58 protein-coding genes and 2 pseudogenes (1 of these 60 running past the window's edge) are annotated in these 57,365 nt (G+C 45.5%); 33 read left to right on the top strand and 27 right to left on the bottom strand.

The window, feature by feature from the left end; all coding sequences use genetic code 11:
* Both QUB16_RS05030 and QUB16_RS05025 read left to right on the top strand, forming a co-directional pair.
* Positions 1 to 158, top strand: partial view of a phosphoribosyltransferase family protein gene (locus QUB16_RS05030; RefSeq protein ID WP_333314457.1) — the end only. Its footprint begins 514 nt before the window's first position; 158 of the gene's 672 nt are visible here — the last part of the coding sequence; its start codon lies beyond the left edge, outside the window; the stop codon is at positions 156 to 158.
* Positions 159 to 221: 63 nt separating this feature from the next.
* Positions 222 to 491, top strand: a complete 270-nt coding sequence (locus tag QUB16_RS05025) for a hypothetical protein (protein ID WP_445251099.1) — start codon at positions 222 to 224, stop codon at positions 489 to 491.
* 177 nt (positions 492 to 668) lie between these two features.
* Here QUB16_RS05025 and QUB16_RS05020 read toward each other — a convergent pair whose 3' ends face one another.
* Entirely contained in the window at positions 669 to 1,052 is a 384-nt protein-coding gene (locus QUB16_RS05020) for a VOC family protein (protein ID WP_333314455.1), read from the bottom strand.
* Between the two features lie 153 nt (positions 1,053 to 1,205).
* Between QUB16_RS05020 and QUB16_RS05015 the strand changes: the two genes are divergently transcribed.
* Both QUB16_RS05015 and QUB16_RS05010 read left to right on the top strand, forming a co-directional pair.
* A complete protein-coding gene (locus QUB16_RS05015) occupies positions 1,206 to 1,679 on the top strand; it encodes a hypothetical protein (protein ID WP_333314453.1) in 474 nt (157 codons plus the stop codon).
* Between the two features lie 153 nt (positions 1,680 to 1,832).
* Entirely contained in the window at positions 1,833 to 2,585 is a 753-nt protein-coding gene (locus QUB16_RS05010; protein WP_445251098.1) for a HEAT repeat domain-containing protein, read from the top strand.
* 37 nt (positions 2,586 to 2,622) lie between these two features.
* Here the strand turns inward: QUB16_RS05010 and QUB16_RS05005 are convergent, their stop codons facing one another.
* Complete coding sequence (locus tag QUB16_RS05005) at positions 2,623 to 3,243, bottom strand: histidine phosphatase family protein (protein ID WP_333314451.1); 621 nt, start codon at positions 3,241 to 3,243, stop codon at positions 2,623 to 2,625.
* Positions 3,244 to 3,298: 55 nt separating this feature from the next.
* On the opposite strand from QUB16_RS05005, the gene QUB16_RS05000 reads away from it, so the two are divergent.
* Positions 3,299 to 3,766, top strand: coding sequence for a hypothetical protein (locus QUB16_RS05000; protein ID WP_333314450.1), 468 nt, complete (start codon positions 3,299 to 3,301; stop codon positions 3,764 to 3,766).
* Positions 3,767 to 3,914: 148 nt separating this feature from the next.
* Here the strand turns inward: QUB16_RS05000 and QUB16_RS04995 are convergent, their stop codons facing one another.
* Positions 3,915 to 4,241, bottom strand: a complete 327-nt coding sequence (locus QUB16_RS04995; RefSeq protein WP_333314449.1) for a hypothetical protein — start codon at positions 4,239 to 4,241, stop codon at positions 3,915 to 3,917.
* A 154-nt stretch (positions 4,242 to 4,395) separates the two neighbouring features.
* Between QUB16_RS04995 and QUB16_RS04990 the strand changes: the two genes are divergently transcribed.
* The 10 genes from QUB16_RS04990 (at position 4,396) to QUB16_RS04945 (ending at position 15,407) form a co-directional block, all read left to right on the top strand.
* A complete protein-coding gene (locus QUB16_RS04990; protein WP_333314447.1) occupies positions 4,396 to 4,674 on the top strand; it encodes a hypothetical protein in 279 nt (92 codons plus the stop codon).
* 38 nt (positions 4,675 to 4,712) lie between these two features.
* Positions 4,713 to 4,994: a hypothetical protein gene (locus QUB16_RS04985; RefSeq protein ID WP_190740781.1), complete on the top strand. Its 282-nt coding sequence runs from the start codon at positions 4,713 to 4,715 to the stop codon at positions 4,992 to 4,994.
* Positions 4,995 to 5,212: 218 nt separating this feature from the next.
* The gene (locus tag QUB16_RS04980; protein WP_333314445.1) at positions 5,213 to 6,040 is read left to right on the top strand and encodes a PHP domain-containing protein; all 828 of its coding nucleotides are present in this window, start codon (positions 5,213 to 5,215) and stop codon (positions 6,038 to 6,040) included.
* 439 nt (positions 6,041 to 6,479) lie between these two features.
* Complete coding sequence (locus tag QUB16_RS04975) at positions 6,480 to 6,689, top strand: CsbD family protein (protein ID WP_333314444.1); 210 nt, start codon at positions 6,480 to 6,482, stop codon at positions 6,687 to 6,689.
* Between the two features lie 158 nt (positions 6,690 to 6,847).
* The gene (locus QUB16_RS04970) at positions 6,848 to 7,567 is read left to right on the top strand and encodes a hypothetical protein (protein WP_333314442.1); all 720 of its coding nucleotides are present in this window, start codon (positions 6,848 to 6,850) and stop codon (positions 7,565 to 7,567) included.
* A gap of 208 nt (positions 7,568 to 7,775) precedes the next feature.
* Positions 7,776 to 9,050, top strand: coding sequence for a hypothetical protein (locus QUB16_RS04965; RefSeq protein ID WP_333314440.1), 1,275 nt, complete (start codon positions 7,776 to 7,778; stop codon positions 9,048 to 9,050).
* Between the two features lie 291 nt (positions 9,051 to 9,341).
* Positions 9,342 to 10,340, top strand: coding sequence for a hypothetical protein (locus QUB16_RS04960; protein ID WP_333314438.1), 999 nt, complete (start codon positions 9,342 to 9,344; stop codon positions 10,338 to 10,340).
* A complete protein-coding gene (locus QUB16_RS04955; protein ID WP_333314436.1) occupies positions 10,340 to 11,185 on the top strand; it encodes a DUF1822 family protein in 846 nt (281 codons plus the stop codon). The genes QUB16_RS04960 and QUB16_RS04955 overlap by 1 nt, the downstream gene beginning before the upstream one ends.
* Before the next feature lie 319 nt (positions 11,186 to 11,504).
* Positions 11,505 to 11,765 carry a DUF433 domain-containing protein gene (locus QUB16_RS04950; RefSeq protein WP_333280738.1) on the top strand — a complete coding sequence of 87 codons (261 nt, stop codon included), beginning with the start codon at positions 11,505 to 11,507 and terminating at the stop codon, positions 11,763 to 11,765.
* Positions 11,766 to 12,149: 384 nt separating this feature from the next.
* On the top strand, positions 12,150 to 15,407 hold the full coding sequence (locus tag QUB16_RS04945; RefSeq protein ID WP_333314434.1) for a CHAT domain-containing protein: 3,258 nt from the start codon (positions 12,150 to 12,152) through the stop codon (positions 15,405 to 15,407).
* Between the two features lie 222 nt (positions 15,408 to 15,629).
* Here QUB16_RS04945 and xseB read toward each other — a convergent pair whose 3' ends face one another.
* Positions 15,630 to 15,857 (bottom strand): exodeoxyribonuclease VII small subunit, encoded by a 228-nt coding sequence (gene xseB / locus QUB16_RS04940; RefSeq protein ID WP_333314432.1) that lies wholly within the window; start codon positions 15,855 to 15,857, stop codon positions 15,630 to 15,632.
* Complete coding sequence (gene xseA, locus QUB16_RS04935) at positions 15,854 to 17,023, bottom strand: exodeoxyribonuclease VII large subunit (RefSeq protein WP_333314430.1); 1,170 nt, start codon at positions 17,021 to 17,023, stop codon at positions 15,854 to 15,856. The genes xseB and xseA overlap by 4 nt, the downstream gene beginning before the upstream one ends.
* 236 nt (positions 17,024 to 17,259) lie before the next feature.
* Here xseA and QUB16_RS04930 point away from each other — a divergent pair, with 236 nt between their 5' ends.
* Positions 17,260 to 18,045 carry a hypothetical protein gene (locus QUB16_RS04930; RefSeq protein ID WP_333314429.1) on the top strand — a complete coding sequence of 262 codons (786 nt, stop codon included), beginning with the start codon at positions 17,260 to 17,262 and terminating at the stop codon, positions 18,043 to 18,045.
* Positions 18,046 to 18,161: 116 nt separating this feature from the next.
* On the opposite strand, the gene gmk is transcribed toward QUB16_RS04930, so the two are convergent.
* The 4 genes from gmk to QUB16_RS04910 form a co-directional block, all read right to left on the bottom strand.
* Entirely contained in the window at positions 18,162 to 18,716 is a 555-nt protein-coding gene (gene gmk, locus QUB16_RS04925) for a guanylate kinase (protein ID WP_333314428.1), read from the bottom strand.
* A 79-nt stretch (positions 18,717 to 18,795) separates the two neighbouring features.
* Positions 18,796 to 19,062: an extracellular matrix/biofilm regulator RemA gene (gene remA / locus QUB16_RS04920; RefSeq protein WP_190659785.1), complete on the bottom strand. Its 267-nt coding sequence runs from the start codon at positions 19,060 to 19,062 to the stop codon at positions 18,796 to 18,798.
* 1,031 nt (positions 19,063 to 20,093) lie between these two features.
* Positions 20,094 to 22,196 (bottom strand): M3 family metallopeptidase, encoded by a 2,103-nt coding sequence (locus tag QUB16_RS04915; protein ID WP_333314427.1) that lies wholly within the window; start codon positions 22,194 to 22,196, stop codon positions 20,094 to 20,096.
* Between the two features lie 214 nt (positions 22,197 to 22,410).
* Positions 22,411 to 23,247: a hypothetical protein gene (locus QUB16_RS04910; RefSeq protein WP_333314426.1), complete on the bottom strand. Its 837-nt coding sequence runs from the start codon at positions 23,245 to 23,247 to the stop codon at positions 22,411 to 22,413.
* Positions 23,248 to 23,696: 449 nt separating this feature from the next.
* On the opposite strand from QUB16_RS04910, the gene QUB16_RS04905 reads away from it, so the two are divergent.
* On the top strand, positions 23,697 to 23,831 hold the full coding sequence (locus QUB16_RS04905; protein WP_333309027.1) for a hypothetical protein: 135 nt from the start codon (positions 23,697 to 23,699) through the stop codon (positions 23,829 to 23,831).
* A gap of 211 nt (positions 23,832 to 24,042) precedes the next feature.
* Here QUB16_RS04905 and QUB16_RS04900 read toward each other — a convergent pair whose 3' ends face one another.
* Complete coding sequence (locus QUB16_RS04900; RefSeq protein ID WP_333314425.1) at positions 24,043 to 24,477, bottom strand: hypothetical protein; 435 nt, start codon at positions 24,475 to 24,477, stop codon at positions 24,043 to 24,045.
* Positions 24,458 to 24,934, bottom strand: coding sequence for a type II toxin-antitoxin system antitoxin SocA domain-containing protein (locus tag QUB16_RS04895; RefSeq protein WP_333314423.1), 477 nt, complete (start codon positions 24,932 to 24,934; stop codon positions 24,458 to 24,460). Before QUB16_RS04895 ends, QUB16_RS04900 begins: the two co-directional genes overlap by 20 nt.
* Before the next feature lie 81 nt (positions 24,935 to 25,015).
* Between QUB16_RS04895 and QUB16_RS04890 the strand changes: the two genes are divergently transcribed.
* Positions 25,016 to 25,429, top strand: a complete 414-nt coding sequence (locus QUB16_RS04890) for a hypothetical protein (protein ID WP_333314422.1) — start codon at positions 25,016 to 25,018, stop codon at positions 25,427 to 25,429.
* On the top strand, positions 25,426 to 25,752 hold the full coding sequence (locus QUB16_RS04885; RefSeq protein ID WP_333314421.1) for a hypothetical protein: 327 nt from the start codon (positions 25,426 to 25,428) through the stop codon (positions 25,750 to 25,752). Before QUB16_RS04890 ends, QUB16_RS04885 begins: the two co-directional genes overlap by 4 nt.
* A gap of 5 nt (positions 25,753 to 25,757) precedes the next feature.
* Here the strand turns inward: QUB16_RS04885 and QUB16_RS04880 are convergent, their stop codons facing one another.
* Complete coding sequence (locus QUB16_RS04880) at positions 25,758 to 27,176, bottom strand: NB-ARC domain-containing protein (protein WP_333314419.1); 1,419 nt, start codon at positions 27,174 to 27,176, stop codon at positions 25,758 to 25,760.
* Positions 27,177 to 27,453: 277 nt separating this feature from the next.
* Between QUB16_RS04880 and QUB16_RS04875 the strand changes: the two genes are divergently transcribed.
* Both QUB16_RS04875 and QUB16_RS04870 read left to right on the top strand, forming a co-directional pair.
* On the top strand, positions 27,454 to 29,112 hold the full coding sequence (locus QUB16_RS04875; RefSeq protein WP_333314418.1) for an N-6 DNA methylase: 1,659 nt from the start codon (positions 27,454 to 27,456) through the stop codon (positions 29,110 to 29,112).
* A complete protein-coding gene (locus QUB16_RS04870) occupies positions 29,109 to 29,795 on the top strand; it encodes a hypothetical protein (RefSeq protein ID WP_194011529.1) in 687 nt (228 codons plus the stop codon). The genes QUB16_RS04875 and QUB16_RS04870 overlap by 4 nt, the downstream gene beginning before the upstream one ends.
* Positions 29,796 to 29,958: 163 nt before the next feature.
* On the opposite strand, the gene QUB16_RS04865 is transcribed toward QUB16_RS04870, so the two are convergent.
* The 4 genes from QUB16_RS04865 to QUB16_RS04850 all read right to left on the bottom strand — a co-directional run bounded on the left by QUB16_RS04865 (position 29,959) and on the right by QUB16_RS04850 (position 30,811).
* Positions 29,959 to 30,147: a hypothetical protein gene (locus QUB16_RS04865; protein WP_333314416.1), complete on the bottom strand. Its 189-nt coding sequence runs from the start codon at positions 30,145 to 30,147 to the stop codon at positions 29,959 to 29,961.
* Between the two features lie 12 nt (positions 30,148 to 30,159).
* The gene (locus QUB16_RS04860) at positions 30,160 to 30,318 is read right to left on the bottom strand and encodes a type II toxin-antitoxin system VapC family toxin (protein WP_333314415.1); all 159 of its coding nucleotides are present in this window, start codon (positions 30,316 to 30,318) and stop codon (positions 30,160 to 30,162) included.
* The gene (locus QUB16_RS04855) at positions 30,318 to 30,581 is read right to left on the bottom strand and encodes a hypothetical protein (RefSeq protein ID WP_333314414.1); all 264 of its coding nucleotides are present in this window, start codon (positions 30,579 to 30,581) and stop codon (positions 30,318 to 30,320) included. Before QUB16_RS04855 ends, QUB16_RS04860 begins: the two co-directional genes overlap by 1 nt.
* A gap of 71 nt (positions 30,582 to 30,652) precedes the next feature.
* Positions 30,653 to 30,811 (bottom strand): hypothetical protein, encoded by a 159-nt coding sequence (locus QUB16_RS04850; RefSeq protein ID WP_333314412.1) that lies wholly within the window; start codon positions 30,809 to 30,811, stop codon positions 30,653 to 30,655.
* A gap of 39 nt (positions 30,812 to 30,850) precedes the next feature.
* On the opposite strand from QUB16_RS04850, the gene QUB16_RS04845 reads away from it, so the two are divergent.
* From QUB16_RS04845 to QUB16_RS04825, 5 genes are all read left to right on the top strand, one after another.
* A complete protein-coding gene (locus tag QUB16_RS04845; RefSeq protein ID WP_194011533.1) occupies positions 30,851 to 31,117 on the top strand; it encodes a prevent-host-death family protein in 267 nt (88 codons plus the stop codon).
* Positions 31,118 to 31,239: 122 nt separating this feature from the next.
* Positions 31,240 to 31,515, top strand: a complete 276-nt coding sequence (locus QUB16_RS04840; protein ID WP_194011534.1) for a BrnT family toxin — start codon at positions 31,240 to 31,242, stop codon at positions 31,513 to 31,515.
* Positions 31,499 to 31,711, top strand: a complete 213-nt coding sequence (locus QUB16_RS04835) for a hypothetical protein (protein ID WP_106147613.1) — start codon at positions 31,499 to 31,501, stop codon at positions 31,709 to 31,711. Before QUB16_RS04840 ends, QUB16_RS04835 begins: the two co-directional genes overlap by 17 nt.
* Positions 31,712 to 31,924: 213 nt before the next feature.
* The gene (locus QUB16_RS04830; RefSeq protein WP_333314411.1) at positions 31,925 to 32,281 is read left to right on the top strand and encodes a hypothetical protein; all 357 of its coding nucleotides are present in this window, start codon (positions 31,925 to 31,927) and stop codon (positions 32,279 to 32,281) included.
* Positions 32,282 to 32,293: 12 nt separating this feature from the next.
* Positions 32,294 to 32,722 carry a type II toxin-antitoxin system VapC family toxin gene (locus QUB16_RS04825; protein WP_333314410.1) on the top strand — a complete coding sequence of 143 codons (429 nt, stop codon included), beginning with the start codon at positions 32,294 to 32,296 and terminating at the stop codon, positions 32,720 to 32,722.
* 21 nt (positions 32,723 to 32,743) lie between these two features.
* Here QUB16_RS04825 and QUB16_RS04820 read toward each other — a convergent pair whose 3' ends face one another.
* Entirely contained in the window at positions 32,744 to 33,037 is a 294-nt protein-coding gene (locus QUB16_RS04820) for a TIGR03792 family protein (RefSeq protein WP_333314408.1), read from the bottom strand.
* A 26-nt stretch (positions 33,038 to 33,063) separates the two neighbouring features.
* Positions 33,064 to 35,274: a PAS domain S-box protein gene (locus QUB16_RS04815; protein ID WP_333314407.1), complete on the bottom strand. Its 2,211-nt coding sequence runs from the start codon at positions 35,272 to 35,274 to the stop codon at positions 33,064 to 33,066.
* Between the two features lie 638 nt (positions 35,275 to 35,912).
* On the opposite strand from QUB16_RS04815, the gene QUB16_RS04810 reads away from it, so the two are divergent.
* The gene (locus QUB16_RS04810; RefSeq protein WP_333314406.1) at positions 35,913 to 37,181 is read left to right on the top strand and encodes a transposase; all 1,269 of its coding nucleotides are present in this window, start codon (positions 35,913 to 35,915) and stop codon (positions 37,179 to 37,181) included.
* 72 nt (positions 37,182 to 37,253) lie between these two features.
* Here the strand turns inward: QUB16_RS04810 and QUB16_RS04805 are convergent, their stop codons facing one another.
* From QUB16_RS04805 to QUB16_RS04795, 3 genes are all read right to left on the bottom strand, one after another.
* Complete coding sequence (locus tag QUB16_RS04805) at positions 37,254 to 38,462, bottom strand: AAA family ATPase (protein WP_333314404.1); 1,209 nt, start codon at positions 38,460 to 38,462, stop codon at positions 37,254 to 37,256.
* Positions 38,463 to 38,533: 71 nt separating this feature from the next.
* Entirely contained in the window at positions 38,534 to 39,079 is a 546-nt protein-coding gene (locus tag QUB16_RS04800) for an RNA 2'-phosphotransferase (RefSeq protein ID WP_333314403.1), read from the bottom strand.
* A 322-nt stretch (positions 39,080 to 39,401) separates the two neighbouring features.
* Positions 39,402 to 40,121, bottom strand: coding sequence for a class I SAM-dependent methyltransferase (locus QUB16_RS04795; protein ID WP_333314401.1), 720 nt, complete (start codon positions 40,119 to 40,121; stop codon positions 39,402 to 39,404).
* Positions 40,122 to 40,637: 516 nt separating this feature from the next.
* Between QUB16_RS04795 and QUB16_RS04790 the strand changes: the two genes are divergently transcribed.
* From QUB16_RS04790 to QUB16_RS33485, 5 genes and pseudogenes are all read left to right on the top strand, one after another.
* Entirely contained in the window at positions 40,638 to 43,508 is a 2,871-nt protein-coding gene (locus QUB16_RS04790; protein WP_333314399.1) for a diguanylate cyclase, read from the top strand.
* A 27-nt stretch (positions 43,509 to 43,535) separates the two neighbouring features.
* Positions 43,536 to 44,117: a Uma2 family endonuclease gene (locus tag QUB16_RS04785; RefSeq protein WP_333314397.1), complete on the top strand. Its 582-nt coding sequence runs from the start codon at positions 43,536 to 43,538 to the stop codon at positions 44,115 to 44,117.
* 187 nt (positions 44,118 to 44,304) lie between these two features.
* On the top strand, positions 44,305 to 44,598 hold the full coding sequence (locus tag QUB16_RS04780) for a hypothetical protein (protein ID WP_333314395.1): 294 nt from the start codon (positions 44,305 to 44,307) through the stop codon (positions 44,596 to 44,598).
* A 189-nt stretch (positions 44,599 to 44,787) separates the two neighbouring features.
* Positions 44,788 to 45,645 (top strand): annotated as a pseudogene (locus tag QUB16_RS33490) (leucine-rich repeat domain-containing protein); the annotation flags it as partial.
* Between the two features lie 483 nt (positions 45,646 to 46,128).
* Positions 46,129 to 46,743, top strand: a pseudogene (locus tag QUB16_RS33485) (DUF6745 domain-containing protein); the annotation flags it as partial.
* 52 nt (positions 46,744 to 46,795) lie between these two features.
* Here QUB16_RS33485 and QUB16_RS04770 read toward each other — a convergent pair.
* The 6 genes from QUB16_RS04770 to QUB16_RS04745 form a co-directional block, all read right to left on the bottom strand.
* A complete protein-coding gene (locus QUB16_RS04770) occupies positions 46,796 to 47,032 on the bottom strand; it encodes a hypothetical protein (RefSeq protein WP_333314392.1) in 237 nt (78 codons plus the stop codon).
* A 310-nt stretch (positions 47,033 to 47,342) separates the two neighbouring features.
* A complete protein-coding gene (locus tag QUB16_RS04765) occupies positions 47,343 to 48,188 on the bottom strand; it encodes a nitrate ABC transporter ATP-binding protein (protein WP_333314391.1) in 846 nt (281 codons plus the stop codon).
* Positions 48,189 to 48,331: 143 nt separating this feature from the next.
* Positions 48,332 to 50,332 (bottom strand): nitrate ABC transporter ATP-binding protein, encoded by a 2,001-nt coding sequence (locus QUB16_RS04760; RefSeq protein ID WP_333314390.1) that lies wholly within the window; start codon positions 50,330 to 50,332, stop codon positions 48,332 to 48,334.
* Between the two features lie 197 nt (positions 50,333 to 50,529).
* Positions 50,530 to 51,375 (bottom strand): nitrate ABC transporter permease, encoded by an 846-nt coding sequence (ntrB, locus tag QUB16_RS04755; protein ID WP_333314389.1) that lies wholly within the window; start codon positions 51,373 to 51,375, stop codon positions 50,530 to 50,532.
* A gap of 80 nt (positions 51,376 to 51,455) precedes the next feature.
* A complete protein-coding gene (locus QUB16_RS04750; protein WP_333314387.1) occupies positions 51,456 to 52,856 on the bottom strand; it encodes a CmpA/NrtA family ABC transporter substrate-binding protein in 1,401 nt (466 codons plus the stop codon).
* A gap of 941 nt (positions 52,857 to 53,797) precedes the next feature.
* A complete protein-coding gene (locus QUB16_RS04745) occupies positions 53,798 to 56,563 on the bottom strand; it encodes an HAD-IC family P-type ATPase (RefSeq protein ID WP_333314386.1) in 2,766 nt (921 codons plus the stop codon).
* A gap of 597 nt (positions 56,564 to 57,160) precedes the next feature.
* Between QUB16_RS04745 and QUB16_RS04740 the strand changes: the two genes are divergently transcribed.
* A partial coding sequence (locus QUB16_RS04740) for a hypothetical protein (protein WP_333314384.1) occupies positions 57,161 to 57,365 on the top strand: 205 nt, incomplete at its 3' end.

Genomic DNA, 57,365 nt, shown 5'->3' with positions numbered 1-57,365 from the left:
ATTTGATGGGATTTTTGGCCCAGATGGGCGATAAGTTGATCGTCCTGAAGACTCCTCAACCTTTTTACAGTGTCAGCCGCTTTTACGGGCAATTTCCGCAGGTTGAGACGGCGGAGGCTTTAAGGTGTTTGCAGCAACAAACTGAATGGCGATCGTAGGTTAAGCTAGAAGGCTAAATCTAAAAGCTCGATCGCTAAAACATGAGACCTTGGCAATATTGGTTGGACACTTTGATTCTGTCTACTCAGCACAATCCGCCTCGCTTTGTTGAGTTGGTGATGTTGACTTTGGCGATGATGTTGCTGGGGCTGTGGAGTGTAACATTGCAGTGGCAGTATTTAACGCTGTCTTTGAGTTATATAATTGGTTCGTCTTTTTCAATTTTGGTGCGGGAATCCATCGGGCCGCGGCCTCAATTTCAGCTAACTCATCTGACAGCCTTGCTGTTATTAATTATCAGTTTTTATAGTTTTGCTGAACTGATTAGATAGTTAAGGCCGTTTTGATTTGTAGATGCGGGTTTGACAATGTGATTGCGAAGGTGGTCAAGCAATTGCATAACTTATATAGCAATCCTCAGCGGGTTGTGAACTAGATGTTTTTTTGAACGAACCGCGAAGACGCTAAGAAAGAGAAGAGTATATCGAGAGTTCACCAATAATTAGCCCTCATCCTACATTCTCATGGGATTGATGTAAAATTATGCGGTTGCCGGCAGGATCGAAGGCATAGATTTCTAGACCGTGAGAAGCTTTGATAATTTCTCCTGCGGGCGGATATCCTAAAGCCCAAATTCGGGCGATCGCAGTTTCGATATCGCTGACTTCCAGACACAAACTCATGCCTGTTTTTGCTCGATTTGCAAATTCCGATTTGTGGGAATCTTTGGGTTTGAATATGCCGAGTCTTAAGCCGGGGAGTTGAAATTCAGCATAAGTATTGGGAATGTAAGGGTTTGGTTCTCTGTCGAGAAATTTTGTGTAAAATTTAACGAGAACTTCTTTATCAAGGTCGGCTAAAGTCACTATGGCGGCGCTGTATTGAAAACTCATATAAATTGGTAATGGGGGATTACTAAGGGAGAATTGGTAATATTATACAACATTCACTGCGATATCAAAACTTCGGAGATAAAAGGGAGTGACTGTGCAAGTCTTGGTATAATCAATTGCTCGCCCTGCAATCCCTTTACTATTCAAAGTGAGATGAATCCAAAAGGAAATCAAGAGAACCAGAATCTTAGAAGACTCAGAGTCACTGCAACAACCCCAGATTCTAGGTTGATTGAGAATCGAGAATCTAGATTTCCGCGTGCAGTTGCTATGGCGATAGATGAGGCTCAAGAGGTTATGAACGATCTCTATCGGGAAGAGGCAGAGTACGGAGATGGAAGTTGTGCTTTTATGGTGATGAAGGAACAATTTGAAGGTGGAGTGGAAAACCCGCCAATGTCCCTAAAAAAAGGCACTTTCCACGATACAAAGTGCCGTCAATATATTTTATCATTACAAAGAAAACTGCCCATTTTGCCTTCTGATCCTAAGGAGCCTAAAGAAAAGATTGCTAGAGAAATTAAAAAAATGGAAGAGGCGCTACAATGGGCTGAAGACTACCGCAACGGCAACGATCCGGTGATTCCCCGATGGGCAAACTCTTGGAAAGATCAGTTAGGAAAATAATCAATGGATATTATTAAGCTAAAGAACACTTACAAAACACCGTATCAGGGCAGGAACTGGCGGGATACAAAGCATGAGCTTCCTATCAAGCCAAAGGACACTCTGAGTTTCTGTGACTTAAGAAATTGCAGTCTAGAAGGACTCGACTTATCAATGGTAGAGTTCTTTGGTTGCCGTCTGAATGGTACCTTATTTAAAGGTGCAAAGTTGGATAAAGCGCGATTTATTGGCTGTTTTTCTTCGGATGATTATCCGCCAACAGATTTTAGTCGTGTTAGTGGCCATGCGTCTGTAGTACATTCTCACCTTCACTACAAAGGCGAATTTATGGGAGATTCTGTTTATATTGACGATAATTTTTGGATGGGAGACAGTCTAAAGTCCAAGTGGCCTGATGTTGTGGCTGCTGCTGCTACCAAAACACTTTCCGATCGCAATGATGTCAGATATAATGCTGCGACCAAATTAGGAGATTTAGATAATCCTGTTGTTGCTCCCATACTGGCTTGTCTCCTCGCTGACGATGAGTGGGATGTGCGATCGATTGCCCTCGAAACATTAGGAAATCTAAGGCATCAGGAATTCCCGCAGGGTGACAATATTTTATTGCAGTGGATGTTTTTACGTCTCGGAGATCGACATTCGATTGTACGGCAGACAGCGAGAAACCTTGTTGAGATTCTATCACCACCAAACCATGTATTGTTTGCTTCTATTAACCGGATGAAGTCGTCGGAGTCTGAGGAAAGAATGGCGGGCGTACTTGCTGCTATTGAGTTGTGCAGGCTAGAGGAACAATATTCGAGTTTGCTGGAACCCAAAATTATTGAGAGTCTCTTGTCGGATGAAGCACCTGATGTTCGGCAAGAATGTTCCTATCTTCTAGAAATTTTAGAGGATTGTTAGAAACTTTAACCGCAATCTGCTGTAAATTTTTACCTCCTTAAAATCCTCCAATTCGTCCGACTATTTGGATTTTACCTTGTGGAGATCCTTTGAGAATCACAGCTTCGCCACTTTGCGGTACAATATCAGTGATCGCGGTAATATTTACTTGATGAGTTACCATAATAATTGCGCCTTTAGTGTTGCGGTTATCCACAATTAATTTGCGAATTGTCGCTGTTTGTCTGGCTTCTTTGCTGCTGTCGCTAAAGAACGAGTTCAACGCTGGTAACGGTTCGACTTTGCCTAAATTTATCAGTTTTGCTGTTTCCAAACACCTACACCACTGACTCGATAAAACTCTGGCAACTTTGATGTTGCGGTTGCGAAATTCGGCTCCAATTTGCTTGGCTTGGGTTTGTCCCTGTGCTGATAAATTGCGCTGGGTGGAACAGTCGCCCAACTTAAAGTTAGCAGGATCTCCCGTACCTGGGGCGATCGCGTGTCGCATTGCTACCACCAACCCCGTCTCCCCCCGCTGCAACAATTGCCACCCTGCTTGAGTTTGCGCGTTGGTTGCGGCGTCAGAACTTGCAGTTGCAGTAATTAAGCCGATCGACAATACTAAAGCTAGCGATCCGAAAAACCATTTCCAGTGGAGGTAAATCCGCGCAGCCATTGGTGCAGAAGTTAGGAATTAACTTATCATATTATAATACAACAAATATTGCTCTATGGAACTCACCAATTTTATTGCTCTGTCTGTCATTATTGCCCTCGTGCTGGGGATTGGGTTGGGAACAATGACTTGGGCTTACTTCGGCAAGGGCAGCATTTCTGTACTTTTTAAAGAACCAATTTTAACTTACCCAGAATTCCCAGATACCGACAGCGGCAGTAAAGCTTCCGTTTATTTTCAACAAGGAATTGAAGCTTATCAGTCGGGAAAGTACCGCAAAGCCAAAGATAAATTTACCAGCGCTTTAGAACAAGTTTCAACTTTGGCAGAAGCTTACCACAATCGCGCCTTGGCTTTTGCAAATTTGCGATCGGATGACGAGGCTGTTGCAGATTTGATCCGTGCCAGCGAATTATACCAACAGCAGGAGGCTGGATTGGCGATCGACACAATTAAACAAAATCTTGCCGCCTTGAAGCAGCGCAAATTAGAACGAGAAAAACAAAAAGCAGTAGCGACCTAAATAATTATATTCGGCCCGTGGAACTCTACCCACACCTAGAGTTTTGGTCTGAAAAACCCGGTTTCTTTAATGTGGTTGGGAGAAACCGGGTTTGTTAACAGAATTTTTATGATAGTTGAAAATCAAGATTTAACCTTCTCCCGCTCAACTAAATTTTTCGGGCATCTTCTATTTTGTCGATTTGAGAAATCATCATTTCTCGGCTAGGTGCCACAACTCGATAATTAGTAATTGGATCGTAAGCTTCCCACTCTTGAGTCACTTCGCTGTCTTGCCACAAAAACCATTCCCGGTAAATTTCGCCGTCATCAATGTCGCCGCACAAGGGAAGCCAATCATCTCCTCCCAAGCTCTCAAAATCTCCTCCTACTAAGTCAATCCAAGCTGCAAGGATACAAGAGTCACTAGCATTATTATTAACAGCAACGGTGTTAGATTCAATAGAAGTTTCTGGAAAACAAAGTGTGGATTTCATAAGCTGTACCTGAATGTTATGTTATTAATTTATAAAAAAATCCTCTACGGCAGTGACAGCAGAATGCCGCTATCTCAACCTCCACAGTTCCCACCTCGAAAAACCTTGACACCCAAAGCGCTCAAATGCCTCTGCTGTAAGACTTGAGACCGCTTTGAGTCAAGTCGCTACAGAGGCTAAATTGAGCCACTTTGCCAACTGGCATACAAGAAAGCCCGATCGACCAAATATTGCTGGCGAAGGAGCTCGCGCATTAAGGAGCAAAGACAGCGCGACTGCCAATTGTATACTGGGTAAGTTGGCGAGTTTCAGTACAGTTTTTGTGGTAAAATTAGCAGTAACCGGACTTTCGTACCGACAGCCTGGTCTTGTCAAAAGCTTTCCAACGAGCTTTCCAATCGTGGTGCGATCGCCAGTTTTGATTTATTGTTAATTTTGCCAAGTCCCGATCGACTGTTAGGGAAAAAAATTATGCAAGCAACCAACCAAGAAGGAATTATCAATCTGACAATCCACTATACCAACGGCAAACAGCAACACTTCCAGTTCATTGCGCCAGAGGGAACAGTAGGAGAGCAAGCAACTTTAGGCACTCGCCTGCACAAAATGTTGACAGCAGACCCGGTAATTCTCGAATTGGCAGATAAACTGGTAGTTATCCCAGTTCACAACATACAAAGTATTGAAATATCGCCGGTTCCTCCCAAATTGCCAGAGGGTGTCCTTTACCCAATGCGAGAAATTAAGAAATAGCTAAGGTATTCTGAATCTAAATTCTACTGAAAAGGCGGGCAAGATGCCCACCCCACGCAAGCTTTTAATAAACAGAAATGTCCCAATTAAAGGCGCGACAACTTATTACAGCTAACAGATAGAAATTACCCAAACACTTGTCGAGCGCAGGGACGATAGATGTGGCGTGAGTGAGGGGAATAATTGCAGATTTCGCAGACTTTAACTTACCAAAAAAAATGCTAGAACTCCACTGTCACACTACTTATTCCGACGGCACTCTCACCCCTGCCGAACTCGTAGCCGCGGCCGCGTCTTCGGGGGTTCGCGCCTTGGCCGTCACGGATCACGATACGATGTCGGGTTGGGATGAAGCCTTCGCCGCTGCTGCTTTGCACGGTATCGAAATAGTCCCCGGACTCGAACTCAGCACCGTTCACAACGGCCGATCGCTGCACATTTTAGGTTTTTATCCCGATGCAAATAAGTTGCGCGTTCCTTTGAACGATCGCCTGGAAGGAAGGTTTCGCCGATCGCAGGAAATGGTCGAAAAATTAGCAGCAATGGGATACGCGATCGAACTGCCAAAAACATCCCCAGGAATGGCACCGGGACGGCCTCACATTGCCTCTGCACTTGTAAAAGCCGGTCACGCCAAATCATCGCGGGAAGCATTCGATCGCTGGCTGGGAGATGACGGCCCGGCTTATGTGCATTACGAGAAATTCTCGATCGTCGAAGGCATTGATTTACTGAAGAGTTGCGGCGCAGTACCAGTTTGGGCTCACCCTTATTTATTTCGCGGCGGCGCTGTTGAGGAAGTCTTACAAGAATTAGTAGATGCTGGTTTAATGGGAGTTGAAGTATACCATCCCACCCACAGTTCTAGCCAAATCCAAAAGTTGAAAGATTTGTGTCTTCATTACGGTTTGCTGGCAACTGGTGGCAGCGATTATCACGGCCCCGATCCTGAAAGGAAAGCAGCAGATAGCACCCAATTGAATATGCTGCATTTGCCGTTAGAATTACTGGAACCGATTAAAGTTGCGGCGGCGAGTTTGAAATAGTTGTTTAGGACGAATTTTGCACCATTTTCAAGAACGGGCAAGATGCCCGTTCCACAAAAGATAAATTTTCTTGTGGAACAGGCATCTTGCCTGTTCATAAAAGCCGTTCCACAAAAGATAAATTTTCTTGTGGAACAGGCATCTTGCCTGTTCATAAAAGCCGTTCCACAAAAGATAAATTTTCTTGTGGAACAGGCATCTTGCCTGTTCATAAAAGCCTAATTTAGAAGGGTGCAATATCTAAGTTATGACTAATTTTGCGGAGGTATACAGTTGTAAAAAAAAAATCCTTGAATTTTTGAGTGACGTGTTTGCCGGAAGTAAATCATCAGAATAAGACCGATGTCAAGCAGAATATAAATTAATATGAAGTTAAAGGCAATTGCAGGGGAGTTAATTTTACAATGTTACTATAGCAACTTGCCAAACGGAGCTTATTATGAGTACAGAAGACAGAGCGAAGGCGATCGGCAAAAATTTAGAAGGCAAAGCTCAGGAAATTTTCGGTAGTATCACGGGCAACAGAAAAGACCAGGTTGAAGGCAAAGCCAAACAAGCGGAAGCTGCCGCCCGCCACGCTGCAGAAGATGCTAAAAATGCGGTGAAAAATCTGGCAGATAAAGCCAAAAGGTCGATCGACAAATTGTAGAGACCGCCCTACCAAATCCTGGCGAATAGAATTCGCTTCCTATCAAATCCTGTGCTATCAATAGGATTTGATAGGTTTAATCTGATTTATTTTTGGAATTTGCAGAAAACTGGGTGACTCCTGCGACATCTCTTCAAAAGCGCACTGAAGAAGTCCCTATGATGATTGATTTTACAACAGAAACCGAGAAAGTTTGGTACAAGTCTCCTGCGATTGTAGCTGCTGTGGGTGCAAGCTCGATCGCCCTTGCAGCTTTCATTTACCCAGAACTCGCCACTCAACCCATCGTACACTACCGCGCTGACGATAACTCGTCCTCTGCCGAGCGCTACACCTTACAGCGACAAACCCACTGTCAACTCAGCAGCCAACATTACAAACCCGGAGATACCGCTGTTAGCATTCCGTTTGCCGATCGGGCCGTAGTCACCAAAACCATCTCCATTGCCAACAGTTTAACCCTAATGGGGGAATGTCAACACAATGGGCGATCGCTCACCAACAAACAACCCGGAACTTCTCTAGTTGCCTTGTTGGAACGCGGGAAAACTGCAATTGAAGAACAGCAGAAAACTAACAAACATCCGGGGGTATTCACCATTGTAGCAAATGATTTTGAGCCTCGTCAAGGGGAAAGAGGCATCGATTTTAGTCGAGTCAAAACCCTAGTTGAAGGCATCGAAAAACAGGGAGTAGTTATCTCTTTTATCGTGCCCCAAGGTCAATTATACGAAGACTTGAGTAAGCAATTGAGCGGCAAAGCGAGTATTTGTGTTTTAGACGAAGGCAAAGATGAAGATGCAGTTAGGCGATCGATGAGTCCTTGTATTGATGCAGCCTTTGCCAAAGCGCGAAAAATGACTGCGAAGTCAAATTAATTCGGTTCGTAGTAAGGAGTTCAGTCCTTCTTCTGAGGACTCAAGTCCTCACTACGAGCCAGAGATTTCCTGTGTCTACAACAACTACCAAAGCACTTCCGTTAAATCCGTTAAATCCGTTGCCGAACTTCCCTCTTTCAGAATTCTGCCTAAATCTTCAAACTGTAACGACACTATCTTATCAAGCTCAAAAATCGAGGTAAAACCAATGACTTCTACCAATCATAACCACAATTCGGCCGCCAGCATCGTAGCATGGCAATACCTACACCAAGAATTAACAGCCCTACTCCCAGAACAAATCAAATCCCAAATGAGTCAGCGGGAAAAACGATACGCAGAAGGAGAAAAAGCCAAAACACGAATTAACGACTTAACCCCTTTAGCAAAGCGCCACCCCAACCCGGAAACCAAGAAAATAGTCAATATTTTGGTAGGGTTAATCAGTGCGATTACCTTCAGTGCGGGAGCGCGAATATTGACTTCCGGCATGGGAAGTTTGAGCATTCCAGCAAGTTTGTTCATCGGCGGGGCTGCGGGGGTGGTGGCGGATAAAAAAGTGATGAAAGTCATGGAACATTCTCGCAAGAAAAACGGCACTCAGCAAGCATTGAAGGATATCCAAAAACAAAAACAAGCTCATCCCCCCAAAAATGAATTTGGCGCACTTTATTACGAAGCTCAAACCGCCTTAGTGCTACAAGTAGAAGGTCAATTTTTGGAGAAACTACCCTTCAGCGATGTCGGTTTAGCCGTAGGATTGAGCGGCACGGAGTATGCGATGTCTCTGGGGATTGTCATTGGGTTGGGATTGCCGGGGGGAATTGTCTTAAATGCGATCGCAGCTAGTTTGCCCGTGGTAATGTTATGGGGAGCCGCCTCCCTGCAAAATGATGCCTTTGAAATGCCGGGACACGCCCGCTCATTAATTGGGCAATACGAAGATAGTCTCCCTAAAGAAATCACCGAATTGGAGGCAAATCAGATTGCCGGAATAGACGAAGAAGTTGCTCTGAAACAGCGAGAACTCGCCTATGAGCAAGCCTTAAACCTGCGTCGCGAAAAATTTGTCAGCGAAGGCGATACCAGCGGGCGTTTGAAGAATTGGGACATGGTAGAAGCGGACTTTCAAATCGGCTGGTATTTGACCGAAAAGCATCAAATCGAAAAAGAGCAGGATGAGAAACGGGAACAGCGGTACTTTAAGTTTAAAGAGGATGTTGCTCAAGTTGCCGAACAGTATGAACCGCCCGCTGGTACTTATTCGCCGGAACAAGTGGCTCAGTTAAAAATTGAATGGATGCAAGCCCAAGAAGAACAATTGAAGGAAAGTTTCGCCCATGACATTCAGTGGTTGAATCACAAATACGGTAACAAAATCAAGCATTACGAGGAGGAAATCGCCGCCGCAGAACGACGGTATGCGGAAGCTGAATCTCGGTGGCGGGAAGAACGGTATTCTGAAAAAGTACGCGCGAATTAATTCCCATAGCGAGTACCGAAAGGGCTCCGGCGAATTCATCCCCTAGCTGATAGCGAAAGGCCGCCAGGGAATGAATTCCCTGGCTAATAGCAAAAGTCCTCTAAAGAGGACTGCCGGACTAATGAATTTTTCAGTCCTCTTCAGAGGACTTTCGCTTTGAGGCAGGGGTTTCAACCCCTGCCGGACTGCCGGAACAAGAGTATACCGAAAGGCCTGGAAAAATTTTCCCTGAATCTGCATAAACTCGCCAACACCTGCGACATCAATGTATCAACACCAAAAAACTGGACTATGACGAGACATGATACCCCCGTCGAACCTTTACCAGGCTTAGTTCCTGTAGCCACAACCTTCAACTTGTGGCTGCATTGGGAACTCAAGCCGATTTCCTTGACTTTGTTATTACTGGCACGTTACTGCGCTATTTTCTCTGGGATAATCGAATTATCCCCATGCCATAACGTGCCTGTGAATAACTACGAAAAGTTACGCGAACTCTTACAACTCTTGAAGAACCCGGAAGAGAGGAGTAAGAGGAGTAATGAGCAACAAGAAGAAATTCAGTGCCAATGCCTGCGACTAATTTTACAACTCTTGAAAAATCCCGAAGAGAGAAGTAATGAGCAACAGGAAAGACTCAAAAACGAATTGTCCAAACTTCTTCCCAATTTAACGGGATTTCGCAAGCGTCGCGATTTTAATATACTTGATGCTGATTTCGACGGATTGGTGCAAGAAGCTTATTTGGGTTTTTTCAAAACTTTTTCTAGGTTTTTACACCAACTTGACCTCGAAAATACTGCTGATGATGAGTTGCGAAAGAGAGTTGTTAAACGGTTAAATCAAATTATTAAACTTAAAGTTGTTGACTATTACCGCCAACGTGGTAGACAGCCTTTTACTTTTAGTTCTGATGCTCCGCAGACGAGCCGTGAAGGTGAAGACTTTGATTCGGAAGGAGTGCTAGATGATACTACGGAAACTGGGATTGAGCAACTGATTGAGCAAGAACAATCGAAAAATAAGCAGCGCATCGGTCGCAAACTTTGGCAGTATATTGAAGATGACCCGGATGGAAAACTGCGAAACAGTTATCCCGATAACAAACCGGAGGCAAATTGTCAGGTACTAGCACGGCGCTTGCTGTTGAAAGACCCTCCCGATAAATTTTCTGTAATTGCCAAAGAGTTAAACATTAACTATCAAACTTTCAAGTCTCACTGGAAAAGAACAGGTTTGCCTCTCGTCAAAGAGATTGCACTTAAGTTTGGATATCAACCGGAGGAATAATGGTGAATAGCATGGATACTTATTTGTTAGAAATTCCTCTGGAGCAAACTGCCCGCAATTTGGCTCTGCAATTTGCTTCAGAGCAAGCTAATCCGCAAAAAGGGAAGCGGGTTTATTTCAATACCTTGGCGGTTTGGGCGGTTAACTATTTCTTGGAATGGATGGAACTGGAAACCGATATTGATGGCGGTGATAGTTGGAATCCAGCAATGCGGGCGGTTTTGGATGTCGCCGATTTGGTTTTGCCGGGGATTGGCAAGATAGAATGCTGTCCGGTTCAGCTCGGAGAATCGGCGATTTCTCTGCCACAAGTGCGGGAAAATCGCATTGCCTATATCGCTGTTGGCTTTGCAGAACCTTTCAATAAAGTCCAACTTTTGGGGTTTATTCCGGCTGTGGAAATTCTGGATGAAACTGAAGAGATTTCTCTCACTAATCTCAAACCAATTGAGGAATTGTTGGATTATTTGGATCGGATTGAGTTGGCAATTCCGCTGTTGCAAAGTGAAATTGAAGAGTTGCTATCGGATTTGGCAGAAGATGACCCCGTACAAGCACAAGTTCGGGAGAAGTTGCAAAACAAATCTATTGCGGAAATTGTGGCAATCCTGAATGGAGTTTTTCACAGTAGTGAGAAATCTGACTGGGGATATGAAGGGGGGAAGGCTTTAGCGAGAAGTGGTGCTAGCAGTGGCGATTTGGGAAATAAAGAGACATCTTTATCTGGTTATCAATCTTCAGATATTGATACGAAAGTGGAAGCGAAACTGAATCGGATTGCTAAAAAGTGGATGAAGAAATTAGCTGAGATTTGGGGAGATGGTGATGATTTTGCCTTGTCATAAACCTGCAACATCCCATAAATCTGGATAAATTACCATGATTCGTAGGGGCGGGTTCACCAACAATATCTGATACAAATCGACAATCTCATAAACCCGCCCCATCCCCGCCATCAATATCGAAATACCGTCAAAATATTTGGTTTTTGGGATTTTTACATGGGGTGGGGGCGGGTTTTCGAGATTGTGGGTTTTTACCGGAGATGGTTGGTGAACCCGCCCCTACAATATCTGAAAATCTTAAACCCGGTTTCTGGGTTCCCACAAATCAACCCTAAAATTCATTACAATGAATCAATGGAAAATATCTAATTGAAAAAACATGACTCAAAATAATTTACTGTCTCGCATCTCAATTGACTCGAATATCTGTTTTGGCAAACCCTGTATTCGAGGCCATCGCATTTGGGTTTCTCTGATTCTTGACTTTCTCGCTAGTGGCATGACTGTGGAAGAATTGCTTGAGGAATATCCGGGAATTGAACGAGAAGATATTTTGGCTTGTATTGCTTATGCGGCTGAGTTGGCAAGAGATTGTTATGTCGAAATTCCTGTTGGTGAAACAAAGGTAGTTGCAGGGTGAAGTTAAAACTTGATGAAAATTTGGGTAGCATCCGCGTTGTTTCGCTGTTACGTTTGGCGGGCTATCAACAATCTCGAAACAAAATCGAAAGTCTCACAGCGACGCCATACCAAATACCCTACACTGCGACTGAAGAAACCGGGTTTTTGGCCACATCTGCGGGTGGAAACGAAATATTGTCGTAAAAACCCGGTTTCTGGGCCCCTACACTGCCACTGAAGAAACCGGGTTTTTGGCCACATCTGCGGGTGGAAACGAAATATTGTCGTAAAAACCCGGTTTCTGGGCACCTATGCGTAAGTCCTATAATTTTTCGGGAATTTTGCATAATTTCCCCCCAAATTGCCGATAGATATATATACACAGAATCAAAGGTAAACTCCAATGGACGAACAACGCCTCGCCGCCTATCTCCAACTGATTCAAGCCCTGCTTGAGTGCCCTAACGGTGAAGAAAATGATATTCTCAACGCCAATCGAGAGTTAGTTGATGCCGATTTTGTGCGAGTCATGGAAGCGAAAGCAGAGAATATGGCAGAAAAGGGCGAATCCAATGCAGGTTGGTTGCAGAATATGGCGGCACATTTGGCAAATCATGTCCGCAGTACAGCAACTCCTGAAGAGTATTTATCTTTCTTGATGGAGGTGTTGCAAGCAACGTCAGATAGTCGAGGAAATCCTCAAGTTGTATATCCTATCTTGCAAGAAAACCTAGAAAAATTGGATTTAAATTTTGCTCAAATATTACAAAATTGGGCCAAATTTAAATTCACAGAAGTTACATCAGAACTAGCTGCATCACTTGCAACAGTTATTGGCAATTTTGGCAACTTAATTCAGCAGTTTCCCCTGGGGCGGCGGGCATGGAATTTAGAAATAGGCATTGCCTGTTATCGGGAAGCTTTAATAGTCTATACCCCTGAGAATTATCCCGAAAAATGGGCAACGACTCAAAATAATTTGGGGGCTGCCTATAGTGACAGAATAGAGGGAGTCAGGGCGGCGAATATTGAACTTGCGATCGCCTGTTATCGGGAAGCTTTAATAGTCTATACCCCTGAGAATTATCCCGAAAAATGGGCAACGACTCAAAATAATTTGGGGGCTGCCTATAGTGACAGAATAGAGGGAGTCAGGGCGGCGAATATTGAACTTGCGATCGCCTGTTATCGGGAAGCTTTAAAAGTCCGTACCCCTGAGAATTATCCCGAAGATTGGGCAATGACTCAAAATAATTTGGGGAATGCCTATAAAAACAGAATAGAGGGACTCAGGGCGGCGAATATAGAACTTGCGATCGCCTGTTATCGGGAAGCTTTAATAGTGTATACCCCTGAGAATTATCCCGAAAAATGGGCTGCGACTCAAAATAATTTGGGGGCTGCCTATAGTGACAGAATAGAGGGAGTCAGGGCCGCGAATATTGAACTTGCGATCGCCTGTTATCGGGAAGCTTTAAAAGTCCGTACCCCTGAGAATTATCCCGAACAATGGGCAACGACTCAAAATAATTTGGGGACTGCCTATAGTGACAGAATAGAGGGAGTCAGGGCGGCGAATATTGAACTTGCGATCGCCTGTTATCGGGAAGCTTTAAAAGTCCGTACCCCTGAGAATTATCCCGAAGATGGGGCTATGACTCAAAATAATTTGGGGAATGCCTATAGTGACAGAATAGAGGGAGTCAGGGCGGCGAATATTGAAGAGGCAATTTCCTGTTATCGCTTAGCATTAGAAATTCACACTCCTACGGCTTTCCCTTTAAACTGTCTCACAACTGGAAGAAACCTCGGCAATACCGCTTTCACTGCTGGCTTCTGGGATATCGCCATTGAAGGATTCGAGAAAGCAATTCAAGCAGTAGAAAAAAGCCGAAGTTGGGCAACTTCCGACGATATCCGCCAACAGATGATAGCAGAATCCATCGGTGTTTACGAAAAGGCAATTCAAGCTGCTGTCAACAACAACCAACTGGAAAAGGCCATAGAATATTGCGATAGAACCCGTGCTCAGCGGTTAGTGGATTTAATGCACAGCAATGACTTGTATGCTAGCGGCGAAATCCCGCCCGCAGTCCAAAAGTATTTGGATGAATTTGAAGCCAAGCAGCAGGAAATTGACGCAGAAGTCGAACAACTCCGCAATCCATCGGAGGGGAATAAGGGATTAGCTGGTGTGGGGAGTTCGTCACGGAATCGGGCGGATACTTCTGCTTACACGAAGAAGATTCAAGAGTTGGAAGGGGAGAAGCAGCAAATCTGGGAAAATATCCGCAGTTTAGATCCGGTTTTAGCGGGACAAGTTCAAGTTGTTCCGATGCAGTTTGCGGCGATGCAGCAGTTGATTGATAATTCGCAGACGGCGATTCTCTGTTTTTATACGACGGATGATGACACTCATGTTTTTGTGATTTACAAGGATAAAGCGCCGCAGATTCACACTTGTCAGGGAGAGGGTTGGGGAAATTTTCAGAAGTGGATTGATGAGAGTTGGTTGTCGCCTTATTTGGGGGATCGGAAAGCTTGGCAACAGGGGATGGGTGAGTTTTTGTCTCAGTTGTCGCAGCGGTTGAAGGTTGATGAGTTGATTGGTAATTGTTTGGAGGGGATTGAGGAATTGATTGTGATTCCGCATTTGTATTTGCATCAGATTCCGCTGGCTGCGTTGCCGATTGATCCCCCCCAGCCCCCCTTAAGAAGGGGGGGGCAAGAAAACCCCCGGTTCCTTGGTGATAAATTCCTGATTCGTTATGTTCCCAGTTGCCGAATTTTGGAGTATTGCCATCAACGCCCAACCATCGAATCGCCGAAATACGGGATTGTAGAAAATGCCACGGATGATTTGTATTTCACTCCTTTTGAGTGCGAACAAGTTGCCCAAATTGTGCCTGAACCTGAACGCTTAAAAGGAAGTAAAGAAGCTAAAGTTGCCGCCTATCGAAACCTGATCCAAAAAGTGAATGTCATGCACTCCAGCCACCACGCTGTCTCGCGTTTGGACAATCCTTTAGAATCGCGATTGTTTTTAGGAGACGGGAGTATCACGTTAGGGGAATTGATGACTCCTGGTTGGCGCTTGCCGCAGTTATCGGATGTGTTTATGTCTTGCTGCGAAACTAATTTAGCTAAGACTGAATTTACGGATAATCTGCTTAGTTTGGGTACGGGGTTTTTGTGTGCGGGGGCGCGGAGTGTGGTGAGCACTTTGTGGGCGGTGGATGATTTTGCTACTTCGCTGTTTTCGATTTTTTACTATCAGTATCGTCGGGAAGGTTTGAGCCGTCCAGAGGCTTTGCGACTGGCACAGATGCGGTTGCGGACGATTTCGGGTGCGGAGTTGCAGCAGCTTTATCAACCGCAAATTGATGCCCTGCTTCCGAGAATTATTGGGGATTTAGAGCGGAAATTGAATCTGGTGCAGGAAGAATTAGAAGGCTTGGAATCGCAGCAGGACAAATATAAAGGCGGTACGGCTGAGTATAAAGAGTTGGAGGAGAAGTTGAACAAGAAAACGGAGGAGGAAGTTGAGATTCGGAAGCGAAAGGAAGGATATGAAAGTTTGCAGAAAAATCTTTACACTATGTCAAATCCTTTTGATGATTTGATTTATTGGTCGGGGTTTATTTGTCAGGGTTTGCATTGATTTTTGGTGTTTCATCGTGTCAACAAACACGTCTGACACACATTCCGGCGGGGATTGAAATCCCCGCCTCACAGCGAAAGTCCTCTTTAGAGGACTAATAAATTTAACAGTCCTCTTCAGAGGACTTTCGCTATGAGACAGGGAATTAATTCCCTGTCGGACTTTCGGTTTCACCTGCTATTTCACCTACATTTATCCGCGTTAATCCCCGTTCACCTGCGCTTAAAAATCTGGTTCTGCCGCCAAAAGCTCGATCGACAAATCCATCTGTTCCTTCCCCCGCGCCAAAAAGCTTTCGCACTCCTGCAAACACTCCACAGCCACCCCAAACTGCTCGAAAACCTCCTCTAGAGGCAACTCTCCCGATTCCACCCGATCGATAATCGCTTCAATTCGATCGACCGTTTCCTCATAATTCCAGTCAGACTGGCGCAACTGCGAATCAATCATAACTTGTCTTCCGCATCCAATACTTCTACAATCTTAACTTTCAGCCGGCCCCGACTCAACCTCACAGTCAATTCCTCTCCCAATTCCAAACCGTCAGTTGTGCGGACGATCGTACCGTCACTTTGGATTACCGCCGCATAACCCCTTTGCAAAACCGCAGCCGGATTCAGGGCGGATAACTTTTCTTGCAATACCTCCAGTTTACCAGTTGCTTGCCGCAAAGTTCGGGATGTCGCAGGCAAACGTTTTAATCGATTTTGTAACAGTTGCAAATGCTCTTCTTCTGTCTGAAATCTTGCCCGCACAGCGTTTGCTAAATTGACCATTCGCTGCTTGTGTTCAAAGTAAAGATCGGCTAAAATTGGTACAGCTTGAGCGGCCGCAGCAGTGGGAGTGTGGGCTCGTTTATCTGCTACTAAATCGGCGAGAGATTCGTCTCTTTCGTGCCCGATGCCTGTAATAATAGGAATCGCACAATTCGCGATCGCCCTGACAACTCTCTCATCATTAAAACAAGCCAAACTATCCGCAGAACCGCCGCCACGGGCTAAAATTATCACCTCAGCCCTACCGTCCCATTCTACACGGGCGATCGCCCTGACAATTTCCGCAACAGCCGATTCTCCCTCCACCTTTGTGTGCGACAGCAACACCCGCAAACCCGGATATCTTTGGGCTAGAGTCCGCTGAATGTCTCCCCAAGCAGCGCTGCTATCGGAAGCTACAACGGCGACAATTTGCGGGTGTGCCGGAATCGGGCGCTTTCTGGCGGGATCGAAGAAACCCTCAGCATCCAAGCGCGATCGCAATTGCTGCAACCGCAAAGCCTGCAATCCTTCCCCAGCCGGTAGCGATTGCACAACAGTCAACTGGTACTCACCACGCTTGTTGTAAACCCGGATGCTTCCCAAAACGAGCAACTGTTCCCCTTTTACTGGGATTTGCACCAATTTTTGCCCCTGATTGTTCCAAGCCACGCAGCGAATCGCAGCACTTTTGTCAGGATCGGACAGAGTAAAATAGCAGGCTGTCGGGTATGGCGAAACGTTAGTCACCTCGCCTGTCAGCCAAACCGATCGCAAATAGCGATCGCCCTGCAACAAGTCTTGCAGGTATGATGTTAGTCCGGCAACAGATAAAGCTGTATCGGGAAGAATTGAAGTCATCCAATTTTAGATTTTAGATTTTAGATTTTAGATTTAGGCTACTATCAATACTTCGGACAGTGTGTGATTGCCAACCGTAAAATAAGGGTTTCAGGGCGATTATGCAATCTCCTTCATAACGGAAAATCCAGGGTTTCCGACTAGGATATCAAAATAGTCCGGACTATTGTAGTATATCTAAGGTAATTTATTTGTAGGCTGAACGGGCGATCGTAATTTTAACTGCAAACAAACTAATGATATCAGATACAATGACTTCGATGAATGTGCTGCGCCAAGAGGCTGCGGCGATCGGCATTACTGAGGAAGAAGCCAGAAAATATGGCGACCTCCGACATAAAAGAACTTGGTCTTTGGCGATCGAACATCACCTCTCAATGCAAGATTTTGCCGATCGCATAGAACAATCCTTCACAACTTCCGAACCCGATTCCTCCAGCGCACTCAACCACTCTCAGACTGAAGAGTCGAAAGACTATGGTATTCAGCTAACTGCGAACCTAGGCGAATCTAGAATAACCAGGGAGAACCAAACAGCCTCTCTTGCTGCGCCACAACAGCAAGCAGTAGCAATCGGGCGATCGCACACACATTCCGACCAGCGCAGCAACCAAAACCGAGGTTTTAAACAAGTAGTTCAAAATCATATTAAAGCATTAACAATTGCAGCCGCCTCCCGCACAAATCTGCTCCATTCACAACTGGGCAATTGGGTTTGTCCTGAGTGTCGGCCGGAGGGCGAATTGGATTGTTACCTTTGCGCCGGAGAAGGCAATGTAGGGGACATTGCAGCTATTGGCTGGACGCTAGCTTATATGGAAATGTTGGGCTGTTCTGCTCGCGAAATTGAACCATTGAGAAAAATTTCGCCTTCATTGAATATTCTGGAATTGAATTTAAAAGTTTGTGTTGCTATCAAACAAAGTAGCGAAGCTTTAGCCAGGACGGAGAAATGGGTAAGATTGAAGGAACCAGGAATGCACGACACTGATTTGGACACGGATACACGGATTAATTCTTAATGGTGATTCAGAAGTGAGAAGAAAAAACAACTATCAGTGTATCCGTGACTTCCGTGTCGTGCTGTTGGGCATTAGTATCAATAAAACTTCAAAATTAACTCATTCCCACCTAAAAATTACTCCAAATTAAGTATTGATTCTAGCTTTTTCAAAGCAACTTCCAAATCGTCATTAACAACTTGGAAATCGAATTCCCCCGCAGCTTCAATTTCCTCTTTAGCCCGCACCAACCGACGGGCGATCGCACTTTCGGAATCTTGACCCCGACTCCGCAGCCGCCGCTCCAATTCTTCCCAAGAAGGAGGTAAAATAAAAATTCGCAGCGCCTCTGGAAACTTATTTCTAATTTGCCTAGCCCCTTCGAGCTCAATTTCGAGCAATACCCATTTTCCCTCACCGGTACCCTGCTGGAGAGCAAAATAGGGAGTACCGTAAAAATTGCCGGCAAACTCTGCCCATTCCGCCAAATCTCCAGCCTCAACCATTTGTTCAAAACGGCTGCGGCTGACAAAATAATAGTGCTTTCCCTCAATTTCTCCCTCGCGGGGCTCACGAGTTGTCACCGATACCGAAAGATACAATTCGGAATGGCGATTGAGGAGCGATCGTACTAAGGTGCCTTTCCCCACACCGCTAGGCCCCGTCAGAACAATTAATTTACCAGCTTTCATTTTTAGAATAGATAACCTGTAACAATTTAAGTTTCCGCTTACTTTAGACTGTAAGCGATCAAATTGCAACTAACAAACCTCAATCATCTCGACTTTGACCGTCTTTGCTGATTACAAAACGATTAGCAACCGTTTCTGGCTGAATCGCCGAGAGGATGACATGACTCGAATCTGTAATAATTACCGCTCTCGTGCGGCGGCCGTAAGTAGCGTCAACCAGTTGTCCCCGCTCCCGCGCATCAGTAATAATCCGCTTAATTGGCGCTGACTCGGGACTGACAATGGCAATCACTCGGTTAGCAGACACAATGTTACCAAAACCGATATTAATTAATTGAATATCCATGAAAATCTTAATTTATGGGTGAACGACTAACTATCACTCCTTACTTTTTATCATATATACAAAGATTTTTTATTACAATCCTCAAATTAATCTCAACTAAGTTTTTTAATTGAGATTAATTTTTTACCCTTTTGACGCCGAGTACCCCGTTCTTTATCAAAAATTTAAAAAAGACTCGCTGTTGTCGCTCTATATTAAAGATTCGGTAAACTCCTCGATTTTTAGTTGCAAATAAAAGCATTAGCTGTATCGAGAAAACAGCCCGTAAATGTTGCGAAATATAAATTTAATTTCCGAGAGAGGCAAAGTTAAGTATAATCACTGATCGATGACAGCAAATATTCGCAAAAGCTGGTTTGATCGGCTTTCAACTTAAACTAAAAGCCTCTGGCGATCCTCTTCGTTGGCGTAGCCCCCGTAGGGGCGGGCTTCGCTAACGCACTTTCTGCCCGATTTTCCACAAAAATATTGGGGATGATGTGCCAAACTACAGATGTTTATTGGATGATATTCTACAATAAAATTGGTTTGTAGTGAGGACTTTAGTCCTATTAATACCAATAAAAAAAGTGTTGCTAGAATTCTCAATTTTATAACTATTATGAAATTTTGTCGAGTCCCGCGCCGGACACGGCATTGCCGTTTCCCTACAGGTGGTAACACGATTATATGTAGCAATAGTTTGTGGGATTAGTATAAAAATCTGAGCGCTTTAGTCCTCACTAGAAACATTTTTTATTCAGCAAAAGTTACGCCAAAAGTGGTTTTACGTGTGAATTATAGCGGTAAGGTGGGCCCCTAATATCATGTCCGGTCGAGTAGCCGAAATCAGGTAGGGGCGGGTTCACCAACAATATCTGCCAATAATTGACAATCTCAAAAACCCGCCCGGCCGGGATATTATGGTCAATCGATCGGACTAGATATAAACACCCTAAACATAAAGGATATGCCTAAATCTTGTTTAACAAAAAACAGGGATTAATGCAGATAAATTCACCCGCATTAATCCCCAGTAATTCCACACTTAATTAAGCTGCAACTAAACCGCTGTGTCTCAACAAAGCTTTAGTGCTCGGTTCGCGTCCCCGGAAAGTTTTAAACACTTCCATCGGGTGCAAACTGCCGCCCAATCCTAATACTGTATCTCGGAAGCGCTTGCCTGTAGATGCGATCGCACTTTCATTTTCCAAACCCGCTTCCTCAAACGCCGCAAAAGCATCAGCGCTGAGCACTTCCGCCCATTTATAACTGTAATACCCCGCCGCATAGCCGCCCGCAAAAATGTGTCCGAAAGCGCACAAAAATGCGTCTTCTTCCAGAGGAGGCAAAACTGTCGTAGTTTTAGCGATACGGTTGCGGACATCGGCCACAGTTTCGCTGCCGCCCGATCGATAGCGGTGGTGCAATTCGATGTCAACGCTGCTAAAATGTACTTGCCTGAGCATAACGCTGCCGCTCATGTAGTGGCGCGCTGCTAGCAGTTTTTGGTAGTAGTGTTCCGGCAAAGTTTCCCCGGTTTCGTAATGCTTTGCCATCCCGAACAAAGTCGCGCGATCGTAACACCAATTTTCCATAAATTGACTGGGCAGTTCCACCGCATCCCACTCAACATTATTGATGCCCGAAGCCCCCGGATAGTCTACCGTTGTCAGCATATGCTGCAAACCGTGACCGAATTCGTGAAACAAAGTTTCGACTTCCAAGAACGTCATTAAACTCGGTTTGCCGTCAACCGGAGGACTTTGGTTGCACACCAAATAAGCCACCGGCAACCGCGTAGTTGTTTTTCCGGCTTCCACAAATTTAGCGCGCACCACGCACTCGTCCATCCAAGCACCGCCGCGCTTTTCATCGGGGCGGCTGTAGGGGTCTAAATAGAAATTGGCGATCGTATTTCCTGCTTCATCATCTATTTGGAAATAGCGCACATCTTTGTGCCACACAGGAGTTTGACCGTCCGCCGCAGTTACTGTCACACCGAACAGCCGTTTTACTAATCCAAATAACCCCTCTAATACCTGTGGTAAAGCAAAATAAGGGCGCAATTCTTCTGCACTAAAAGCAAACTTTTCTTCCCTGCGCCGTTCCGACCAAAAACCTACATCCCAGTGCTTCAAATCTCCAGCTTCCGCCGCGCCTTTTTCGGCTGCAAAAGCTTTCAATTCTTCTAAATCTTTGATAGCAGCATCATAACTAGCCTGACGCAATTCTTCTAACAAAGCTTCCACTGCTGTAACGTCGGGAGCCATTTTGCTCGCCAGACTCAATTCGGCATAACTACTAAACCCCAGCAAAGCAGCTTTTTCCTGGCGCAAAGCTAAAATGCGATCGGTCAACGGCCAGTTATTCAATTCTCCGCTACTTGCTCTGCCGACAAAAGCTTTGTACAACTTTTCCCGCAAGTCGCGGCGGGTGCTGTGCTGCATGAAAGGGCCGTAACTCGGAAAGTCTAAAGTAATCCGCCAAGGGCCATTTTCGGCATCCGCATTTTCTTCGCCGGCGCTGCGAGCGGCTTGAGCTGCTAAACTCAACAAACTCGGCGGCAAACCGTCAATTTCGTCTTTGTTTGTGAGGGTGATGCTGAATGCTTTGGTAGCGTCGAGGACGTGATTGGAAAATTGGGTTGTAATTTCGGCCAATTCTAATTGAATGGCATTAAAACGCTCTTTTTGCTCGCCTTCTAAACCGACGCCGGAGAGTTGGGCGTCTCGGAGAGCGGCTTCGACAATTCGCTTTTGAGCTGACTCTAAGCTGTCCCAATTTTCGCTGGCCCGCAGCGCTTTAAAAGCTTCATAAAGCGGTTTGCTTTGACTGAGCTTGCTCCAAAATTTTACTACTTCCGGCTGCACTGTTTCGTGAGCCGATCGCAGTTCCGGGCTATTTTTCACGCCCATCAAATGTCCGACAATGCTCCAGCTCCAATTTAAACGCTCTCCGAGTCGCTGCAATGGTTCTACTAAGCCGCTCCAAGTCGGCTCTACAGAGGCTTCTAAGGCAGCTAGCGAGGCTTCTAGTTCGGTCAGCAGTTGGGTGATGGCGGGGACTACGTGTTGTGGTTCGATCGCGTCAAATGGGGGCAATCCTTGACCGATTAGTAACGGGTTATCAGCAATAGTTACGGTTGCAGTCATTTAATTTTCTTGTAACAGGTTGAAAACAGTTGAACTAGACAGATTAGCTTTTAATCTTTTAACACAGTTGTCGAAAAAGTAGGACTCGATCGGGCGAGAGTCACAGAGTGTCTGAGTGTCCGATGGAAAAAGTATTCCTTCTGACTGATGACTGTTGACTAATGACTGATGACTAATGACTGCTGACTAAGGACTAATGACTGATGACTAATGACTACTGACGGTTCTCTGGTGTGTGCTGCAACTCCTTGACAACCGAGATTAAGCGCTTGAGGTGAGGTTTGACAACTTCTTGCTGCTCGTGTTCCAAACGGTGGATTTGAGCTTGGACAATCGACAAATCTGCCGTCGATTGGTGTGCGGGAGCTTGCAGTTGGCTTTGCAAATTGGCCATGACTTTTTGGATTTCCAAAAATCTAGTATTTACTACTTCCCAGTCATCTCGGCTGATAGAAGTTTCTGCCAAGCCTTGCGTCGCACTTTGCAGTTGCTCTATAGCCTGTTCCACAGCTTGGAGATTCGCCCGTTGGCCAACCGATAAATCTTGCACTTGTTCGCTCACCTGCTGGCGGACATCGAGCACAGCAGACGCCACGATTTCTTGCAAAGAAGCTACCGACTCTCCTAAACTCAGCAACTGCCGCTGGATGTCTATTGACTCCTCAAAGCCATCAGCCCTAGGCAGTGCAGCCATTTGCTGGCGCAGCGCTGCAATATCTGCAGACAACTGCCTGCGTAATTTAACAATTACCGTCACCGCCGTTTTTTCGACTTTATTGACAGACTTTTGGACTTGGGCCATTTCCGAATTTTGATGCACCCGCACTTGCTGCTCGAACCGATACCGGTTAGCAACATTCAGCGACAAAGCCAAAGTTAGGGGAGCAACCCCGTAAAAAGCTTGACCCGACACTGCCACCGCCAGGGAACCCACACCAGAGGCCGCCAGAGAGGCGTACTCTGCCATCTCCAGCCAGTGCCTTTGAGGAAAACTTGGTCTCAAGTGGTTTGCAACAGAGGGTTTTGGCTTCCGCACGGCTCTTTGGGTCATAGTATTTGCTCGTTGTGGGTAAGGTTGCGAGACTGGGTGGAGCATCGATTTCTATCCTTTTTTCAGTTATATGTTTTAGATTATTTCTTGGCACTCTTCTATTTTTACCTTTGTGAGTAAGTTAAGGATGACTGCCATATTATTATGTATTTGGGAGCCTGTGGCGATCGCGCCCAATTCCGGCTGTTAAAAGGTTCGCCCCAACGCGCCCTCTATTTTACAGGAGTTAGGGCCATCGGGTTCGGGCGATCGACAATAGCTGTCCGGGCTAACCGAAAAATGCCTAAGACTATTTTAGATTTTAGATTTTAGATTAAAAGTTAAAAAAATGCGACCTACTCAGGGCGATCGTCGTTTGGAGGTTGTCGGGAGTTGCCTTTTTGTTCGCCCATTGGTATAATCTACTCTTTCTCAATTCCTCCTCTCAAATTTACTGCAAAAATTGACCAATGAACTCAGAAAAACCCGGAATTGGCGATCGGCTAAAGTCTATTTTCAGTATCGGCATCTTTATCATTCTCGTACTAGGAGTAGGCTTTTTAAGCGTTAATTTTATTTCAGCTCTCTATGCAAAACTTTCTTAAAATTAGGACTTAGCACGGGCACCCAGAAACCGGGTTTTTTGCGAGAATATTTTGTCGCAGCCACAGATTCGATGAAAAACCCGGTTTCTTTGGCTTTGATGCGTAAGTCCTGAAAATGACTGATGAGTAACGCTCTTTTTTTAGATTTCAAACTTCGCCGAAGTTGTCGGGAATCTGGAATATTGTGTTTTTTTCAAAATTTATCATAATTTCAACTATAAAGATTGTGGTCTGGATCTAGCCAGACAATATAAAAAACATTTTCACTAAAAAAGCCATGCACCCTGCCGTATTCATTAGCAGATATTTGAAACTGGTAGGGGATATTGATTAGGATATCTTCATTGGGAATCCCAAAGCCATTAGGTTCAGTAGTATTTTTCCAAACTATGCCATGACAGCGCAGGCTTTTACTTTGATTATTGATAATTTCTAGAGCGTTCAATTGTGACAAATCGCGCAGCCTTCTCAGTAAAGATGCTAGATACTTAGCATCTCTACCGCCAATTGAAAACTTATCTTTGTCATCCTGATAATACCTGAAAGAAAAACTAACTCCTTCCGGTATTTTTACATCGAGACGATTGATGCTAGATAAAGATTCCTGGCGGCGTATATCTGCTTTCTTAATTTTCTTCGATGACACGGGTTTTGTAAAATTCTCTCATTAATTCCTTGGTAATAATAGCACGAGAAGGTTCATCTTTTGGCAAATTCCCTCTAGCCTTAATCCAAGGGTCTTCACGGCGCACCATCAATTCTAACTCATAAGCGTCCAGGAAGAAATACTCGTCGGATAACTCGTCTAAAAACTCTTGTACTTCTTCGGGAAATTCGGGTTTTTCGACTTCTTTCAGAATGGGCTTCCAGTCAAATTGTTCTTTGTATTCATAAAATAAAGCCGGGATAGTCGGCCCGTGCACCCAAGCTTCAAAATCTTCATCAAAAAGCGGTGTATCTTCAAAGGCTAAATACCATGCTTGGGCGTAGTACAATAGTTTTTGTAGCTTGTGGTTGCTGAGATAGGAGCCTACATCATTCGCAAACCAGATGTAGTAATCAGCGAGTTTTGAGGCTGTTGTGACTGTAGTTATTGTGGTCATATAACTCGACTCAATAAGTTTGGTATTCTATGATAGCACAGACTGTTAACAGTTAACTATTATAGGTTATAATATGTTTGTTTGCAGTTAACTTTTTTTCAGGCAAGGTTAAAGTTGATTTTTGATGAAGGTAGGCAATTAGAGATTGTGCAGGCAATTGAGCGGGTGAGAGACGGAATTTTCTGGAAACCAGGAAAAGCAATGTCTCATTTACTCAAAAGGATTAATTTAGGTCATTTAGGGCCGGATGCGACCCTTGAAGAATATAATGGAGTTATCAGTTTAATTGTCAGGGATGCTGATGCTAAAGTTTATGTGTATGTCTACGGAGAAACGTTTTATCCGACAGTTACCAGCAGTGTAAATAACACAATAGGGCTGGTAATGATGGGCTTGGATGGAGTTTTAGAAACGGCTTTTCCTCCAAAGGAACCGGAAAGCTACCTGGCTAATTCAATGTTTATTTATGTAGGTTTAGTTAAGGATTTGTTATGAATACTTTGGTAAAGAACTATTGTGTAATGGTTGAATTTCCTGATGTGAGTGGGGCTGAACATTTAGAAATGTTGCAACTTAGAGATGAGTTGGCAAAAGTAGAATCTCAACTGAGTGAGGAAGAGAAAGGTTTATTAGCAAATGCCGATCGACGGTTAGTTGAACAAGCAAATGAGTTTTATGAGGAGTTGTCGAGATTTGTGGATTTAATGCAGAAGCGCAAATTAGAGGAGATTACACCTCAGCGTTGGTGGTGGTATTTGGATGTTTTGGCATTGTTGCCGAATTTGAGGAAACAAGAGTTGACAAGCGGTGTTGTTTGAAATGTTTATTCACTGTCGATGTTTGTTAAGTGCGATCGTCTAGTTTTGATATACTGCTTCAGTACAGGTGACAAAGTGTAAAGACTTGCTTCTTTTTCAATCAAGCAGCGCCGCGATAGAGATTGCAAGGCGTTTAACAAATCGGATGATGATATTTGTGCATTTTGTAGCAAGTTGGCGAAGTTGACTGGCTGGTTTTCTGTCGCCAACAATGACATGACTTGTTTTTCGAGTTCGGAAGTGCGATCGTACTGCTGCTGTAAAACATCTTTCAAATCTTCGGGTAACAATATGGTATCATCTATTAATACCTCACTCGCACCGATTCCCAACTCTTGAATCAAAGTCGCCACGCTTTTTAACCATAACGGGTTGCCTTGGTAGCGGTGAATGAGTGCTTCGCAGTTATCGCTTTCTACTAATCCTTTATCTCTGAGAATTTCTCGTGCGGCCGCGGTGTCTAAACCAGTGAGTTGTAAAGTACGAATGGGAGTATTTTCACTTGTGAGTTGAGGAACTTCTTTCGGTGGTTCCCAACCGACTAGCAGAAAGCAACTTTGATGGGATAATTTTTCTATTTGTTTGAATAGGGAGCGATATTCTTCGTAGTGTGGTTTATACTTTCCTGCCAATTCGCCGCTACAGAAAAGGTTGTGAACGTCATCCAAGACTACTAAACAGCGATGGTTTTGTAAATACTTAATCAGCGGTAAGCGTTTGTGGTTTGTTGGGGATGAATCAGGGTTTTCTGACTGGGAAAAAAGCTGTGTTAGGTTAGATTGAAATTTATCGATGGTGGGGAATTCGTCTAGGGTGCACCAAACTGCGTACTCAAACTCGTCTTTTATTTGTTGTACGAGTTGTACTGCTAGGGATGTTTTGCCGATGCCGCTGATACCAGTGAGGGTGATGAGGCGGCAGTTTTGTTGTAGAATCCAGGTTGTGAGGGTGTTAAGAGAGGGGGTGCGATCGAAGAAATTACCCAACTCCGGCATTTCGCTTAAATCTTGATGTAGAGTTTTAGTTTGTTTTGAATTAGATGTTTCCTGATTTGGTGGGTTGGAGTTTGGGGTATTTGGCGGGTGTCTTCCTTCTCCATAAGAATTAACGCAACAACTTATTTGTACGCAGTCTTGTTGTAGTGCAAAATTTTTGGAAAATATGGATATTTGCAATCTCTCCATTGCCGAGCGTAAATTTGATTTACTAACATCTTCCCCCAACTCTGCTGAAAGTATCTGCCATAATTGCGAACCAGCTTGCCTAACATAACTCTCGTTAAAGTGAATATCCTCGGCAATTTTGGTATATTTATCACCTTGCATGGTTCCTCGCAGAATGGCCTCTTGTAAGTTATCGAGGTGCTGACCAGTTTTGGCAAATACCATCTCGTCAGCCATTTGTAACACTTCCTTAAGATTCATGCAATATCGTGGATGTTGTGATTTTCCGTATTATACCTAACATTTTCCAACATTTTCTGGCATATTCTAACATTTTTTACATGGGGCGAGTTGGAGTAGCTAACAACATTGCCAACAAAATCCAGCATTTTTGGCTAGACAAAGCTTTGATTCCCAAGGAAAATAGGAGAAGTATTAAAGCGTAAATTGAGATATTTAACGCTTGCAGTTTTATACCTTGTAACAGTGTGTGAGAGCGCAGTTGCGTTCTCATTAATAGTTAGCTTGTTAACAGTGCATGGCTCCAAAACAAAATCGAAGATCGGAAAATCGTTGTCGTTATTATGTTCGGCGTGAAGCTGAACGTCGTGGTTGGGATCTGCGTCACGTTAGTAGCGGAGGAGATGTTTTAGAGGAGCAAGAAATCGAGGCTTATTTCCATAATATTGGTCTTCAAGGCGAACGCCCGGACTTTCTTTTCTGTTTGGTAAGTGATCCCACGATTATTATCGAGGCAAAAAACGAAGCAGGTAAACTAAAACAAGCACAAAAGGAAGCAGAGGATTACGCTGAAAAAATCAATGCAACAGGTAAATACAGTATCAAAGTAGCGGTTGGTGCTGCGGGAGAAGAAGATAAAGGGTTTGAGATAAGTGTTTCTTTTTTGACTCATCAGGGATGGATTTCTCTCACTTCACATGGCTTCGCCCTAACTACTTTTCCAACCAAAGCAGAAATTGAAATTGCGCTGAAAACAGATAATGGCTCAACAAAAGTTAGTGTACCATCACAAGCTGAGTTTGTTGATGCAGCAATTGAAACAAGTCGTATTCTACGCACTGCGAAAATAGAAGCTCCACTTCGTCCTAAAGTGATTGGTGCTTTAGTTTTGGCAATGTACCAGGGACAAATTGATACAACTCCTACTAATGCGTTATCATCAGTTAATACACTAGCTGAAAGTGCTATTAAGGGCGCACACAAATTACCAGATCAAAATAAACAACGACTCAAAGATGCTCTTCGTTTATCAGGGGCAGATTTTAATCGCCTTTCTCCTTATATTGGTCGAGTGGTCAATACACTAAAACGCCTCAATGTTCGCTCAGTCATACAAACGGATGCTGATTTTTTGGGAATGTTCTATGAAGCATTTTTGCGTTATGGCTATGATAACAATGCCCTGGGAATTGTTTTCACACCACGACATATTACGCGGATGTGTGCCGAATTAGTTGGAGTTAGTGTACGAGATCGGATTATTGATATTGCTGCGGGTACAGGCGGTTTTCTCGTTGCTGCATTTGATGCCATGATGCAACAAGCTCGTAGTGCTGCAGAAATTGAGAAGGTCAAAGATTCAATTATTGGTTTTGATACTAATCCGACTGTTTGGGCGCTTTCGATGCTCAATATGTTCTTTCGAGGAGATGGTAAAAGTCATATTTATAACGAAAGCTGCTTTGACGAAAATATATTCTCGATTGTAAATCATAGATGCACTAGAGCGTTTCTAAACCCGCCGTTTTCCCAAGACGAGGAGCCGGAGTATCTATTTGTTGACCGAGCAATGGATGCACTAGAACCAGGTGGATTATTGACTGTAGTTGTATATGCTGGAATTTTCGCCGATATGGATCACAACGCATGGCGACAACGTTTTCTGCTCAAACATAAACTCCTCGCCATGATTAGCCTTCCTGAAGACTTATTTTACCCGACTGCTGCACCAACCTCGATCATGGTTGCTGAAGCTCATGTACCTCTTGCCTCAACTGACAAAATATTCATGGCGCGAATTTGGAATGATGGATATGAAAAGCTTAAGGGTAAGCGTGTGGAACGAGCAGGCAATCAGATTGATGAGATTGTCAACCAATTTCATGTTTTTATGAAAGGTCAAACGGTGATTTCTGAATTAGTCACAGTCGTAGAAGGATGTGACATTCTCCCATGAGCAATATCGAGTGGAGTCCACAACAATGGCTACCTCAACCTAAACTCTCAGAACGCGAATTTGAACGTTTACGAAGTGAAGCTATGCGCGGCATCTTTGAAGCGGTGACTTTGATGCCCGACTTGGCTGATGTTGTTCTTGAAGATTTTGGGGTTGCAGATGAAGAGGATGACGGTAATGAATTACCTTATGGAACTCATGGAACACTTTCCAAATACTTCGACATTAAGAATGGACGCTCGATAGGTGAAAAAAATTACATTGAAGGCGCGATTCCCTATATAAGTAGTGGTGACTCGACCAACAGCATTATCAGCTTGATTGATCCTGTTCCAGAGGAGGTGTTTGAGCAAGGCGGCATCACGATTACTGCTTTTGGCAAAGCAGCGTTACAGCCCTGGTCATTTATGGCAAGGGGCAACGGTGGCAGTTCAGTTCGGGTTTTGTTGCCCAAGTACAAGATGAGCCTCAACGATTTGCTCTGGTTTGTGGTGCAGATTAACAGGCAAAGATGGCGTTTTTTCTATGCTCGGATGGCAATTAAGGGGCGTATCGCCAATCTAGAAGTCAGTGCCCCTCCCAAAGCTTTAGTAGACACTGGAAAAACCTTGTTTGAGCGAGTTAGAGTCTTTCGTGAACAGCTTGAAGACCTTGTACACCTCAAGACCAAGCTTCCAGTTTAGATCAACGTGGAAGCGCGATCGCCCGAACACGCATCAAGACCGATCGCCCTTTGTTGTTTCTGATAACCGATCGCATAATAATCATCGCCCCGTCTCTGGCATTTCTCCACCAACAGCTACCAACCCCACACCGCAGCGAGTTGCCGCTTCCGCCAAGCGATTATCAAGAGTTGCGATCGGCAATTCCAATCGTAGTGCTAACTCTCTCATAAGCTGCATCATAAGCAGCTAAACGTTCTTGTCTTCCTAATACTATAGTTGAGGAGAGTGCGCTGCTATCCGTAGCTTCGTCCACCTGAATTAAAAGTGATTGTAACAAAGTAATAGCTATCTCAGATTGCTCGGTTGTCATGCGGTTGCGTCGCTAGGCAACCAGGAGAGTATTAGCAACTTCTAGCGACCAAATGCCTGGTACAAATGCTTCGCAATCTGGCATCATCGCGAGTATAGCATTGGCATAATCGTTCTCTTCATCGACGAAGCACCAACTAATAGCTACAGAACAATCCAATACAAACTGCATTAAAACCTGCGCCCTTCTTCAATCATGGAACGGATTGAGCTTTTATCCAAGGCAATTTCTTGCCGCAGTTGTACCATTCTCGCAATTGCTGCTTGAATTGATTTTTTAGTAGTCAGTTTTCCCCAAGCGTTATACTTCGGTTGAATTTCCTCTGATGGTATACTCTGTACAACTACTACCACTTCAACAGAAGTATCTTTAAACTCAGTGGGCATTTGGAGAAGCAATATGCCATCGCTTCCAATATGCGAGATCAGTTTCATTGTTTCCATGTCAGACTCCAGAAACTTTGAGCAATTCTAGTTTACCTTAAAACTGTTCACCAAAGCAAATACTAAACAGTGCAATGCTTGCATAGATAGCGATCGCCCTTTCTTCTTTCTGATGAGCGATCGCCTAAAATGAAAGTGCGATCGCCCCTAACACCAAATACCCAACACTGCGATGATTGTACGGAGTGCGATCGCCCATCAAAACTCATAGCGATCGACACTCGTTATACTCAAAGTATCAATCCTCGTGAGATGCCGCGATGACCATCAAAGAACTCCTCATCCAAGAAATAGATAGCACCCCTGACGAACTGCTTGCGGATCTTCTCAGTTTGGTACGATCGCTAAAATCCACTCCCAACCCCCAACTTAATACCTACGAACAACTGCTAGAACGAATCGACTACCTCGAAGCTATCATCGGCATTCGCAAAGGACTCGAAAGCTTCGATCGAGGTGAAGGAATCCCAGTCGAGAAAGCCATGACAGCGCTACAGCAGCAGTTCAACATTCCTCAGAGTCTATGAGTTCCTAGAAGTCAGTCACATAGACATTTTTGATTTTCGCCATTTGGCCCTAAATAGTAAAATACAGCAGTAAGCTAGGCAATTGCCAACCTCCCTCTTCTGCTTGAGAGTAGAATATATCTATGAAGTTTCAGTGGGACTCAAACAAAGCGATTAGTAATGCCAAAAAGCATGGTGTGTCTTTTGAAGAAGCTGTCACTGTCTTCGGAGATCCACTGGCTATTACAATTTCTGACCCTAACCACTCTGTAGGTGAGTTCCGTCTTTTAACTATCGGTCAGTCAAATTTACAGCGCCTTTTTGTTGTGTCCCATACAGAACGAGAAGGTGAAGTGCGTTTAATCAGCGCCCGTTTAGCCACCCGACAAGAGAGAAAAAGCTATGAGTCAGGAACCTGAAGTAACAATTAATGACGAGATGAGACCTGAATACGATTTTTCAGGTGGTGTCCGTGGCAAATACTATGAAGCCTATATGAAATCAAGTAATGTTGTGATTCTCGATCCAGATGTAGCAGAAATATTTCGAGACTCAGCTTCTGTCAATGAAGCGTTGCGATTGCTGGCAAAAATTGCCAAGTCTGTCACTGTCTAGGTAGCGCATAGAGCACAACAAATCAGATCCGAAAGTTTCCAGGTTATCTGTGGTTGCATAGGTGGAAAGCAAGGGGTGGTGCGATCGCCCCTCACACCAAATACCAAACACTGCAATGATTGTACCAATAACGATCGCCCTTCACACCAAATACCAAATCAATGTCTGCGGTACAATAAAAGTAAACTCATAATTAATCTTTCAAAAATTAACATGATCAACCTAGAGTTACCGCAGTCCGAACCCTTCACCAACCTCAAGGTGACGCTGCTGCTAGAATCACTCACATCCGGGGAAGTTGCCGCATCTGTTAGAGAGTTTCCCGACTGTCAAGTGAAAGCACAAACACGAGAAGCGGCGATCGCACAAATTCAAGCTACCTTTTTAGAACGGCTCAAAAATATTGAAGCGATTTCATGGAACGTGCCGATTCAGGCTTCTGAACCCACCTGGATGAAATTTGCAGGTGTCTTTAAAGACGATTCCGATTTTGGGGCAATTATGGAATCTATTCGCGCCGAACGAACCTCAGATGATGAGTCAGAAGTAGATCCTTCCTATTACCTGTAGAGGTGGCTTTTTGTGTCTCGATTTATTCTGGATACGGATTGCATTTCACTGATTCTCTACAATCATCCCCATGTCACCGCTAACGCGAAAAAGCATCAGGTTGCTGTCACTATTGTCACAGTTCAAGAACTCTTCAATGGCTGGGTTGGCAGGATTAACGATCCATCCCTGGTGCATAACCTACCTGGACTCTATTCAAAACTTTGGACAACTGTAAAATATCTCCAAACTATTGAGGTACTGGACTTTACACCGGAAGCTGATACTTGTCTCAAGAAACTGTTAAAGGATCACCCGCCCCTGCGGAAAAATCGCCTGCAAAAAGATATGCGGATTGCAGCCATTGCTTTATCCGTCGGTGCTACGGTGATCACTCGCAACCAACGAGACTTTTGTCAAGTTCCTGGACTTTTGATCGAAGATTGGACGCTTGATTCCTAACTCCTAACTAAGGACTACTAACTAATGCAAAAACTTGCGAACTTGATATTCGCGACTTTCGGCGATCGCAATTTGCAAATCGCCCATTTTGGCATCCAGCTCATCTATGGTGCTTTGCGACACCGACTTCCACAACTCTCTAGTTTGCCAGCGAATCAGTATCACCACCTCATTTTGTACCGGATCTACCCAAGTTTCCTTGCCCAAAAAACCGGGTAAACTTCTCAATCCTGCCGTCCAAACTTCTTCATCTCGCTGAATAAATGCCTCCCACTTTTCGGGAGGTACTTGAAATTTTAGCCACTCGATTACCATATTATTTGCCTGTTATAAATCGCTCATTAATCGTTGCCGATCGCAATTTTAATGATCAACTCAGTTCCCTCTCCCGGACGCGAAACACAGTGCAACTTACCGCCGTGCTTTTCTACTACTAAATGCTGGGAGATTGCTAGACCCAAACCTGTGCTCGTGTCCTGACATTTAGTGGTAAACAAAGGGTCAAAGATGCAGTCGAGGACTTCTTCAGTCATGCCAGGGCCGTTGTCACTAATGGCGATCGCAACTTCGTTTTCCCCTACCACGGAGGTCCGAATCCGAATTTCGGGATTGAATATTTCAGAGCTCGACCGGGCTGAAGACAAGCAAGACTGATTTTGAATTTTACCATAATTTTCGGCATTTCTCCCCCCTTCTTCCAAAGCGTCGATCGCATTTGTCAACAAGTGCATGAACACTTGGTTTAAGTGCCCCGGATAGCAGTGAACTCGCGGCAAATCCCCGTACTCTTTAACTAGAGAAATCCCCGGCCGTCCCCCTTTGGCTTGCAGGCGATTTTGCAAGATCAGCAAAGTGCTGTCCAAACCTTCGTGGATATCTGCAGGCTTCATTTGGGCTTCGTCGGTACGCGAGAACAAGCGGAGCGATCGCACGACATCGCGAATCCTTTCGGAACCGACTTTCATTGAATTTAGCAGTTTGGGCAAGTCTTTTTTGATGAAGTCTAAGTCTAATTCTTCAATCAAATCTTGAATTTCCGGCACGGGATGGGGATAATACTTTTGGTAAAGGTCGATCGTTCGCAGCAGTTCTTGAATGTAGCCCGTGGCGTGGCTGACATTGCCGGAAATAAAACTAACTGGATTGTTAATTTCGTGCGCTATTCCTGCTACCAACTGCCCCAGAGATGACATTTTTTCTGTTTGAATCAGTTGAGTTTGAGTTTGCTGCAAAATCAACAGCGTCTGCTCTAATTTAGCCGCTTGTTGTCGCAGGCGTTCTTCTGATTCTTGCAAAGCTAAAAGAGACTGTTTGCTGTCTGTAATATCCAATCCCACAAATACCGCCGCCGTATTGTTATGGTATTTTTGAGCCACTATTAGATAAGTTTTATTTTCTCCTCTGATGCTCGCTGTTACTTCTTGAGATGTCTTCTTTTTATGGTTGGCAAAGAAATCGTATACTAAATCGTTAAATGTGGGACTTGTATCTAAAAAACCTACTTTTTGACCGATAAATAGTTCGGACGGCATTTTATAAGCGCTAGCTAAATGTCGGTTTACTCCCAAGTAGCGCAAATCGGAACTTACCCAAGAAACTAATCCGGGCACGGCGTCTAAAACGGCTTGAAGTTGCTCTTTTGCCTGTACGAGCGCTGATTCTGCTGCGAGGCGAGCGGAAATGTCGCGGGCGATCGCGCAGCGGTATTCGCAGCCGCCGTATACTAAATAATTGACTTTAACTTCGACGGAAAAACTGGCGCCCTCTTTGGTTTTGTAACTGGTTTCAAAAGTGAGGTTGGTTTGCTGCTTGAGTTGAGCCCAGTGTTCTCGCCAATCCGATGCTGGCAACTGCGAATCGATGTCGCTAACCCTCATGTTTAGCAGTTCCGATTCCGAGTAGCCGAAAAGATGGCAAGCGGCTTTGTTCGCGTAGCAAATTTGACCGTCGGAGGTACTAAAAAAGATTGTATCAGCAGCATTTTCGAGGGCAATTTGAGTTAGTTGTGGTATTGTTTCTAACTGCTTGCTTTTGACCTCGGACTGAAATTTATTATAGCAATTTGTTTGACCGGGAGCCTCACCTATCTTAGATGCAAACAAAATCAAACCGCCGATCGCACCTTCGCTATTTGTCCAAGGCTGAAATACCCATCTTACCGACTCGCTGACAGAGCCGCTTGCGCTTTTTCCTGATACAGATGCGATCGATCGCCCTGCCACAAACTCGCTGTATTCCAAAACTCCCGTCAAACAAGCTTGGGCATTTTGCTCCCAATATTCCGGGAGATTCGGGAACAGTTCCCAATGGGATCGACCGATCGCCTCGCCGTCGCCCAACCCCCAATCTGTTTCCCAGCGACGAGAAACCGACAGATAGCGCATTTCACAATCTACCATTGCCACGGCCTCGGCGGAGCGCTCCACAAACCGCCGAAATCGCTCTTTACTCTCGGACACGGCTGCCTCTGCGGGTTGTTGGGCGATCGGGAAAGTCCCGTCAACGTACCTTCCCAGTCCCTGACTTTTTTGCTGAACTGGCTTAGTTTGCACGGTTTGGGATTTCCTCCATAGCTGTCAAGTTTGAAAAATTCTGTTTGAGACCAAAAATGCTGTTTTCCCCTGATTTGCTCTCTCGGACGATACCCTTAGAGGGTGTCACCCATCATTGATATCATTTTTGATGGGGATATGTCTATAGGCATTAGTGTCAGTTTAAGACCAAAGCTAGTGCCCGGTTGCTGTTTGACGATTAGGCATAGATCGTGCAACCGCCCCCCGAATAATAGTCGGAGGGGACTGGAGTGCTCTGTTGTGTCCCCCGACTATTCCGGGGCGCAAGAGGGCAGCGAGACTAGGCAAAAAACGAGAGAGAAAAATGGTTTTAGGCGATTGTTGACACCAATGGTCTATAGGTACTCAAGAAAGTTTCCCCCAAACTTTGATATTTAGAGGATTTCCTGATGATTGTTCGGTATTTTAGACAAGTTCCCAAAAGAATGCAACTGTAGGCCCGTGATCCAAACCTGGAGCTTCATCCGTCATTTCCAATTCTTTAATTGGAGATCCTACATCGAACATGGTATTGTCAAACTTCATTGAGTTTATAAGCAATTATAGACAATAATGGTATTATATTGTTAACCCTGGTCAAGTAAGGAATACACGTAGTCTAAAAGTAGAAGTCTCAAATGCAACTGACAGAGAGGCATATAATTAAATCAACGGAACCCCGTTTCGCTCAGATTGACGAACTAGCCTTTAAATCCAAAAACCTCTACAATGCCGCCACTTACGTCATTCGCCAGAACTTTATTTATGGATGGGGTTATGTCAATTACAACGAAATGAATCGATTGATGAAGTCTCATGAAGCCTACAAGGCTTTACCTGCTAAAGTAAGCCAGCAAATCTTGATGGTGCTAGACAAGAATTGGAAATCGTTTTTTGAAGCAACTAAAGCTTACAAGGCTGATTCTTCAAAGTTCACTGGTCGCCCGAAATTGCCAAAGTATAAAGACAAAACCAAAGGGCGAAACCTTCTCGTCTACACCATTCAAGCAATTAGCAGCCAACAGTTGAAGAAAGGAATTGTTAAACTTTCGGGTACTGAACTTTTAATTAAAACCAAAGTCGATCCCGACCAGGTTTGCCAAGTTAGGTTGGTTCCGAAATGCGATTCCTATGTAATTGAGGTAATTTACAATGAAGGGGAGTCCACAGTCAACAACGCTAATTCTGTAGCTAGCATTGATTTGGGACTGGATAATTTAGTAGCGCTAACTTCAAATCAGCCGGGATTTATCCCTTTGTTGATTAATGGGCGACCATTGAAATCCATCAACCAGTTTTACAACAAGCGCTCTTCACGATTGCAGTCCCTGCTAAAAGGAAATCGCAAAACTTCACTCCGGATTCAGCGTTTAACTCGCTGTCGAAATCAAAAAATCGATAATTACTTGCATCATGCCAGTCGTGCGATTGTTGACCATTTGGTAGTGAAACAGGTTGGAACGCTAGCGATCGGCAAAAATGCACAGTGGAAAACTGAGATCAACCTGGGAAAACAAACCAATCAAAATTTTGTAGGTATTCCTCACTTTCGACTAATTGAGATGTTAGAGTACAAAGCTCGACTGGTGGGAATCACAGTGATTGTGCAGGAAGAATCCTATACGTCCAAAAGCAGTTTTTTGGGTTTAGACCCAATTCCTGTTTACGGGAAAACAGAAAAAGAGCCTGTATTTACTGGGAAACGGATCAAACGAGGTTTATACAAAACATCAACTGGTCAGTTAATTAATTCTGATGTGAATGCTTCTTACAATATTCTTAGAAAAGCAATCCCAAATGCGTTCAGCGATGGGATAGAGAGCTGCGTAGTTCAGCCAAGGCGGGTTAATCCGCTCAAAGTAAAAGCGAAAGGGGAGGGACTCGAAGCCTCTCATGTCTATAAATGACTATACTTTTACCAGCTATGAGATCGTGTAGCCAGTGCGATCGCCCGATCGCTTGAGAATGCAAGAGAGCGCTCAAACAAATTTGTGCGTAAATTCACTGGTAAAATCCACTCTCCCTTTCCGTAACATTGCAGGATCTAATCTTTCAGTGGTGTTGCAAGTCATCAAAACTACGAGTTTTTGCTGAAATTGAATGCCGTGTTCGTCGATGACGCTTTGATACAAAGTTCCATCCAGCAAACTCAAAATGTGTTCAGTTTTGTTAGTGCGTTGTGCTTCTGCGGTCGATCGATCTTGAGCCAAATTATCAGCCTCATTGATAATAATACAAATCCGCTCCAAATAACTCGGTGGCACAAAATTTTCCACAGCATCGTGGTCTAAGATAAAAATCACATAACCCAGCGGCACTAAAATTTCCTTTGCTACCGCTTGCGTCCAAGCAGTTTTGCCCGTCCCCGGTTCGCCACTAACCAAAACAGCCAACTGATTTTGATCCAAAATTGCCTGCTGAACTGTATCGGTAAAACTTTGAACCTCCGCAGAAAACGTGCGAATTGGGAACTGGCTGTGAACCTGTCCGACGCGACTTTTATACCCGCCCAGAATCACCGCTAAATTATAAGTTGCCTTGCTAACTAGCGGCGCAATATCTTGGCAAATTAGAGTGTAGCAGCGTCTTCCCCTGTCGTAGCTGTCAATTTGCAGCCAGCAGCCGAATCGGGCCCAAGAAGCATAAACAGTACCCAAAACTTCCAAGCGTTCCCAGCTAACAAATCGCTCCGAGGGATAAGAAAAATGTCGCTCCATAAAAGACTGGGTAATCGCATCCGGTTTCCCTAGCAAATCCAGAACTTTGAAAACAGTAATCTCTTGGAGTTTGTTGAGAACGTAGTCGATGGGAATGCTAGCGCGGCTGACCAATTGCACCACAGGCGTTTCGGTAGCTAAAATGTCTTTGTAGCGGTAATCCGGGTAAACTGGCTGCGGAGTAATGTAATCCCAAAATTCATCAATTTCGTAGCGAGTATTTTCCGAGAAGACATTTAAAATATTGGCCCACCAAGTATATTGGTGTCGTCCCATTGCGTCGGCAATGTCGCTAGCTGCCCCTAAAGTTTTTTGAGCGAGTTCTTGGGGGTCGCTAGACGCTAAATGTACCAGGTGTCCCCAATCAAATTGACGGTAAAAAGGTCGCCAACCAGAGCCTAGCAGACCTCTATTTTGAGAATTGTTTTGATGAAAATTGTTTTCGCGATCGCCCATATCTTCCGCACTCATTTTGCAAAACTCCTACTTACCCTTATTTTACAGTTTTTGTGGTACACCTTATACAAAAAAAGTGAAATTTATCAACTTATTTTGAGATAAGCGGGCGGCACAAAATCTACTAACCAAACTTTGTTTTCCGAGCAGTAAAATGTATGACAATCGCGTTGCATGGCTGCGGCATCTACAGTCAAGACTGCCGGGATGCCATGTCTTGCACCTACTTGGCGCGCCGTCTGGATATTCACCGACAAATGAACGTGATGCCGCGACATTTTCCTAATTCCTTGACTGAGAATAGACTCGACGGCTGTGCTACCTGTTCCGTGATATAAAATATCTGGGGGAACAGCGGGTTCTAACTGCAAGTCAACCTCTACGCTGTGTCCTTGGTTGGCACGAATTAGAGTGCCGGTGGAGTCAAAGGAAAAGCGCTGCTTGTCGTTTTGCGCGACTACTTTTTTGAGTTCTGCAAGCTGAACTGGAAAGTTATTTTTTTGGCACGCATCGAGGATTTCGCTAACAGGAACCCAGCCACCGGGAGCGAGTTCAATGCCGATGCGCGAGGGCGCGTGACGCAGGTGTTTGCTGAGATATCGGCTGATTTTTACTAATCGAGAATGGTTCATAATTTTACTTGATTTATTCAGCTTTTAAATCACCTTTTACAAAATTTCACTAGCGGGTTATCTCGTTGATTGGATGCGGGTTTGTTGAATCTGTTTGCACTGCCAGAGGGCGCTTGAGTGAACGCGCCTCTACAGGTTGGCAGAAAATGATTCCCGGACGTAAAAAATGGTCTTGCGCGCGAATTATAGCGGTAAAGTCCGCCCTTAACTACCTACACAATTAGGTTCGGCGTCCGCGAATAAAAAAGTGTTGAATCGGCGATTTTTCACGACCTTTATATTTTGAGAAGCATCAAAAACTCTGCATTCTGCCGAATGCCTTCTACCTTGGGATAACTCCGCCAAAAATAGCAAAATTTAGATAGCGCCAGTGACATCCGGCGTCTGCAAAACCAGCTTCTGCAAGCCACTTTGTCTGCTCTTCTACAGAGGAGGGAATATCTTCTTCTCGATATTTTTGAAACCAGGCTGCATCGTCTTCTCCGTTAGCTTTCATGTACTGCCGCCATAACTGTTCGTATTGCTCAGTCAGCCGGGGAGTAGCACCTGTCACAATATCTCGAATTAGCAAGATTCCCCCGGGATTCATCGAGTGGAAAAGTTTGTGAAATAGCTGTTGTTTGCCTGCGCTGTCGAGGTGGTGGATTGCTAACCCTGAAACTACCAAATCGTAACCGCTGCCGAAATCATCTTCGGCAAAGTTTCCTTGCTGCAAGGTCAGCCGTTCTCGGAAAGCGGACAAGTTAGTTTGGCAAGTTTTCAGCATATTTTGGGCGATGTCAAAGGCTAGGACTTTTGCTTGAGGAAATGCTTGCAGAATCACAGCCGACAGTATGCCAGTTCCCGCACCTAAATCCAGAACTTTTATGTTACCATTAGTTTCAGAAGGGATTAACTGCAATATTACATCGTGTTGCTCGCCATAGCGCGGAATGAGGCGGGGAATTAAACCGTCATAATCAAAGGCTCTTTGTTCAAATTGCTCGCGTACAGCGTCTAAATTCACAGATAAATTCACAGATAAATTCACAGATAAATTCACAGACGATTTTCCTCAAATTGTTAATAGTTGAGTGCGTCAAGGCCGTTGGCCGATTCTCTTCTCTGAAGGCATATTACATTTTATAATACAAAAAATATACAGACCTGTCAAGATGTTGAAGAAAATAATTTAAAAGAAGTTACGGACGATCGCCAGACAGGGACTTTGTGCATCCAAACCAGTCCGTGATTTGGGAACTGTCTAGCCCTGCAGATATATCTCCTTCAGTGTAGATGAGGCAGAATGCCACAGACCCGAAAGCCGGCCGAAGACGAGACTTTGTGCCAGATACTAGGAGTAATTGTGAGAAAAAAGTTGACGGTTATGATATCCGTTTCAAACAACAATGCAACTGTCGGTGTGTGCTCTACACCATAAATTTCTCAGTGATTCCCCCTAGTAAAATATAAAAGATAACAAGATAAAAAGGAATGAGCCTGCAGCCGACGATCGGCTAGATATGAAAAATCAGTCCTCAGATTGACAAACTTTAGCCAACTATAAACAACAATTGAGGTGACTCCCGAGTGGATGTGGTGCCTGCCAAATTTTCAGGAAGATGAAGAGATACAAAATATTACACCCGCCGGTGCGGGAAAGAAAATTGTGATAATGAATCAGGATGCGAGTAGATTAGGTGTCAGCCGTCAGGGGAAAATAGAAGCAATGGAAATCCAACAACGGAGTAAGGATAAGCCCGATCGCCCGCAACAAAACGCGTCCGATCGGCTCGGTCAATTTTCTACCACAAAAGAACTAGATTCGTCGCTACAAGAATGTTTAGATTTTAAAAGAGCGATCGACCGATCGACACTGGCGCTGAGGACTGACGCGCGAGGAATTATTAACTATGTCAGCGAACGAGTTTGCTCCATATCCAACTATTCCCACGCCGAACTAATCGGCAGCCACTTCGGCATCCTCCATTCGGAATATAAATCTTCGGAAATCATCAAAAATCTGCTATTAACTGTTGCCAAAGGTAAAAGTTGGCAAGGAGACATTCAGAATAAAGCCAAGAATGGAAGTGATTATTGGGTGTACGCAGCAGTAGTTCCACTGTTGGACTGCAAGGGAAAACCCTGTCAGTATTTGGCGATCGGATTCGACATCACCGATCGCAAAGCCGTTGAAGCAGCCCAAGCTGAAGCCAACCGGGCAAAAGACGAATTTCTGGCGATCGCCTCCCACGAACTGCGATCGCCCCTGAGCGCGATTTTGGGATGGGCGCAGCTAGCTCGATCGCGCAATTTAAACGAAGCCACCACCAGCCGCGCTTTGGAAATCATCGAGCGCAACGCCAAATTACAAAACCGACAAATAGACAATCTCCTCGACCTCTCGCGGTTGCTGCGAGGGAAAGTGTGCCTGAACATCGGCCCAGTTCACCTCCCGTCGATCGTAGAATCTGCGATCGACACCCTCAGTCCCGCCGCCGATGCCAAAAACCTCCGCGTAGAAAAACATTTCGACCCCGCCGTCAGCTACGTTTTGGCAGATGCAGAACGCTTGCAGCAAATAGTCTGGAACCTCCTTGCAAACGCCATCAAATTCACCCCAGAATCCACACCATACCCAGTTCAAGTGCGGATCGAGCCTACTGAGTCGGGCGTCTTGATTCGGGTCAGCGACAGCGGTTGCGGCATCGACCCCAAATTTCTGCCGCACATCTTTGACTACTTCCGCCCTGCAGACAGCTTCCAGAACAAGGAACAAAATCGGCTTGGGCTCGGGCTCTCAATTGTGCGGCAGTTAGTGGAACTGCACGGGGGAAATGTTTGGGCTTCGAGTCCCGGCCTCGGTCAGGGGGCGACCTTTGGGGTGCTGCTACCGAGCGCCAACAAAAATGCACCCGACGATCGCACTGCTGCGATCGCCCAAAGGGAAAGCAGACCAGGATCGGTTTCCAAACCCCTAGCGGGAAAGCAAGTCCTGGTGGTCGAAAGCAGCGCCGAGATCCGCCAATTTCTCAAAACAGGCCTCGAAGCATTTGGAGCCAAGGTAACAGCGGTGGGTAGCGCCTGCGAAGCGATGGCCGAGTTGCAACAGTCGCGGCCCGACGTGTTGGTGAGCGATATGGCGGTGTCGGGAGCCGACGGCTGCGATTTAATCCGCCGCATCAGAGCAATGGAAATGTCCGAGCACAGGGAACTGCTACCGGCCGTGGCGCTGACGGGAGGCATTGAGGAAGAAGATTCGGCCGAAGCGCTGGAGGCCGGGTTTCAGAGGCATTTGTCGAAGCCGGTGGAAGCGAATCAGTTGGTGATCGCGATCGCCCAATTGGCTGGACTGAGTGGATTCGGATCGGGAGAGTGGGGTTCGGGAAATGTCCGGACGACCACACCCCAGACCCCGCTGCCGGAACCTAACAGTTTTGACGACAAAAATCATCTGGAAGAATTAACAAGTGACAGCCGAGAATTACCGCTGTTGCTGGTAGTAGAAGACAACAATTTTCTGCTGGCTTACCTCCAAACTTTATTAACTCCGTACTATCGAGTCGCCGTGGCGAGTGACGGGGTTGAAGGTTTAGAAAAAGCCAAAAGTTTGCAGCCAAATTTGATTGTGAGTGACCAAATTATGCCCAGACAAAACGGGCTGGATTTGCTCAAGGAGATTCGGAACACGCCAGAATTGAAATCTACTCCGGTAATCTTTTTGACAGCCCGATCGGGGATGGAATCTCGGATCGAAAGTTTGGATGCGGGTGCTGACGATTATATTTCAAAGCCTTTTGACGATAGGGAATTGCTCGCGAGGGTGAGAAATTTGTTGCGATCGCACTCAGCCGAACAGCAGTTGGCGGAACTCAACCGTCAGTTGCTGCAGCAGAAACAGCAGTTAGAAACAGTGAATCGAGCCTTGCATTATTTGGCAAATTACGACAGTTTGACTGAGGTAAGAAACCGCCACTCTTTTAATGAATACCTCGATACGGAATGGCGGCGTTTGGCGAGGGAAGAAGCACCGCTGTCTTTAATTATGTGCGACATTGATTATTTCAAACTTTACAACGACACTTACGGTCACCAAGCGGGGGATGAATGTTTGCGGAAAGTGGCGGCGGTGATCCAGCATTCGGTAAAGCGAGCTGCTGATTTAGTAGCGCGTTACGGTGGAGAAGAATTTGTAGTAGTTTTGCCGAATACGGATATTGAAGGTGCCACTTCCGTAGCTGAAATGATCGCACAACAGGTGCGGGGTTTGCATATAGCTCACGCTAAGTCTGCTGTCAGCGAATATGTGACGCTGAGTTTGGGTGTAGCTTGCTGCATTCCGGGGGCGAAGTCGCAGCCGGGAGAGCTAATTGCGATGGCCGATGAGTCGCTTTATCGGGCGAAAGAAGCAGGGCGCGATCGGGTTTCAGTAGCCACATTTTTAGGATAAAATATATTAGTTAAAGGAGGTCATGCTATGACAGTAACATTAGACAAACCAAAAGACCAACGGTTAATTCACTCCGGGATTGATTGGCAACAATTCAAACTAATCGAACAGGGATTCTCTGACTCCCCCGGAATTAGACTGTTTTATTTCAAAGGTGAGGTAGAAATTTTGGCAGTTTCGCAAGAACATGAAGTCTTCAGCGGTGTCATCGCCCTGTTGCTGGGTACGTATTTTGTCGAAAAAGAAATCGAGTTTACTCCCACAGGAAGCTTTACCCAAGAACAAGAAGGAAAAGCATCCGCACAAGCAGACCAATCTTACTTGATTAACAGAAGATCGGGAGATATTGCAGACCTCTCGATCGAAGTTGTATTTACTAGCGGTAACGAGAGTAAATTGAATCGCTACCAAGCCTTGGGAGTCCCGGAAGTTTGGTTTTGGGAAGATGGATTGTTTGGTTTGTATCATTTGCGATCGCACGGCTATGAAAAAATTGCCCAAAGCGAAATATTGCCAGATTTAGATATTAACTTGTTATCTCGCTGTCTGCTGATGGCTTCTAGGGTTGAAGCAGTTAAAGAATTTCGGCGCGGCATTTCTGGAGATTAGAGGAAAAGAGTGATTTGCTGGTAAATTAAGATCCAAACTTTTACTACTTGGAATCGATCGCACTTCAAACCTATACAAAAATTATTAAACCAGGCTCTTGACCTTTTTGTAGTATGTTCGTATTATAAAATTGACAGTCAGAGCGATCGACCTGTCAACACCACCACACAAAATTAACAAAAAAACTATGCAACCGATTAGACAAGGCGACGTAATTCTCACTCCCACAGAGCAAATTAAAGGACAAAAACAGCCTCACCTCACACTCGCCGAAGGTGAAGTTACTGGACATTCTCACCAGATTATTGACGGACAAGCTGAACTGTACGAAAAAGACGGCACTCTGTACTTGCGAGTGCTTTCGCCCACAGCTTTATTGAGTCATGAAGAACACCATGCGATCGCAATTCCCGAAGGTAATTGGATGGTGCGAATTCAGCGGGAATATGAGCCCCAAGGCTGGCGGTATGTCGCAGACTAAGGTTAACAGGACTTACGGGGGGCGCAGAAACCGGGTTTTTACGAAATACTTCGTTGCAGCCCCCAAATTCGGTCAAAAACCCGGTTTCTTTCATCGGAGTGGGCAAGTTCTGTGAATTTTATTGTAGGGTAGGCCGAATAACCCGCTTGTGAAAGCCTTAATTTTACCAAACTAAAATCGAAATTTACTATGTCAGAACAACAAGTAAAACAACCAATTAATCTCAGTAGCTTTGCTGACTGGTGCAAGCACAAAGATAGTCTTTCAAAAGAAGCAAGGCATACAGTTAATATGCTATTACAAAAGGCTGGCACTTCTGACGGTAATGAAGCCGAGAAAATACTTTCAAATTTTACTGAACTGGATTTCAATCACGATCGAACTATCGACATCAATCCGCTGTCGGGACTCATCAACCTGATCAAACTGTCTCTTAGCGGTAATCAAATTACCGATATAACTCCGCTGTCGGGACTCACCAACCTGAGAGAACTTTATCTCAGGGACAATCAAATTACAGATATAACTCCGCTGTCTGGACTCACTAATCTGACAAAACTTAATCTTGGCTACAATCAGATTACCGATATAACTCCGCTGTCGAGACTCACTAACCTGATGGAACTTAATCTTAACGATAATCAAATTACCGATATAACTCCACTGTCGGGACTCACTAACCTTACAGAACTTGATTTTAGCGGTAATCAAATTACCGATATAACTCCGCTGTCAGCACTCATCAACCTGACAAAACTGAATCTCTCCAACAATCAAATTACCGAGATAACTCCGCTGTCAGCACTCATCAACCTGACAAACCTGAGTCTCGCTAGAAATCAAATTACCGATATAACTCCGCTATCGAGACTCATTAACCTGACAGGAATCTTGCTCATCCACAATCAAATCACTGATATAACTCCGCTGTCGGCACTCACCAACCTGACCTACTTGCATCTGTGGGACAATCAAATTACCGATATAACTCCGTTGTCGGGACTTACTAACCTGACACGACTAATTATCCAGAATAATCCAATCACTGACTTAAATCTGCCCATCGAACTTACTCAGAACTACCTGACACTCTCCACGAAGCCAATTGACGATCAAAAAGCTACAGAAGCAGTGAGAGAAATTTATGCAGCTATCGGTAAAGAAGCACCAAAAGTTATTGTTTGTAGCAGTCCGCAGGCGGCTTTTCTCGAACTTTTTAAACTCCTAGAAATTGACGGTAGATCGCGAGATCAAATATCGGAAATAGCGGTCACAAATTTAGTATGGGGAAAGTTTTTATCCCACAATTGTTTTCAATGGGCGAACGTAGAATTTTCGGGTTCGATGTTGTGGAAGGCTCTGTCGGATGCAATAATATTAGAGCGGAATGCCGATTACACTCTGGTGTCAGAATTTCAGGAATTGTTAAAAAATGACTTAGAATCGTTGGGAGATGATTTCCGCTCATACTTTGAGGATCTAGAACTACTAAGTCTTACTAATCTGCTAGAAGAAATTCATTTAACTAAATTTTTCATATCGAAATTTGGTATTACTCTCGATGAGAAAGCACAAGAATTACTTCGCTGCAAGCAACAGTTGTTCGAGGAATGCGGGTTGATCTTGCCGTTTGACAAAATTTGCATAATTTGCGATCGACCTTTACACCTCCGCTTTGACAGCGAAAATCGGTTACACGCTGAAGGGGAAAGTGCGATCGCATTTGCGGACGGCTACAGTTTATACTTTCACCACGGCGTTAAATTACCCGAAGAATACGGAAAAGTACACCCCGATTTGTGGCAAGCAGAATGGCTTCTATCGGAAGAAAATGCCGAACTGCGTCGAGTGTTAATTGAGAGAATTGGTTACGATCGCATAATTCAAGAATTAGCGGTGACAGAATTAGATAGTTGGCAGGAATACACTTTATTAAGCATCGAGTTTGACGAGGATTTTGATGACGAGGGTAATCCACAGCCAGTTTATTTGTTAAAAATGACTTGTCCGAGCACGGGATTCATTCATGCGTTGCGAGTGCCGCCTGATGTGCGATCCTCTTCGAGGGCTTCGCTAACGGCTAAAGAAGCAATTCGCTGGGTAAATTGGGATATTGACCCAGAGGAGTTTTCCGTGCAAACCTGAGTGATACAAATTTAAAAAAGTATTGCTACAATCATCACTCTTATACCAATGGTTAAAAGTCGCAAATCCCCGCGCCGGACTTAGGATCGGCCGTTTCCCTACCCGATCGTCTGTACTTCACTCCACTGAAAACCGCTATATTGAAAACAGCCTTAATCCATGAAACACCGATAAACGTTCCTGCAGTGTGCCAGTTCCAAGGGTGGAATGCACCAACCACCGATCGCCCACAAACGGTTAATAACATCAAGAAGAAGCCCACCCTCGATCGAAGGTGGGCTCTATTCATGCCAGCTTACCGACAGCTAGGCAATCGGGTCTCTTCGCTGGTAGACGTAAAATATCGGAAAAAGATCCGAACGTCCGAAAAAACTTCTCGTCCACCATTAAGCTTCAGTTTACCCAACCGGATCGGGAAAATTGCGCCCGCAGCGATGTTCCCCTGACATCGGGGAACACTGGGGCTTAAACTTTTCAATAGACTTCTGCAAAAAAGCTCGTCTTGGGCCGGCAGGATGCCTAATCCCTACTCCGCACAAGAATTAAACTTGTTCGAGAAGTCTCATAATTCTCCTCTTGAACTTTGATTTCCCAACTGATTAGGCATCGTGATCGTGTGCAAAGCGACGGAACAGGAAATCTAGGGCGTAGTTCCGCAAATTGTAGTATTCCGGATCTTCCATCATTTGAACCCGATCGCGCGGACGCGGGAAAGGAATCTCCAAAACTTCACCGATTGTCGCCGACGGGCCGTTAGTCATCATCACCAGTCGATCGGCCAAAAACAGCGCTTCATCAATGTCGTGAGTAATCATCAACACCGTACAGCGGTGATCGTTCCAGATTTTCAGCAACTCTTCTTGCAATTCCTCCTTAGTAATTGCGTCCAGAGCACCAAAAGGTTCGTCTAAAATCAGCACTTTCGGGCGAATTGCCAAGGCGCGGGCGATCGAAACCCGCTGCTTCATCCCCCCCGAAATTTGCGGCGGTCTTTTCTGGGCAGCTTCAGTCAATCCCACCATCGCCAAATGCTCATTGACGATCGCATTTTTTTCGACCTTCGACTTCTCAGGAAATACAGCATTAACCGCAAGGTAAACATTTTCAAACACCGTCCGCCAAGGCAGCAAAGCGTAACCCTGAAACACCACCATGCGATCGGGGCCCGGCTTCTCAATTTTTTGCCCGCTAATTCTGACGCTGCCTTGAGTCGGATGGCTAAAACCCGACACCATATTCAACAGCGTTGACTTGCCACAACCCGAGTGTCCGATCAGCGTAATAAACTCTCCCTCAGCTACAGTCAAGTTAACGTTTTCTAAAGCTCTGTAACCATTTGGGTATGATTTGTGAACATTTTCCATCACCAAAAAAGGCTTCCGGCGATCCTTTACTTTCTTGTCTTGCTTTTTGGTTTGAGTTTGGTTCGTAGTGGTGTTGAGCATGATTTTGGAACTTGTTAGTGGGTTATAGGTGAAAGAAGTTCGGCCACAGATTCTGTAACGGATTTAACGGATGGCTTCCGAAGTTAGCAACGAGCAACTAAACAGTTAGCAATTACCCTGTTTGCATCCTACTGAAAACCACTTTAAGCAACTCTACGGTCGGAATCAAGTACAACTTCCGCCATCGTGAAATCGCGTTTAATCGCCAGACTGTTGAGATAGCCGATCGGATCGTCAGCATTAAACACCGAGCCGTCAAACAAGCTGAGAGAACCGCGAGTGTAAGTAATATCAGCCATCCCCAGCTCTCGCGCCGCCGTGCTGAAGGCACCGACTCGCACCACCCGTTCCAGAATTTCCACCCAGTTGCGCGGGAACACAGTATCGCCCCAGCGCGCCATCTGCACCATGTGCCAGAGTTGTTCGGTGCGGCTTGGGCGATTCACCCCCTCTCCCGAAAACAAGTGGTGGGCGTATTCCCGCATCGGAGTATCGAGGTTGCAAGCAGAAGATTTGGCGTCGCCGAGTTGGATGTAACTCTTATCAGTAGCGACGTACTCCCTTCCCGCGACGATTTCCGAAACCTCGGCGGCGCGACTTGGATCGGCGCAATAGTTGCAAGCTTCGAGCAAAGCTTTGACTAGAGCAATGTGAGTGTTGGGATAAGCATTTGCCCAGTCTTCCCGCACCCCCAAAATTTTTCCCGGATGCCCCGGCCACAGTTCCAAATCTGTAGCCACCGTAAAGCCGACTCCTTCCATCGATGCCCGCAAGTTCCAAGGTTCGCCGACGCAGAAACCGTCAATAGTGCCGCCCTGCAAGTCAACGATCATTTGAGCCGGTGGGATATTTTTCAGCAACACATCGCGATCCGGGTCAATGCCGCCGGAAGCCAGCCAGTAACGCAGCAACAGGTTGTGCATCGAAGAAGGGTGAACGATGCCCATACGGTGCGTTTGGGCCGGCGTTCTATGCAGCATTTCTTTAAAGTCTGCCAGAGTGTAGATCCCTTGGTCGTAAAAGCGCCTCGCGAGGGTAATTCCGTTGCCATTGCGGCTCATGGTGAGGGCTGTAACCGTCGGAATCGGCTGCTCTTGGTGGCCCCCCAAGCTCAACCACATCGCCATCCCAGAGGGCATTTGGGCTGCGTCTAAGTAACCTGCGGCGATGCCGTCTACGATGCCGCGCCAGCTTGTTTCCCGCACGAGGTGGACTTCATCCAGGCCGTGCTTGGCAAAAAAGCCTTTTTCTTTGGCGACAGCGAGGGGAGCACAGGCTGCCAGCGGAATAAAGCCGAGTTCGAGGTTGACTTTTTCCAGCCCGTGGCGGGCGATCGCGGGTACTTTCCGCGCCCGCAGTTTTTTGACGCGCTTCTGCTGGTTGAGGAAGTAAATCATTTCGCTACGTAGAGCGTAGTAGCTGGGGTGTGAGACTACTTCCATCCGCTTGCGGGGGCGGGGGATGTCTACTTCGAGAATCCCGCCTATCTTCGATTCTGGGCCGTTGGTGAGCATGACGATGCGATCGCTCAGCAACACCGCCTCATCCACGTCGTGAGTTACCATCAGGGCGCTGATTTCGTACTCTTGGCAAATTTCCATCAACTTTTCTTGCAAGTTGCCACGAGTCAAAGCGTCCAAAGCGCCGAAGGGTTCGTCTAACAGTAACAGTTTGGGGCGCAGGGCGAGGGCGCGGGCGATCGCCACGCGCTGTTTTTGTCCCCCTGATAGCAGTGCAGGTTGTTTTTCGGCGTGGGGAGTTAAGCCCACCATGTCGATGTGTTTTTGAATGATTTCGAGGCGTTCGGCTTTGGGTAAGCCGCTCATTACCGAGTCTACGGCTAGGGTAATGTTTTCTCTGACCGTCCGCCAAGGTAGCAGGGAATAGTTTTGGAATACTACCATGCGATCGGGGCCTGGTTGGGTGATTCTTTGTCCTTCAATTGTCACCAATCCTTCTGTCGGCAAATCCAAACCTGCCACCATATTTAGCAGCGTAGATTTGCCGCAGCCTGAGTGTCCGATTAAGGAGATAAATTCGCCTTTTTCAATTTCCAGATCGATGCCTTTGAGAGCAACGTATGTGCCGCCGTCTGATAAATTAAATACTTTTTCCAGTTGTTCTATTTCAATCAAAATAGACATGATTTTTTTGCCTTTTTTGTAGGTTTGTTATTTCGCTAGCTGCTAGTTTTTATAGATTAGCAGCTAGCTTTAACTGTCGCTTGTTGGAGATTTCGTAACCCTGTGTAGATTGCAGTTTCCTGAAATATAAATATCGAGTTTTGAACTCAAATCTTTAAACTCAAAACTCAAAATTATTTAGCGAGTTACTTGCACAACTATTTTCCTTGAGGTGGAGCAATTTTTTGCTGCAACCAAGCCATCATGCGATCGAGCAGCAAACCAACAGCCCCGATGTAGACTACAGCTAACAAAATTTCGCTGATGTAGTTTTGCTGGTAAGCGTTCCAAATAAAGAAGCCGATACCTGTAATCCCGGACATCACAATTTCCGCAGCGATAATTGCCAGCCAAGCCAAACCGATCGCAATTCTCAATCCTGTGAAGATGTAAGGAAGTGCCGACGGAAACAAGATATTGAGGTAATACTCTTTCCGAGTAAGTTGCAGCACTTTCGCAACGTTGTTATAGTCGTCTGGAATTTGGCGCACACCTTCAGCCGTGTTGATCAAAATCGGCCAAACTGAAGTGATAAAAATCACGAACAAAGCAGCAGGTTCGTTTTGTTGCAGTGCAGCCAGGGCAATGGGCACCCAAGCCAAAGGGGCCACCATCCGCAAAAACTGAAAAAGCGGATCTAAAGCCTTATTTAGAAAAGGATTTGTACCTACCACAACCCCCATGCCAATTCCCACAGCAGCGGCGAGAGTATAGCCTTTTGCCACCCGTTCCAAACTAGCTAAAGTCTGCCAAAACAAGCCGACTCCGTAAGTTTTGGAGTTCATAAAAGGATACATCAACAGAATCCGCGTCCGTTCGTCAGTCCAAACGCTTGTCGGCCCCGGCAATTTAATAATTCCAGAACTTGACAGGAATTGCCAAACAAACAGAAATCCAATTAGCCCCAAGATTGGCGGCAATATATTCGGGGAATTCTTCTTCCAAAAGTCGCCCAGCGCCGCTTGCGGAGCGACTCTACCTCTCCGACTTGTACTTACAGCCATCCTGCTTATCTCCTCTGTTTCTGCGGTGTTTTCTTTCGAGACTAAATTTTTGAGGCTAAATTATGGGAAGCTTTTACCCATCACACTTTTTTAATCGCCAAACTGCTCAGATAAGCTTCTGGCTGATCCGGGTTGAATTCTTTGCCATCAAAGAACTTCTCAATACCGCGAGACGTACTTTTCGGAATATCAGCATCAGCAACTCCGGCTAATTTAGCTGCGTTCTTCCAGATATCGGCGCGGTTGACTTTACCGATGAGTGTCTTTTTGTCGGCCAAGGTTTTTGTTGGCAAGAAACCCCAGCGAACGCTTTCGGTAATGAACCACAAATCATGACTGGCGTAGGGATAAGAAACGTTGCCGACACTATCTTTCCAGTACAGCGGGCTCCTCTGGAAGTCGTTGATGTCGGGTTTGCCGTCGCCCATGACGTACTTGCCTTCATAGGGAGGAGTCAAAACAGCCGGAGATACGTCAAAGAAGTTTTTGCCCGAAACAATGGCAACTAATTCGGCGCGATTTTCTGGCTTGTCGCACCACTGTTGCGCTTCGATGATTGCTGCTATCACGGCTTCTGTGGCTTTGGGATGCTTGTCTACCCAGTCGCCGCGAATGGCTAAATATTCCTCTGGATGTGCTTTCCAGATTTCGGAAGTTAGCGCTGACATGAAGCCGATGTTTTCTTTGACGATCCGCAAAGGCCAGGGGTCGCCGGTGCTGAAAGCGTCCATACTTCCGGTTTTCATGTTGGCCACGGTTTGGGCAGCCGGTACTGTCAGCAAGCTGACATCTGTGTCGGGATCGATGCCGTTAGCTGCAAGCCAGTAGCGAATCCACAAGTCTTGGTTGGCCTTGGGGAAGGTGTAGGCTGCTTTGAAGGGAGTGCCTGCTTTCGCTAGGCCTTTGATGTAGTCTTGGGCTGCTTGGTCTAGTTTGAGTCCGAGCCCTTTGCCTTGGTGTTTGCCCGCGATCGCAATTCCATTTCCGTGAGTGTTCAACTGGGCCAGAACATACATCGGGATTGGGGTGCTGTTTTTGGTGATCAGGCCTTGACTAATTTGATAAGGCATCGGCATTTGCCACTGGCCGCCGTCAATGCCGCCCCCGGCAGATCCTATTTCTACGTTATCTCTGGCCGAACCCCAGTTGGCTTGTTTGGCGACTGTTACCTCAGTCATGCCGTATTTGGCAAAAAAGCCTTTTTCTTGGGCAATGATTAAAGGTGCTGCTTCGACGATCGGGATGTATCCCAATGAGATTTTAGTGCTTTCAATTCCTTCTACTCTTTTCTCGTTGGCAACAGCAACTGCTGATGTTGCCACCGGCACTGCCCCGCCACCAGCAGCGGCCTCACCGCCAGCAGTTGCACCCGGTTCGGGAGGATTTCCCAAACACCCTTTGAGCAGTATTGAACTGACTGCAGATGCACCGGCTGTAACGATAAATTTACGCCGAGAAAATTGCTCTGAAAATTTTGTCATAGTCTAGCCTCGCTGCAATTCATAATCTTCTGTAACGACATCACTGAAGTTTATCAAGGCGCTTTTTTTCTGTTCGCTAATGGAATTTAGCGAACTGTTTTGAGCGATCCTTGGCAGGAGGGAGCAAAAGATTTATCGCTAGCATAATTCTTTAAACTATCCCTGCTGATTTGACTTTTTTGATTATCGATATTTCGAGCGGCCGAGTTGTGTGAACTCACTTTTTGCGAGCCGCACGTTTTCTTGGCTTGATAATTAACTCTACCTTACTATTGCACAAATTATAAAACAATTATTAAATTCATTTGATAAGTAAATCTTTTGGGCTCGCCCTATCGATAACGAACCGTTGGGAAGGGCGATCTGGTTGGCTTATCCAAACTGGTTCAAACCAAGACTTGCTGGGTAACGGTTGTAGCGAATGCCGATCGGGCAGCCTGCAAATTTATTGTCAATAAGTTGCCAACATCGCAGCCACTGCACATTTACTTTGTTAATATATGTCTATTTTTTAAAAGCTAATTGTAGTGTATTATACAGAAATAATTAACTTTTTACGATTTGGGTGTTTTCCAAGGGTTAACTGGTTTTCATGGGTGGACTAAAATTCAATACGCTTGGGTTAAAACTGCTTATTCCGGGCGTGATCCCCTCGCATACCCCCTACTCCCCCTGGTTGTTGGGGGACGAAAGAGTAAGTTCTTGTCCCCCCGCAACGATGGGGGGGCGCCAGGGAGATCGGGCTCGGGCCCAAGCGTATTGGCCTAAAATTGGCGCTTAATCCTAAGTGATTTACCGGAGATGATATGACGTGGGCTTTTAGGTTCGATTTTGTGTAAAACAGAGAAACCCGGTTTCTTCCAGAAACCCGGTTTCTCAACACCCGAAATTACTAATCGGTGGCAGTACCTCCAAGTTCGATCGCACTTTTGGGCAGCAGCTTAGTTGGGCGGATCGAACCGGTTGACGGAGAGAGCAACACCGATCATCGGCAGGGCTACGCCGAAGCAAATCAACCACTGATCCAGATTCATCGGAGCCGTCTCAAATATGCTATTGACAAACGGAGAATTAGCAAAGATGATCTGCAAAATCACCGCCAGGACAATTCCCACACCGAGGGCGGGAGCACCGCTAACTTCTTCCTTAGAACCGCTAAATTTAGCAATCAAAGAAGGCAACAACTGGCTGAGACTCAACAGGTAAAAAATTCTCCCCATTACCAAAGCTTGAATCGCCATCGTGCGGGCCAGTTCCAAGGTTCCCCAAGGAGCTTGGCGCACCCATTCAAACATTCCGAAAATCAGAGTCCAGTTGTAAAGAGAAATAGCGATGATCCGCTTGATCCGATTTCCGGTGAGGAAAGGTTCGTTTACCGGTCGGGGCTGCTGTTTCATCACTCCCGCTGACTTGGGCTCGAAAGCCAGGGGCACAGTCATGGTGATCGAGTTGAGCATATTCAGCCAGAGAATTTGTAGCGACAAAATCGGCAATTCTCGACCGAGGAGGGTGCTGAGCAAAATTGTCATCGATTCTCCGCCGTTGACTGGGAGAATGAAGCTGATTGCTTTGAGCAGATTTTTGTAAACCGATCGCCCTTCTTCTACAGCAGATTCGATCGACGCAAAGTTATCATCGGTAAGAATCATGTCGGCGGCTTCCTTAGAAACCTCAGTACCGCTGCCCATCGCAATACCGATATCCGCTTGTTTGAGCGCCGGCGCGTCGTTAACGCCGTCTCCCGTCATCGCCACGATTTCGCCTTGATTTTGCAAAGCTTCTACGAGGCGGAGTTTTTGTTCTGGGGCGACGCGGGCAAAAACTGAGCCGGCTTCTACGGCTTCGCCGAGTTCCTGCTTGCTCATTGCGGCGAGTTGAGCGCCCGTGTAGGCTACAAGTTCCCTGTGGTGCTTGGTTTTGCGGAATCCCATGCGGCGGGCGATCGCCTTGGCTGTAGCGATGTGGTCGCCGGTAATCATTTTGACTTGGATGCCGGCGGTTTGACAAGCTTGGACGGCTGCGATCGCTTCTGCCCGCGGCGGGTCAATCATACCTTGCAGTCCCAAGAAAACCAGCCCTGACTCCAAATCCGAGTGATCGACGGAATTTTGGCTTTGGGGTACTGGCTTTTTCGCTAAAGCCAAGACGCGCAAGCCTTGCTTTGCCATTTCATCCACTTGGTGGTGGATTTGTTCGCGATCGACTTCTACCGGATTTCCTTGGGTATCGAGACTGGAACCGCAGCGGCCGATAATTGATTCTACGGAACCTTTGACGTACAAAATTTTGCTACTGGGAGTTCGGTGCAGCGTCGCCATGTATTGAAACTGAGATTCAAAGGGAATTGAATCCAGCCGCTGCATTGACTTGGACAAAATTTGCTGGCTCAAATCAGCTTTTTTGCCTGCAGCAATTAACGCTCCTTCTGTCGGATCTCCGACGACAATCCAATTATCGTCTTTAAATTCCAAGTGAGAGTCGTTGCAAAGGAGTCCAGCTTGCAAACATTCTTGCAAAGTTGGAGTTTGGCTGACAGTAATTGGCAGTTGGTTGAGTTGAATTTCACCTTCGGGGCTGTATCCCGTACCCGTAACCGAGTAGGATTCGCCGCCAGAATAGATTTCTTGCACCGTCATTTGGTTTTCCGTCAAAGTTCCGGTTTTGTCGGAACAGATGACTGTAGCGCCGCCGAGGGTTTCCACTGCGGGCAATTTGCGGACGATCGCGTGGCGATTTGCCATCCGGGAAACGCCTACGGCTAGGGTGACGGTAATGACGGCGGGTAAGCCTTCGGGAATTGCACCGACAATCAGGGCGACAGCGGGTTCGACTGCTTCTTTAAAGGCTGAAACTCCCTCTGGGACAGGTCTGCCCAATCTGACTGCGAAGGTCAAGGTTGCCATTCCCAACACGAATAACAGCCAGTTTTGACTGAATTGGTTGAATTTGCGGGTTAAGGGGGTGGTGAGGTCGATGTGGCGATCTAATAGTTGGGAGATTTTGCCGGTTTCGGTTTTATTGGCGATCGCAATTACGATGCCGCTAGCTTGGCCAAAAGTGACAAAACTGCCGGCATAGGCCATGTTATCCCGTTCTGCTAGTGGCGTTTCTTGTGGCAGAACCAAGTCTCCCGATTGTCCTAATTCTTTTTCGACAGCAACAGATTCCCCGGTGAGTCCCGATTCGTCGATTTGCAAGTCGCGGACTTTCACTAAGCGCAAGTCTGCCGGTACTTTGTCGCCGGAAGTCAGGGTTACTAAGTCCCCGACTACGAGTTCTTTGGAGGGAATTCTTAATTTTTTGCCGCCCCGAATGACTGTGGCTTCGGTAGTGACAGCTTGGGCTAGGGCTTCAATTTTTTTCTCGGCTCCAGCTTCTTGGATGAAACTAATAGTAGCGTTGGTGGTGGTTACGCCCCAAATTACGCTAGCGTTTAGCCATTCTCCGATCACTGCTTTGATTAAACCTGCACTCAGCAAGATGATCAGGAGGGGTTGGTTAAATTGCAGGAGAAATTTTAACCAGGCTGGTTTCCCTGCTTTAACGGTTAGTTCGTTGGGCCCGAATTTCTGTTGGCGATGGTTGGCTTCTGTCGGTTCTAAACCGCTTTCCAGGTTGGTTTCTAAGATTGTTGCAACCTTGGATACTTCTAGGTAGTGCCAATATTGCTCTGCTACGTCTACATCGTTGGCGGCTCTTGATGGCATGATTCTTGCTGAATATTTGGGGTGTGTGACGAGCTTTGAGCGCTCCTTAATAGGCGCGCTCAATACAACTCATCGCTCGTTGGAGCGTGAATATATTGAGCGACTTAATTGTTGGTTGATTACTTTAACGGGCTGTGACTTACATCTATATTACAACGGATGTGACCGTTTGTGGCAAAAAATTTGGGGGATTTTGTCCGGCGCTAAATCTTGTTTGGGACTTGGTGGCTAAGATGGGGAAAAGTCGATCGAATCCCTTGACATTTTGCAAATTTTAGGTGTGGTTGAAGAAAGGCACGGCACGGAAGTCACGGATACACGGATTCATTATTGAGCAGGAGTCAGGAGTTATCGATCGCAAAGCGTGTTAAAACTGATATCTTGCACCATTGTCAAGAACGGGCAAGATGCCCGTTCCACAAAGAATGAGTCTTCTTGTGGAACAGGCCGGAAAGCCTGTTCCTAAAAAGCTTATTGAGAATGGTGCAACATATGAGTTAAAACCGAGTTAAGCGATCGTATTCTGAACTTATGGAAATAGTAGTGACGCTGGTGCTGGGTTTGGTGCTGTTGGTCTAGGAAATGCGGTTCGGGCGGGTGTTAGTTCGATCTGGAGTTACTGCGAAGGATTTGTTTAAGGGCAGAAATTCGATCGCCCTGGCTTTCGGGATGCACTCGCGTGCGATCGTTTTGACCGAAAGCAGCCAGGATACAAGCCGCCGGATTCAGGGAGCATCTCAGTTTTGTAAAAAGCATTTTTTTTATTGTAGTGCGAGCGTCCCCGCTCGCGTATTGTACAATA

Source organism: Microcoleus sp. D3_18a_C4 (assembly GCF_036702415.1).
In the GTDB taxonomy this organism is placed as follows: domain Bacteria; phylum Cyanobacteriota; class Cyanobacteriia; order Cyanobacteriales; family Microcoleaceae; genus Microcoleus.
This window is presented reverse-complemented; position numbering and strand designations above follow the sequence as displayed.

Coding starts and splice junctions, on each gene's coding strand:
- QUB16_RS05020 (WP_333314455.1), bottom strand. CDS start 1,052: ATGAGTTTTCAATACAGCGCCGCCATAGTGACTTTAGCCGACCTTGAT.
- QUB16_RS05015 (WP_333314453.1), top strand. CDS start 1,206: ATGAATCCAAAAGGAAATCAAGAGAACCAGAATCTTAGAAGACTCAGA.
- QUB16_RS05010 (WP_445251098.1), top strand. CDS start 1,833: ATGGTAGAGTTCTTTGGTTGCCGTCTGAATGGTACCTTATTTAAAGGT.
- QUB16_RS05005 (WP_333314451.1), bottom strand. CDS start 3,243: ATGGCTGCGCGGATTTACCTCCACTGGAAATGGTTTTTCGGATCGCTA.
- QUB16_RS05000 (WP_333314450.1), top strand. CDS start 3,299: ATGGAACTCACCAATTTTATTGCTCTGTCTGTCATTATTGCCCTCGTG.
- QUB16_RS04995 (WP_333314449.1), bottom strand. CDS start 4,241: ATGAAATCCACACTTTGTTTTCCAGAAACTTCTATTGAATCTAACACC.
- QUB16_RS04985 (WP_190740781.1), top strand. CDS start 4,713: ATGCAAGCAACCAACCAAGAAGGAATTATCAATCTGACAATCCACTAT.
- QUB16_RS04980 (WP_333314445.1), top strand. CDS start 5,213: ATGCTAGAACTCCACTGTCACACTACTTATTCCGACGGCACTCTCACC.
- QUB16_RS04975 (WP_333314444.1), top strand. CDS start 6,480: ATGAGTACAGAAGACAGAGCGAAGGCGATCGGCAAAAATTTAGAAGGC.
- QUB16_RS04970 (WP_333314442.1), top strand. CDS start 6,848: ATGATGATTGATTTTACAACAGAAACCGAGAAAGTTTGGTACAAGTCT.
- QUB16_RS04965 (WP_333314440.1), top strand. CDS start 7,776: ATGACTTCTACCAATCATAACCACAATTCGGCCGCCAGCATCGTAGCA.
- QUB16_RS04960 (WP_333314438.1), top strand. CDS start 9,342: ATGACGAGACATGATACCCCCGTCGAACCTTTACCAGGCTTAGTTCCT.
- QUB16_RS04955 (WP_333314436.1), top strand. CDS start 10,340: ATGGTGAATAGCATGGATACTTATTTGTTAGAAATTCCTCTGGAGCAA.
- QUB16_RS04950 (WP_333280738.1), top strand. CDS start 11,505: ATGACTCAAAATAATTTACTGTCTCGCATCTCAATTGACTCGAATATC.
- QUB16_RS04945 (WP_333314434.1), top strand. CDS start 12,150: ATGGACGAACAACGCCTCGCCGCCTATCTCCAACTGATTCAAGCCCTG.
- xseB (WP_333314432.1), bottom strand. CDS start 15,857: ATGATTGATTCGCAGTTGCGCCAGTCTGACTGGAATTATGAGGAAACG.
- xseA (WP_333314430.1), bottom strand. CDS start 17,023: ATGACTTCAATTCTTCCCGATACAGCTTTATCTGTTGCCGGACTAACA.
- QUB16_RS04930 (WP_333314429.1), top strand. CDS start 17,260: ATGATATCAGATACAATGACTTCGATGAATGTGCTGCGCCAAGAGGCT.
- gmk (WP_333314428.1), bottom strand. CDS start 18,716: ATGAAAGCTGGTAAATTAATTGTTCTGACGGGGCCTAGCGGTGTGGGG.
- remA (WP_190659785.1), bottom strand. CDS start 19,062: ATGGATATTCAATTAATTAATATCGGTTTTGGTAACATTGTGTCTGCT.
- QUB16_RS04915 (WP_333314427.1), bottom strand. CDS start 22,196: ATGACTGCAACCGTAACTATTGCTGATAACCCGTTACTAATCGGTCAA.
- QUB16_RS04910 (WP_333314426.1), bottom strand. CDS start 23,247: ATGACCCAAAGAGCCGTGCGGAAGCCAAAACCCTCTGTTGCAAACCAC.
- QUB16_RS04905 (WP_333309027.1), top strand. CDS start 23,697: ATGAACTCAGAAAAACCCGGAATTGGCGATCGGCTAAAGTCTATTTTC.
- QUB16_RS04895 (WP_333314423.1), bottom strand. CDS start 24,934: ATGACCACAATAACTACAGTCACAACAGCCTCAAAACTCGCTGATTAC.
- QUB16_RS04885 (WP_333314421.1), top strand. CDS start 25,426: ATGAATACTTTGGTAAAGAACTATTGTGTAATGGTTGAATTTCCTGAT.
- QUB16_RS04880 (WP_333314419.1), bottom strand. CDS start 27,176: ATGAATCTTAAGGAAGTGTTACAAATGGCTGACGAGATGGTATTTGCC.
- QUB16_RS04875 (WP_333314418.1), top strand. CDS start 27,454: ATGGCTCCAAAACAAAATCGAAGATCGGAAAATCGTTGTCGTTATTAT.
- QUB16_RS04870 (WP_194011529.1), top strand. CDS start 29,109: ATGAGCAATATCGAGTGGAGTCCACAACAATGGCTACCTCAACCTAAA.
- QUB16_RS04865 (WP_333314416.1), bottom strand. CDS start 30,147: ATGACAACCGAGCAATCTGAGATAGCTATTACTTTGTTACAATCACTT.
- QUB16_RS04860 (WP_333314415.1), bottom strand. CDS start 30,318: ATGCAGTTTGTATTGGATTGTTCTGTAGCTATTAGTTGGTGCTTCGTC.
- QUB16_RS04855 (WP_333314414.1), bottom strand. CDS start 30,581: ATGAAACTGATCTCGCATATTGGAAGCGATGGCATATTGCTTCTCCAA.
- QUB16_RS04845 (WP_194011533.1), top strand. CDS start 30,851: ATGACCATCAAAGAACTCCTCATCCAAGAAATAGATAGCACCCCTGAC.
- QUB16_RS04840 (WP_194011534.1), top strand. CDS start 31,240: ATGAAGTTTCAGTGGGACTCAAACAAAGCGATTAGTAATGCCAAAAAG.
- QUB16_RS04835 (WP_106147613.1), top strand. CDS start 31,499: ATGAGTCAGGAACCTGAAGTAACAATTAATGACGAGATGAGACCTGAA.
- QUB16_RS04830 (WP_333314411.1), top strand. CDS start 31,925: ATGATCAACCTAGAGTTACCGCAGTCCGAACCCTTCACCAACCTCAAG.
- QUB16_RS04820 (WP_333314408.1), bottom strand. CDS start 33,037: ATGGTAATCGAGTGGCTAAAATTTCAAGTACCTCCCGAAAAGTGGGAG.
- QUB16_RS04810 (WP_333314406.1), top strand. CDS start 35,913: ATGCAACTGACAGAGAGGCATATAATTAAATCAACGGAACCCCGTTTC.
- QUB16_RS04805 (WP_333314404.1), bottom strand. CDS start 38,462: ATGAGTGCGGAAGATATGGGCGATCGCGAAAACAATTTTCATCAAAAC.
- QUB16_RS04800 (WP_333314403.1), bottom strand. CDS start 39,079: ATGAACCATTCTCGATTAGTAAAAATCAGCCGATATCTCAGCAAACAC.
- QUB16_RS04785 (WP_333314397.1), top strand. CDS start 43,536: ATGACAGTAACATTAGACAAACCAAAAGACCAACGGTTAATTCACTCC.
- QUB16_RS04780 (WP_333314395.1), top strand. CDS start 44,305: ATGCAACCGATTAGACAAGGCGACGTAATTCTCACTCCCACAGAGCAA.
- QUB16_RS04770 (WP_333314392.1), bottom strand. CDS start 47,032: ATGAATAGAGCCCACCTTCGATCGAGGGTGGGCTTCTTCTTGATGTTA.
- QUB16_RS04765 (WP_333314391.1), bottom strand. CDS start 48,188: ATGCTCAACACCACTACGAACCAAACTCAAACCAAAAAGCAAGACAAG.
- QUB16_RS04760 (WP_333314390.1), bottom strand. CDS start 50,332: ATGTCTATTTTGATTGAAATAGAACAACTGGAAAAAGTATTTAATTTA.
- ntrB (WP_333314389.1), bottom strand. CDS start 51,375: ATGGCTGTAAGTACAAGTCGGAGAGGTAGAGTCGCTCCGCAAGCGGCG.
- QUB16_RS04750 (WP_333314387.1), bottom strand. CDS start 52,856: ATGACAAAATTTTCAGAGCAATTTTCTCGGCGTAAATTTATCGTTACA.
- QUB16_RS04745 (WP_333314386.1), bottom strand. CDS start 56,563: ATGCCATCAAGAGCCGCCAACGATGTAGACGTAGCAGAGCAATATTGG.